56 protein-coding genes (2 of these 56 running past the window's edge) are annotated in these 55,010 nt (G+C 65.7%); 16 read left to right on the top strand and 40 right to left on the bottom strand.

Annotated features, from left to right (window positions below; genetic code table 11):
* Positions 1-552, top strand: the 3' portion of a protein-coding gene (glnL, locus tag ACSFBL_RS09920) for a nitrogen regulation protein NR(II) (RefSeq protein WP_435515601.1). It extends 525 nt beyond the left edge of the window; the window shows 552 of its 1,077 coding nt (coding positions 526-1,077); its start codon lies beyond the left edge, outside the window; the stop codon is at positions 550-552.
* 22 nt (positions 553-574) lie between these two features.
* Positions 575-2,092, top strand: coding sequence for a nitrogen regulation protein NR(I) (gene ntrC, locus ACSFBL_RS09915; protein ID WP_435515600.1), 1,518 nt, complete (start codon positions 575-577; stop codon positions 2,090-2,092).
* A gap of 18 nt (positions 2,093-2,110) precedes the next feature.
* Here ntrC and ACSFBL_RS09910 read toward each other — a convergent pair whose 3' ends face one another.
* From ACSFBL_RS09910 to ACSFBL_RS09875, 8 genes are read right to left on the bottom strand one after another with little or no spacing between them, the layout of a single operon-like run.
* Positions 2,111-2,611 carry a hypothetical protein gene (locus tag ACSFBL_RS09910; protein ID WP_435515599.1) on the bottom strand — a complete coding sequence of 167 codons (501 nt, stop codon included), beginning with the start codon at positions 2,609-2,611 and terminating at the stop codon, positions 2,111-2,113.
* A complete protein-coding gene (gene xth, locus ACSFBL_RS09905) occupies positions 2,608-3,387 on the bottom strand; it encodes an exodeoxyribonuclease III (protein WP_435515598.1) in 780 nt (259 codons plus the stop codon). Before xth ends, ACSFBL_RS09910 begins: the two co-directional genes overlap by 4 nt.
* A gap of 51 nt (positions 3,388-3,438) precedes the next feature.
* The gene (locus tag ACSFBL_RS09900) at positions 3,439-3,930 is read right to left on the bottom strand and encodes a dihydrofolate reductase (RefSeq protein ID WP_435515597.1); all 492 of its coding nucleotides are present in this window, start codon (positions 3,928-3,930) and stop codon (positions 3,439-3,441) included.
* 5 nt (positions 3,931-3,935) lie between these two features.
* Positions 3,936-4,769: a thymidylate synthase gene (locus ACSFBL_RS09895; protein WP_435515596.1), complete on the bottom strand. Its 834-nt coding sequence runs from the start codon at positions 4,767-4,769 to the stop codon at positions 3,936-3,938.
* 1 nt (position 4,770) lies between these two features.
* On the bottom strand, positions 4,771-5,085 hold the full coding sequence (locus ACSFBL_RS09890) for a CcdB family protein (RefSeq protein WP_435515595.1): 315 nt from the start codon (positions 5,083-5,085) through the stop codon (positions 4,771-4,773).
* Between the two features lie 8 nt (positions 5,086-5,093).
* Positions 5,094-5,333: a type II toxin-antitoxin system CcdA family antitoxin gene (locus ACSFBL_RS09885; RefSeq protein ID WP_435515594.1), complete on the bottom strand. Its 240-nt coding sequence runs from the start codon at positions 5,331-5,333 to the stop codon at positions 5,094-5,096.
* A gap of 50 nt (positions 5,334-5,383) precedes the next feature.
* Positions 5,384-6,805, bottom strand: coding sequence for an FAD-binding oxidoreductase (locus tag ACSFBL_RS09880; RefSeq protein ID WP_435515593.1), 1,422 nt, complete (start codon positions 6,803-6,805; stop codon positions 5,384-5,386).
* A gap of 58 nt (positions 6,806-6,863) precedes the next feature.
* Complete coding sequence (locus ACSFBL_RS09875) at positions 6,864-7,268, bottom strand: DUF2069 domain-containing protein (protein WP_435515592.1); 405 nt, start codon at positions 7,266-7,268, stop codon at positions 6,864-6,866.
* A gap of 142 nt (positions 7,269-7,410) precedes the next feature.
* On the opposite strand from ACSFBL_RS09875, the gene ACSFBL_RS09870 reads away from it, so the two are divergent.
* Genes ACSFBL_RS09870 through ACSFBL_RS09860 form a run of 3 tightly spaced genes read left to right on the top strand, consistent with a single transcriptional unit; the run spans position 7,411 to position 9,739 of the window.
* Positions 7,411-8,628, top strand: coding sequence for a YihY family inner membrane protein (locus ACSFBL_RS09870; protein WP_435515591.1), 1,218 nt, complete (start codon positions 7,411-7,413; stop codon positions 8,626-8,628).
* Between the two features lie 37 nt (positions 8,629-8,665).
* Positions 8,666-9,055: a thioredoxin family protein gene (locus tag ACSFBL_RS09865; protein WP_435515920.1), complete on the top strand. Its 390-nt coding sequence runs from the start codon at positions 8,666-8,668 to the stop codon at positions 9,053-9,055.
* Between the two features lie 21 nt (positions 9,056-9,076).
* Positions 9,077-9,739 (top strand): NAD-dependent epimerase/dehydratase family protein, encoded by a 663-nt coding sequence (locus tag ACSFBL_RS09860; RefSeq protein ID WP_435515590.1) that lies wholly within the window; start codon positions 9,077-9,079, stop codon positions 9,737-9,739.
* Positions 9,740-9,754: 15 nt separating this feature from the next.
* On the opposite strand, the gene ACSFBL_RS09855 is transcribed toward ACSFBL_RS09860, so the two are convergent.
* Complete coding sequence (locus tag ACSFBL_RS09855) at positions 9,755-10,552, bottom strand: alpha/beta fold hydrolase (protein WP_435515589.1); 798 nt, start codon at positions 10,550-10,552, stop codon at positions 9,755-9,757.
* Positions 10,552-11,862, bottom strand: a complete 1,311-nt coding sequence (locus ACSFBL_RS09850) for an O-acetylhomoserine aminocarboxypropyltransferase (RefSeq protein WP_435515588.1) — start codon at positions 11,860-11,862, stop codon at positions 10,552-10,554. The genes ACSFBL_RS09855 and ACSFBL_RS09850 overlap by 1 nt, the downstream gene beginning before the upstream one ends.
* 137 nt (positions 11,863-11,999) lie before the next feature.
* On the opposite strand from ACSFBL_RS09850, the gene ACSFBL_RS09845 reads away from it, so the two are divergent.
* Positions 12,000-12,440, top strand: a complete 441-nt coding sequence (locus ACSFBL_RS09845; RefSeq protein ID WP_435515587.1) for a CBS domain-containing protein — start codon at positions 12,000-12,002, stop codon at positions 12,438-12,440.
* Between the two features lie 228 nt (positions 12,441-12,668).
* Here ACSFBL_RS09845 and ACSFBL_RS09840 read toward each other — a convergent pair whose 3' ends face one another.
* A complete protein-coding gene (locus tag ACSFBL_RS09840; protein WP_435515586.1) occupies positions 12,669-13,658 on the bottom strand; it encodes a Bug family tripartite tricarboxylate transporter substrate binding protein in 990 nt (329 codons plus the stop codon).
* A 21-nt stretch (positions 13,659-13,679) separates the two neighbouring features.
* On the bottom strand, positions 13,680-14,753 hold the full coding sequence (add, locus tag ACSFBL_RS09835) for an adenosine deaminase (protein WP_435515585.1): 1,074 nt from the start codon (positions 14,751-14,753) through the stop codon (positions 13,680-13,682).
* Between the two features lie 89 nt (positions 14,754-14,842).
* Here add and ACSFBL_RS09830 point away from each other — a divergent pair, with 89 nt between their 5' ends.
* Positions 14,843-15,802 carry a LysR family transcriptional regulator gene (locus ACSFBL_RS09830; protein WP_435515584.1) on the top strand — a complete coding sequence of 320 codons (960 nt, stop codon included), beginning with the start codon at positions 14,843-14,845 and terminating at the stop codon, positions 15,800-15,802.
* A 13-nt stretch (positions 15,803-15,815) separates the two neighbouring features.
* Here the strand turns inward: ACSFBL_RS09830 and ACSFBL_RS09825 are convergent, their stop codons facing one another.
* Positions 15,816-17,033 (bottom strand): polyhydroxyalkanoate depolymerase, encoded by a 1,218-nt coding sequence (locus tag ACSFBL_RS09825; RefSeq protein WP_435515583.1) that lies wholly within the window; start codon positions 17,031-17,033, stop codon positions 15,816-15,818.
* Positions 17,034-17,150: 117 nt separating this feature from the next.
* Here ACSFBL_RS09825 and ACSFBL_RS09820 point away from each other — a divergent pair, with 117 nt between their 5' ends.
* A complete protein-coding gene (locus ACSFBL_RS09820) occupies positions 17,151-17,807 on the top strand; it encodes a glutathione S-transferase family protein (protein WP_435515582.1) in 657 nt (218 codons plus the stop codon).
* 17 nt (positions 17,808-17,824) lie between these two features.
* Here the strand turns inward: ACSFBL_RS09820 and ACSFBL_RS09815 are convergent, their stop codons facing one another.
* Positions 17,825-18,181 (bottom strand): DOPA 4,5-dioxygenase family protein, encoded by a 357-nt coding sequence (locus tag ACSFBL_RS09815; RefSeq protein WP_435515581.1) that lies wholly within the window; start codon positions 18,179-18,181, stop codon positions 17,825-17,827.
* A gap of 121 nt (positions 18,182-18,302) precedes the next feature.
* Between ACSFBL_RS09815 and ACSFBL_RS09810 the strand changes: the two genes are divergently transcribed.
* Complete coding sequence (locus ACSFBL_RS09810) at positions 18,303-19,391, top strand: PA0069 family radical SAM protein (RefSeq protein WP_435515580.1); 1,089 nt, start codon at positions 18,303-18,305, stop codon at positions 19,389-19,391.
* Here the strand turns inward: ACSFBL_RS09810 and ACSFBL_RS09805 are convergent.
* Genes ACSFBL_RS09805 through ACSFBL_RS09795 form a run of 3 tightly spaced genes read right to left on the bottom strand, consistent with a single transcriptional unit; the run spans position 19,342 to position 25,254 of the window.
* On the bottom strand, positions 19,342-20,823 hold the full coding sequence (locus ACSFBL_RS09805; RefSeq protein WP_435515579.1) for an efflux transporter outer membrane subunit: 1,482 nt from the start codon (positions 20,821-20,823) through the stop codon (positions 19,342-19,344). The two genes, ACSFBL_RS09810 and ACSFBL_RS09805, sit on opposite strands and share 50 nt — an antisense overlap.
* Positions 20,820-22,040, bottom strand: a complete 1,221-nt coding sequence (locus ACSFBL_RS09800) for an efflux RND transporter periplasmic adaptor subunit (RefSeq protein WP_435515578.1) — start codon at positions 22,038-22,040, stop codon at positions 20,820-20,822. Before ACSFBL_RS09800 ends, ACSFBL_RS09805 begins: the two co-directional genes overlap by 4 nt.
* A gap of 4 nt (positions 22,041-22,044) precedes the next feature.
* Positions 22,045-25,254, bottom strand: coding sequence for an efflux RND transporter permease subunit (locus ACSFBL_RS09795; protein ID WP_435515577.1), 3,210 nt, complete (start codon positions 25,252-25,254; stop codon positions 22,045-22,047).
* Between the two features lie 69 nt (positions 25,255-25,323).
* Between ACSFBL_RS09795 and ACSFBL_RS09790 the strand changes: the two genes are divergently transcribed.
* The gene (locus tag ACSFBL_RS09790; protein ID WP_435515576.1) at positions 25,324-25,866 is read left to right on the top strand and encodes a gluconokinase; all 543 of its coding nucleotides are present in this window, start codon (positions 25,324-25,326) and stop codon (positions 25,864-25,866) included.
* On the opposite strand, the gene ACSFBL_RS09785 is transcribed toward ACSFBL_RS09790, so the two are convergent.
* The 4 genes from ACSFBL_RS09785 to ACSFBL_RS09770 form a co-directional block, all read right to left on the bottom strand.
* Positions 25,863-26,471: a 3'-5' exonuclease gene (locus ACSFBL_RS09785; protein WP_435515575.1), complete on the bottom strand. Its 609-nt coding sequence runs from the start codon at positions 26,469-26,471 to the stop codon at positions 25,863-25,865. The two genes, ACSFBL_RS09790 and ACSFBL_RS09785, sit on opposite strands and share 4 nt — an antisense overlap.
* A 29-nt stretch (positions 26,472-26,500) precedes the next feature.
* A complete protein-coding gene (fghA, locus tag ACSFBL_RS09780) occupies positions 26,501-27,364 on the bottom strand; it encodes an S-formylglutathione hydrolase (RefSeq protein WP_435515574.1) in 864 nt (287 codons plus the stop codon).
* Positions 27,361-28,263 (bottom strand): alpha/beta fold hydrolase, encoded by a 903-nt coding sequence (locus tag ACSFBL_RS09775; protein ID WP_435515573.1) that lies wholly within the window; start codon positions 28,261-28,263, stop codon positions 27,361-27,363. Before ACSFBL_RS09775 ends, fghA begins: the two co-directional genes overlap by 4 nt.
* Before the next feature lie 126 nt (positions 28,264-28,389).
* Positions 28,390-29,496, bottom strand: a complete 1,107-nt coding sequence (locus ACSFBL_RS09770; protein ID WP_435515572.1) for an S-(hydroxymethyl)glutathione dehydrogenase/class III alcohol dehydrogenase — start codon at positions 29,494-29,496, stop codon at positions 28,390-28,392.
* Between the two features lie 66 nt (positions 29,497-29,562).
* Here ACSFBL_RS09770 and aroQ point away from each other — a divergent pair, with 66 nt between their 5' ends.
* The 3 genes from aroQ to ACSFBL_RS09755 are packed head-to-tail and all read left to right on the top strand — an operon-like array spanning position 29,563 to position 31,762.
* A complete protein-coding gene (gene aroQ / locus ACSFBL_RS09765; RefSeq protein WP_435515571.1) occupies positions 29,563-30,018 on the top strand; it encodes a type II 3-dehydroquinate dehydratase in 456 nt (151 codons plus the stop codon).
* A complete protein-coding gene (locus ACSFBL_RS09760; RefSeq protein ID WP_435515570.1) occupies positions 30,015-31,127 on the top strand; it encodes a mandelate racemase/muconate lactonizing enzyme family protein in 1,113 nt (370 codons plus the stop codon). The genes aroQ and ACSFBL_RS09760 overlap by 4 nt, the downstream gene beginning before the upstream one ends.
* A complete protein-coding gene (locus ACSFBL_RS09755) occupies positions 31,127-31,762 on the top strand; it encodes a DNA-3-methyladenine glycosylase I (protein WP_435515569.1) in 636 nt (211 codons plus the stop codon). Before ACSFBL_RS09760 ends, ACSFBL_RS09755 begins: the two co-directional genes overlap by 1 nt.
* A gap of 16 nt (positions 31,763-31,778) precedes the next feature.
* Here ACSFBL_RS09755 and ACSFBL_RS09750 read toward each other — a convergent pair whose 3' ends face one another.
* From ACSFBL_RS09750 to ACSFBL_RS09730, 5 genes are all read right to left on the bottom strand, one after another.
* Positions 31,779-33,407, bottom strand: a complete 1,629-nt coding sequence (locus ACSFBL_RS09750) for a SpoVR family protein (protein WP_435515919.1) — start codon at positions 33,405-33,407, stop codon at positions 31,779-31,781.
* On the bottom strand, positions 33,293-34,576 hold the full coding sequence (locus ACSFBL_RS09745; protein ID WP_435515918.1) for a YeaH/YhbH family protein: 1,284 nt from the start codon (positions 34,574-34,576) through the stop codon (positions 33,293-33,295). The genes ACSFBL_RS09750 and ACSFBL_RS09745 overlap by 115 nt, the downstream gene beginning before the upstream one ends.
* A 27-nt stretch (positions 34,577-34,603) precedes the next feature.
* Positions 34,604-36,526 (bottom strand): PrkA family serine protein kinase, encoded by a 1,923-nt coding sequence (locus ACSFBL_RS09740; protein WP_435515568.1) that lies wholly within the window; start codon positions 36,524-36,526, stop codon positions 34,604-34,606.
* A gap of 519 nt (positions 36,527-37,045) precedes the next feature.
* Positions 37,046-38,029, bottom strand: coding sequence for a tripartite tricarboxylate transporter substrate binding protein (locus ACSFBL_RS09735; RefSeq protein WP_435515567.1), 984 nt, complete (start codon positions 38,027-38,029; stop codon positions 37,046-37,048).
* Between the two features lie 40 nt (positions 38,030-38,069).
* Positions 38,070-38,942, bottom strand: coding sequence for a fumarylacetoacetate hydrolase family protein (locus tag ACSFBL_RS09730; RefSeq protein ID WP_435515566.1), 873 nt, complete (start codon positions 38,940-38,942; stop codon positions 38,070-38,072).
* A 120-nt stretch (positions 38,943-39,062) separates the two neighbouring features.
* Between ACSFBL_RS09730 and ACSFBL_RS09725 the strand changes: the two genes are divergently transcribed.
* From ACSFBL_RS09725 to ACSFBL_RS09715, 3 genes are all read left to right on the top strand, one after another.
* On the top strand, positions 39,063-39,734 hold the full coding sequence (locus ACSFBL_RS09725; RefSeq protein WP_435515565.1) for a FadR/GntR family transcriptional regulator: 672 nt from the start codon (positions 39,063-39,065) through the stop codon (positions 39,732-39,734).
* A gap of 157 nt (positions 39,735-39,891) precedes the next feature.
* Positions 39,892-40,881, top strand: a complete 990-nt coding sequence (locus tag ACSFBL_RS09720; RefSeq protein ID WP_435515564.1) for a tripartite tricarboxylate transporter substrate binding protein — start codon at positions 39,892-39,894, stop codon at positions 40,879-40,881.
* Positions 40,836-41,576, top strand: a complete 741-nt coding sequence (locus ACSFBL_RS09715) for a molybdate ABC transporter substrate-binding protein (RefSeq protein WP_435515563.1) — start codon at positions 40,836-40,838, stop codon at positions 41,574-41,576. The genes ACSFBL_RS09720 and ACSFBL_RS09715 overlap by 46 nt, the downstream gene beginning before the upstream one ends.
* Positions 41,577-41,704: 128 nt before the next feature.
* Here ACSFBL_RS09715 and dnaJ read toward each other — a convergent pair whose 3' ends face one another.
* From dnaJ to ACSFBL_RS09645, 14 genes are all read right to left on the bottom strand, one after another.
* Positions 41,705-42,838 (bottom strand): molecular chaperone DnaJ, encoded by a 1,134-nt coding sequence (dnaJ, locus tag ACSFBL_RS09710; RefSeq protein ID WP_435515562.1) that lies wholly within the window; start codon positions 42,836-42,838, stop codon positions 41,705-41,707.
* A 100-nt stretch (positions 42,839-42,938) separates the two neighbouring features.
* Positions 42,939-44,873 carry a molecular chaperone DnaK gene (dnaK, locus tag ACSFBL_RS09705; protein WP_435515561.1) on the bottom strand — a complete coding sequence of 645 codons (1,935 nt, stop codon included), beginning with the start codon at positions 44,871-44,873 and terminating at the stop codon, positions 42,939-42,941.
* 104 nt (positions 44,874-44,977) lie between these two features.
* Positions 44,978-45,544, bottom strand: coding sequence for a nucleotide exchange factor GrpE (gene grpE, locus ACSFBL_RS09700; RefSeq protein ID WP_435515560.1), 567 nt, complete (start codon positions 45,542-45,544; stop codon positions 44,978-44,980).
* 139 nt (positions 45,545-45,683) lie between these two features.
* Positions 45,684-46,034 carry an FKBP-type peptidyl-prolyl cis-trans isomerase gene (locus ACSFBL_RS09695; RefSeq protein ID WP_286666068.1) on the bottom strand — a complete coding sequence of 117 codons (351 nt, stop codon included), beginning with the start codon at positions 46,032-46,034 and terminating at the stop codon, positions 45,684-45,686.
* An 81-nt stretch (positions 46,035-46,115) separates the two neighbouring features.
* Positions 46,116-46,448 (bottom strand): winged helix-turn-helix transcriptional regulator, encoded by a 333-nt coding sequence (locus ACSFBL_RS09690; RefSeq protein WP_435515559.1) that lies wholly within the window; start codon positions 46,446-46,448, stop codon positions 46,116-46,118.
* Positions 46,449-46,620: 172 nt separating this feature from the next.
* Positions 46,621-47,472: an archaetidylserine decarboxylase gene (asd, locus tag ACSFBL_RS09685; protein WP_435515558.1), complete on the bottom strand. Its 852-nt coding sequence runs from the start codon at positions 47,470-47,472 to the stop codon at positions 46,621-46,623.
* Positions 47,473-47,539: 67 nt separating this feature from the next.
* Complete coding sequence (locus ACSFBL_RS09680) at positions 47,540-48,532, bottom strand: Bug family tripartite tricarboxylate transporter substrate binding protein (protein ID WP_435515557.1); 993 nt, start codon at positions 48,530-48,532, stop codon at positions 47,540-47,542.
* Between the two features lie 120 nt (positions 48,533-48,652).
* Positions 48,653-49,417: an SDR family NAD(P)-dependent oxidoreductase gene (locus ACSFBL_RS09675; protein ID WP_435515556.1), complete on the bottom strand. Its 765-nt coding sequence runs from the start codon at positions 49,415-49,417 to the stop codon at positions 48,653-48,655.
* Positions 49,418-49,428: 11 nt separating this feature from the next.
* Positions 49,429-51,021 (bottom strand): galactarate dehydratase, encoded by a 1,593-nt coding sequence (garD, locus tag ACSFBL_RS09670; RefSeq protein WP_435515555.1) that lies wholly within the window; start codon positions 51,019-51,021, stop codon positions 49,429-49,431.
* An 11-nt stretch (positions 51,022-51,032) separates the two neighbouring features.
* Positions 51,033-52,043, bottom strand: a complete 1,011-nt coding sequence (locus tag ACSFBL_RS09665) for a lactonase family protein (RefSeq protein WP_435515554.1) — start codon at positions 52,041-52,043, stop codon at positions 51,033-51,035.
* 2 nt (positions 52,044-52,045) lie between these two features.
* The gene (locus tag ACSFBL_RS09660) at positions 52,046-53,398 is read right to left on the bottom strand and encodes a TRAP transporter large permease (RefSeq protein ID WP_435515553.1); all 1,353 of its coding nucleotides are present in this window, start codon (positions 53,396-53,398) and stop codon (positions 52,046-52,048) included.
* A complete protein-coding gene (locus ACSFBL_RS09655; protein WP_435515552.1) occupies positions 53,389-53,883 on the bottom strand; it encodes a TRAP transporter small permease in 495 nt (164 codons plus the stop codon). Before ACSFBL_RS09655 ends, ACSFBL_RS09660 begins: the two co-directional genes overlap by 10 nt.
* Positions 53,884-53,893: 10 nt before the next feature.
* On the bottom strand, positions 53,894-54,880 hold the full coding sequence (locus ACSFBL_RS09650; RefSeq protein ID WP_435515551.1) for a TRAP transporter substrate-binding protein: 987 nt from the start codon (positions 54,878-54,880) through the stop codon (positions 53,894-53,896).
* A 64-nt stretch (positions 54,881-54,944) separates the two neighbouring features.
* Positions 54,945-55,010: the 3' portion of an NAD-dependent epimerase/dehydratase family protein gene (locus ACSFBL_RS09645; protein WP_435515550.1), read on the bottom strand. Its footprint extends 753 nt past the window's final position; only the last 66 of its 819 coding nucleotides appear in the window; its start codon lies beyond the right edge, outside the window; the stop codon is at positions 54,945-54,947.

The raw sequence follows: 55,010 nt of genomic DNA, 5'->3' as shown, positions 1-55,010 counted from the left end.
ATCATCCACGAGGCCGACCGGTTGCAGACGCTGGTCGATCGACTGCTCGCGCCGCATCGGCGGCCGCACGTGGTGGGCGACGTCAACATCCACGAGGTTTGCGAGCGCGTGCGGTCGGTGATCCTTGCCGAGTTTCCGCGCGACCTGCACATAGAGCGCGACTTCGACGTGTCGATCCCGGAATTTCGCGGCGACCGCGAGCAGCTCATCCAGGCCACGCTCAACATTGTCCACAACGCCGCGCAGGCACTGGCGGAACGGCGTGCCGCAGGGGATGCGCAGATCACCTTCAGGACCCGCATCGCGCGCCAGGTTATCTTCAATAAGCAGTGGTATCGATTGGCACTGGAATTGCATGTCATCGACAATGGACCGGGCGTGCCGGACGCGATCAAGGACCGAATCTTTTACCCGCTGGTGTCGGGCAGGGAAGGCGGGACGGGCTTGGGATTGACGCTTGCGCAGACTTTTGTGCAGCAGCATCACGGCGTGATCGAAGTCGACAGCGTTCCGGGTCGGACCGATTTCAAGATATTGATACCGCTGCCCTAGCAGCCACGCAACAAGGAGCTGCATGAAGCCGATCTGGATAGTGGATGATGACCAATCGATCCGCTTTGTGCTGGAAAAAGCGCTACTGCGCGAAGACCTGCCAACCCGTAGCTTCACCAACACGCGCGAAGTTCTTGCCGCCCTCGAAGCGGCAGCCGACGACGAACTGCAGGGCCCGCAGGTCCTGGTGAGCGACATCCGGATGCCCGGTGGGTCGGGCCTCGATCTGCTCGACAAGATCAAGGCCAAGCACCCCGGGCTCCCGGTCATCATCATGACCGCGTTCTCCGATCTGGACAGCGCCGTCTCGGCCTTCCAGGGCGGTGCGTTCGAGTACCTGCCGAAGCCCTTCGACCTGCCGCGCGCGGTGGAACTGATCCGTCGCGCCGTCGATGAAAGCCAGCGCGAGGAAGTCGCCGAGGAACGCATGGCGGCGGCCCCCGAGATGCTTGGACAGGCCCCGGCAATGCAGGACGTCTTCCGCGCGATCGGACGGCTGTCGCAAAGCAACGTGACAGTCCTGATCACGGGCGAATCGGGCTCAGGCAAGGAACTCGTCGCGCGCGCGCTGCACAAGCATTCGCCGCGCGCTAGCGGACCCTTCGTCGCGATCAACACCGCGGCGATTCCGAAGGACCTTCTCGAAAGCGAACTGTTCGGCCACGAGCGCGGCGCCTTCACCGGCGCACAGACGATGCGGCGCGGCCGCTTCGAACAGGCCGAGGGCGGCACGCTGTTTCTCGACGAGATCGGCGACATGCCCTTCGATCTCCAAACGCGTCTGCTGCGCGTATTGAGCGATGGGCATTTCTACCGCGTCGGGGGCCACAACTCCGTCAAGGCCAACGTTCGCGTGATCGCGGCGACGCACCAGGACCTGGAGCAGCGCGTCAAGATTGGCGGTTTCCGCGAAGACCTTTTCCATCGGCTCAACGTGATCCGGTTGCGGCTGCCCGCATTGCGCGAACGCGGCGAGGACGTACCCGCGCTCACGCGCCATTTCCTCCAGCAAAGTGCCAAGCAGCTCGGCGTCGAGCCGAAGCGCATTTCGGACGCGGCGCTTGCGCAGCTGGCGACCTTCGGCTTTCCCGGCAACGTGCGGCAGCTCGAGAACATCTGCCACTGGTTGACGGTGATGGCGCCCGCGCAGCTCATCGAGGCCAAGGACTTGCCGCCCGAGGTGATGGCTGGCGCGCATGTCGATCCGCCCGCAGCGGTCGCAGTGGCGCCGGCATCGACGGCCGAGCGCGAGCCACTGGCCGCGGGCCCGGCGGCTGCACTGGCGCCCGCGACCGTGTCCGCCCAGGCCGCAGGTGCGCCAGCTCCGGTCGCGTGGGAGAGCGGGCTCGAATCGGAAGCGCAGAGCATGCTGGCGGCAGGACGTACCGACGTCTGGGATGCGCTCTCGCGACGCTTCGAATCGCGGCTGATCCTGACGGCTCTGGCAAACACGCGGGGACGTCGCATCGAGGCCGCGCAGAAGCTCGGCATCGGCCGAAACACCATCACGCGCAAGATCCAGGAACTCGGCCTGGAATGAACGGATGATCGACGGCGGTCAGCGGTTGCGCTGACCCACCGTCAGGGTGTCCAGCTGGAACTGTCCGCTCTTGTCCCAGAGCCACGTGTCGACGTAGGTATGGGCGCCCACTTTGCCGGGGCTCGGCAAGGGTGAAGCATCCTTGATCAGCTTCTCGATCATCGGGGCCACTTCCGGCGCATGGCTCGGCGTGCGGCTGAAGTACACGCCCGTGACCTTGCCCGTGCTGTCTATCTCCGTCTCGGTCACGACCACCGCATACACGAGCGGCGGAATCTTCCCCTTGTAGATGCGCTTGGGGTAAGTCTTGTAGATGTACGCCGCGCCGACCTTGCGATAGGCCTTGATGGCGGGTGTCTGCTGCGTGATGAGCCTCTCGGGCGGCCCCTGCGCAGCCGGGGTATCGGCCTTCGCGCCTTCCGCGGGCGCCTCGGTCTTCTTCCCATCCTGTTTCAGTGCCTCGCAGCCTGCAAGGCCGAGGGAGACGACGAGAAATGCCAGGATGAGATTGTTTTTCATGGTGTCAGGTCCAGTATCACAGGGGCATGATCGCTTGGCTTTTCCCACTTGCGCGGCACGCGGTCGATCACGCAGCCCTTGACGCGCGGGACCAGCGGTTGGCTCACCAGGATGTGGTCGATGCGCAATCCGCGGTTCTTCTGATAGCCCAGCATGCGGTAGTCCCACCACGAGTAGCTCTTCTCGGGCTGCTCGAAGAGGCGGAAGCTGTCGGTCATGCCCAGCTTCAGCAAGTCCTTGAAGTGGTCGCGCTCGGCGGTCGTGTGGTGGATCGTCTCCTTGAGTCCGACCGGGTCGAAGCTGTCGCGGTCTTCCGGCGCGATGTTGAAGTCGCCGAGCAGCACGAGGTCGGGGTGTGCGACCAGTTCCTCGCGCAGCCAGTCGCGCAATGCGCTCAGCCAGCGCAGCTTGTATTCGAACTTGTCGGTGCCGGGCGCCTGGCCGTTGACGAAGTAGCCGTTGACCACGCGAAGCTCGCCGGCCGGCGTGTCGATGGTCGCGCTGATGACGCGTGAGTGCTCGTCGGTGAACCCGCCGATGTTCTTCACCACCTCGCGCACCGGTGCCAGGCTCAGGATCGCGACACCGTTGTAGGTCTTCTGGCCGAACACGGCGGCGTCATAGCCGGCCGACTTCAACACCTCGAGCGGAAACTTGTCGTCGCTCATCTTGAGTTCCTGCAGGCACAGCACATCGACGGGGTTGGCGATGAGCCAGTCGAGCACATGCTGCAGCCGTGCGGTCAGGGAGTTGACGTTCCAGGTGGCGATTTTCATTGGGGTTATAGGCGCAGGCGCGTGGCGTCGCTGTAACGAAGTTTTGAGGAATCAGCGTCGTTCGAGCGTGACGAAGCTGAACGGAAGACCGCTGGCGGCGGTGTGAGATTCGCGCGCGACTTCGTGCCAGCCAGCGTCGAATTTCGGCGCCCATGTATCGCCTTCGAAGTCGCGTTCGATCTCGGTCACCACGGCGCGTCGAGCAAGGGGCTCGGCCTCCGCATAGATCTGCGCGCCGCCGATCACCCAGGCTTCGGGCGAGTCGTCGCGCTCGCAGATCGACAAGGCGGTTTGCAGGCTCGACGCCCGCTCCGCACCGTCGCCCTGCCAGTCCGGCTGTCGCGTGATGACGATGTTGCGGCGTCCGGGCAGCGGACGGAACCGCGGCGGCAGCGAATCCCAAGTCTTCCGCCCCATGATCACCGGCGCCCCGCCTGTCTGCTTCTTGAAATGCGCCAGGTCTTCCGGCAGATGCCAGGGCATCACGCCGTTGAGGCCGATCACGCCGTTGCTGGCGCGGGCGAGGATCAGGTTGATGCGCATCGCGATCAGACGGCCACCGGGGCCTTGATGGGCGGGTGGGGGTCGTAGTCGATGACCTCAAAGTCCTCGTACGCGTAGTCGAAGATCGACGGCGGCTTGCGCTTGATCACCAGGGTCGGGTAGGGCCGGGGTTCGCGGCTCAGTTGCAGCGCCACCTGCTCTGCGTGGTTGCTGTAGATGTGGCAATCGCCACCGGTCCAGATGAAGTCGCCGACGTCGAGATCGCACTGCTGCGCGATCATGTGCGTGAGCAGGGCGTAGCTCGCGATGTTGAAAGGCACGCCAAGGAAGATGTCCGCGCTGCGCTGGTAGAGCTGGCAACTGAGCTTGCCCCGCTCGCCGGCGGCTTGCGGCGGCGCCACGTAGAACTGGAAGAACGCGTGGCACGGCATCAGCGCCATCTTCGACAGCTCGGCCACGTTCCACGCGCTCACGATGATGCGGCGTGAATCGGGGTTGCTCCCGAGCGTGTCGATCACCTGCTGGATCTGGTCGATGTGGCCGCCGTCCGGCGTCGGCCAGCTGCGCCACTGCACGCCGTACACCGGTCCGAGGTCGCCGTCCTCGCGCGCCCACTCGTCCCAGATCGTGACGCCACGCTCCTTCAGCCAGTTGTTGTCGCTCGATCCGGTCAGGAACCACAACAGCTCCTGGATGATGGATTTGAGGTGCACCTTCTTCGTGGTGACCAGCGGAAAACCTTCGTTGAGGTCGAAGCGCATCTGGTAGCCGAACACGCTCTTCGTGCCGGTGCCGGTGCGGTCGCCTTTCTGCACGCCCGTCGTATCGACGTGGCGCATGAAGTCTTCGTATTGGGAGCGGATGGGGCGGGTGGTCATGTCAATAGGAACCGAAGAGGGTATCGAGAGCATCGACGATGGCGTCGCTCTGGGATTGCAGATTGGTCACAGGCGTACGCAGCTCGGCCACGGGAAACGCGGCAAGGGCTGCGGTGTCGAGGACAAGCTGCAACCCTTCGATCTCGAACAGGGGATTCAGATCTCGCATCGGCGGCCCGAACAGCTTCGAGGGACGAAGTGGAATGACGACGCGGGTGTCGACGCCGCTGATGTAGTTATTCTGCAAGTCGACCAGATAGGGCGTGTTCTTTCGAAGCGCCGCATCGGGATGTCGATAGACGTCAAACCTCGCCATGACGTCCTTCAGAAAGTCCGGTACTTGGCGAGTGGCAAGCCTTCCTTTGCAATGCGGGCGTTGTATGCCGCAATGCCGTCCTTGTTCTCTTCATTCCACTTCTCCCAGTAGCGGCGTTTGACTTCCTCGGCGAGCAGGCCATCGACCGTTTGAGAGACATTCATGCCCAATTCGCGTGCCATCTCCAGCACCTTGCTATTGAGCGAAAGGTTGGTGGCTTTCTTGGGAGCGTTATCGAATCGGAGCATGAAGAAAAATCCTCGGTGCATGCGGAATGCGCATAGTCTACGCGCATCGTTCATGTACTGCGAATGACGCGTCCGGGATTCAGGATGTTCTGCGGGTCGAGCCCGCGCTTGATGGCGCGCATCATGCCAAGGGCCACGGGCGACTTGTGCTTTTCGAGCTTGTCGACCTTCAGCGACCCGACGCCATGCTCGGCCGAGAACGAGCCGTCGAACTGCTCGACCGCGTCGTAGACCAGCGTGTTGATACGGTCCTCGTAGTCGCGCAGGAAGGCCGCGTTGTCGCCACCGGCCGGCGCCTGCACGTTGTAGTGCAGGTTGCCGTCGCCGAGGTGGCCGAAGTTCACGAGCCGCACGCCGGGAATCTCCCGCGCCAGCAGGGCATCGGTTTCGGCCACGAAGGCCGGGATGCGCGACACGGCGATCGAGATGTCGTGCTTGATGTTCAGCCCTTCCTCGGCCTGCGCGAGCGGGATGCTCTCGCGGATGTGCCAGAGCTGGTGCGCCTGCGTGAGGTTTTCCGCGACAACGGCGTCGGTCACGCAGCCGGCCTCGAAGGCGGTTTCGAGCAAGGCCTCGAAGCGGGCGCGGGCGTGGTCTTCCGACTCGTTGTCCGAGTTTTCGAGCAGCACGCAATAGGGCACGGCCTCGTCATCGATGAACGGGACGCGCATCGCGGGAAAGTGCCTGGCCACCAGGCTGAGCGCGAACTTGCCCATGACTTCGAAGCCGGTCAGGCCCGCGCCGAGTCGCTGGTGCGCGAGCCCAAGCAGAGTGACCGCGTGCTCCAGCGAGGGCACCGCGGCCCAGGCCGTGAGCTGTGCGGCGGGCAGCGGGTAGAGCTTCATGGTCGCTGCGGTGATGATGCCGAGCGTGCCTTCGCTGCCGATCATCAGGTCGCGCAGGTCGTAGCCCGTGTTGTCCTTGCGCAGGCCGCTGGTGCCTTCCCAGATCTCGCCTTGCGACGTGACGACCTCGAGCCCCAGGCACAGGTCGCGCGTGTTGCCGTAGCGCACGACCTGCGTGCCGCCGGCGTTGGTCGCGAGATTGCCGCCGATCGTGCAACTGCCCTCGGCGGCAAGGCTGAGGGGAAAGAGGAAGCCGGCGTTCCGGGCCGCTTCCTGCAAGGTCTGCAGGACGCAGCCGGCCTCGACAGTCATGGTGAGGTTCGCCGCATCGATGCCGCGGATCGCGTTCATGCGCTGAAGGCTGAGCAGCACCTGCGTGCCGCTCCCGTCCGGAATCGAGCCCACGGCAAGTCCCGTGTTGCCGCCCTGCGGCACGATCGACGTGCCAGCGTCGGCGCAGGCCTTGACCACGTCCGCAACCTGCTGCGCACTGGCCGGCCGCACGACCGCCAGCGCCTTGCCCCGCGAACGCTTGCGCCAGTCCTGCTCCCAGGCGGTGAGGTCACCGTCGGTCAACACATTCGGCGCGCCCACGATACCGCGCAACTTTTCGATCAAGACGCTCATTCCATAGTCTCCGTGCCCTGCACAACGGTGCCAGCTTGCCTGGAGCGGCCCCGCGCATTCATGGCCTCGCCCCTTCCAGGCTTCGCGCCTGCGCGGCGTACCGAAGGCGAAGCCGAACATGCCAAGCGCACGCCGTGAAGAGCGCCAGACAAAGCACCACCTGGATCAGCGCAAGCACCTGCCCGACGCCGTTGGTGTCGCTCCAGGCGCGCACTACCCCCTCGGTGAAATAGAGCCAGATCATCAGGCTGACCCAGCGGTAGGTGTACATGCGGTTCTTCAGCAGCCCCGCGAGCGGCACGACCAGCGGCAGCACCTTGAGCGCCAGCCAGGATCCGCCCGGACGCAGCGGCGCCAGCCACATCTCCCACGCCAGCCCCAGCACGATCAGCCCGACGAGGCTGCCAACCGCCAGCCAGCGGGTGGCGGAAACAGACGCAGGAGGAAGAGTGGACGTGATCAAGAGACAAGAATCCGTAACGCGCGCAATGCAATCCAGAGATACCGCAGAACTGGCTCCGCCAGTCTGCCGGTATCGCCCCCTCGCAGGGGGAAGGCGAAGCGACACGCAGTGCGCGAAGCCTGGGGGTGAGCCATGGTCAGGCATGATACCGGCCATGAATCGGCGGCAACTTTGGAGGGATCTTTCGCATTTTCCCTGGGGCAATACGGCGGCAGTCCTTGGCGAGCGTTTCCGCGAGGACCGTCTCGGCCTCACGGCGAGCAGCCTGACTTTCACGACGACCATCGCCATGGTGCCCTTCTTCACCGTGGCCGCCGCACTGTTCACGGTGTTCCCGATCTTTTCCAAGATGCAGGGCCGGCTGCAGCGCTGGCTCATCGAGAGCCTGATCCCGGACGACATCGCGCGGCAGGTGCTGGGCTACCTCAACCAGTTCGCGAGCAAGGCCAGCGGGCTTGGCGTGGCCGGGCTCGTGGTGCTGCTGGTCACGGCGGTCGCCTTGATCCTCACCATGGACAAGACGCTCAATAACATCTGGCGCGTGCGCAGCCCGCGGCCCCTGGCCCAACGGGTGCTGATCTATTGGGCCGCGATCACCCTGGGTCCGCTGGTGCTCGCGCTGAGCCTGAGCACCACCGCCGCCTTCTTCTCGGCATCGCGCGATGTGGTCGGCGTCAGCGTCGTCAAGCTGCTGTTCGACATCTTCGAATTCGTCCTGCTCGCGGGCGGGATGGCTGCGCTCTACCACTATGTGCCCAATACGCACGTCAAGTGGTCGCACGCGTGGGCCGGCGGGTTCTTCGTGGCGGCGGCGATCGAGGTTTCCAAGCGGGTGCTGGGCTACTACCTCAGCCTGGTGCCGACCTACTCGGTGGTCTACGGTGCCTTTGCGACGGTGCCGATCCTTCTCATCTGGATCTACGTTGCGTGGCTCATCGTGTTGTTCGGCGCGGTGATCGCGGCCTACCTGCCCAGCCTGCTGACCGGCGTCGCACGGCGGGGTGGCATGGCAGGCTGGCCGCTGCAACTGGCGGTCGAGACCCTGCAGCAACTCCACCACGCGAAGAGCGATCCGGCCAAGGGCCTGGGCGCTGCCGAACTGGTGGCGCAGATGCGGATCGACGCGCTGCAACTCGCGCCGGTGCTCGAAACCCTGGTGGCAATCGACTGGATCGCGCCACTGGCCGAGGAGCCGGACAACGAGGATCCGCGTTATGTTCTCCTGGCGGATCCGGCGGTGACACCGCTCGAACCGCTTTTGAAGGAACTGCTCATGCCACGAGCGCCGCCGCTTGAAAGCCTGTGGCGCAAAGGCCCCATGGACGCACTTCTGCTGCAGGATTTGTTGCCGACTCGATAATGGCACGGCACGATTCGTTTTTCCCTGATCCTCCGTCCTGGCCTTGACCGATTTCCCCGCTTCCGCAGACCCTTCATCGCCCGACGGCCCGCCGTGGGTCGTCTGCCTGTGTGCCGAGTGGTGCGGCGCATGCCGCGAATACCGGCCACTCTTCGAACAGGTGGCACGCGCGCATCCGGCGTTCCGATTCGCGTGGGTCGACGTCGAGGATCACGCGGACATCGCGGACGACTTCGACGTCGAGACCTTTCCGACAATGCTGGTGGCCGACGCGGCCGGCACGCGCTTTCTCGGCCCGCTGCTGCCGCATGCGGAGACGCTTTCACGCCTGCTGGGAGCGCTGCAGCCACCGCAGCCCTCGGCGCCGGAGGTGACCACGCTGCTCGGCGCCCTGGCGCGCGAGCCCGGGACCTTCACGGTCGCCTGATCCACTCCCTCAGGAGCCTTCATGAAAATCATGCTCTTTGGTGCAACGGGCATGGTGGGGCAGGGCGTGCTGCGTGAATGTCTCGTCGACGGCGACGTGACGCGCGTGCTCTGTGTCGGCCGCAAGCCGAGTGGCGAAACGCATCCCAAGCTGAGGGACCTCGTCCTGCCGGACATGATCGACTACTCTGCCGTCGAGGACCAGATCTCGGGCTTCGATGCATGCTTCTTCTGTCTGGGCGTTTCTTCCGTCGGCATGAGCGAACAGGACTATCGCCGCATCACCCACGACCTCACGCTGGCGGCGGCGCAGGCCCTGGCGCGGCTCAATCCGCAGATGACCTTCGTGTACGTGTCCGGCGCCGGCACCGACAGCACCGAGCGGGGGCCGGTCATGTGGGCAAGGGTCAAGGGAGCGACCGAGAACGCTCTGATGCGCCTTCCCTTCAGGGCCGCGTACATGTTCCGGCCGGGTTTCATCGAGCCGATGCACGGCGTGCGCTCCAAGACGGCGCTCTACCAGGCGGCTTATGTGATCGCGCGGCCGGTGTTCGGCCTGCTGCGCCGGTGGGCGCCCGACCGCGTGACGACGAGCGTGCAGGTGGGCCGCGCGATGCTCGTTGTCGCCAAGCGCGGGGCGTCTTCGCCGCTGGTCGAAGTCCGCGACATCAACGCGCTGCGCTGAAGCCGGCGCGCGCCTTCAGCCCTTCAGGAAAGAACTCAGCGCGAACAGCACGTCATCGGGCGCTTCGCTCATCAGCGCATGGCCAGCCTGGACGGTCACGACCTTGGCGTTGCGTGCCTTGGCGCTGAGCGTACGTGCGGCGCGCGGCGGCGTCATCTGGTCGGATTCACCGAGGAGGAACAGCGTGGGGCACTGCACGGTCGCCATCGCCTGCTCGCCGTTCGCATAGTCGTTGCAGGCCTTGAAGCCGATATGGAACACGTTCGCATCCGGGTTGCTCGCCAGCACGCGGCGCATGAGCGCGCGCGAACTGCCATAGAGCCACGTGCCAGGGCCGAGTGGCGGCGACAGCCGCGAGTGCGAGAAGGTGTTGACCATGCTGATCGCGCGCTGCGGATCGTTGAGCGCACCGTCCAGCAGCGCGGGCGAGACGGTCATCGGGTAGGCGGTGCCCACCAGCGCGAGGTGGGTCACGCGTTCCGGCGCGCGTGCCGTGGTCTCGAGCGCGATCAGCGAGCCGAAGCTGTGACCCACCAGCGCCGCTTTGGCGACGCCTGCGGCATCGAGCAACGCGACGATGAAGCCAGCCGCTTCCTCGACCGTCGCGGGCGGCGGCCCTTCGCTCTTGCAATGCCCCGGCAGGTCCACCGCGAGCACGTTCCAGCCGTGGTTCGCAAACCAGCGGCTCTGCAGAATCCATACGCTGTGGTCGTTGAGGACACCATGGATGAACACCACGGTCGGCTTGGCACTGTCGAGCGGTTTGCCGCCGGTGTAGCAATAGGTGCGGTGGCCGCTGACGATGAAGTCCATCAGGCACCTGCCTTTTCTGCGGCTTTGAGTGCGCGCTTCAGGTCGTCGATCAGGTCGGCCGGATCTTCCAGGCCGATCGACAAGCGGATCGTTCCTTGTGAGATGCCGGCACCGGCAAGTGCCTCATCCGTCATTCGGAAATGCGTCGTGCTCGCCGGGTGAATCACCAAGCTTCGACAGTCGCCCACATTCGCCAGGTGGCTGAACAACTTGAGCGCTTCGATGAATTTCTTGCCCTGCTCGCGGTTGCCCTTGAGGTCGAAGCTGAACACGGCACCCGCGCCCTTCGCCCCGTGCCGAAGCAGCTTGTTGGCCAACGCATGGCTGGGATGCGTCTCCAGCAGCGGATGCCCCACGTGGGCCACGAAGGGATGCGCGGCGAGGAACTCCACCACCTTCTGCGCGTTGTCGATGTGGCGCTCCATGCGCAGCGGCAGCGTCTCGATGCCCTGCAGGATCAGCCACGCGGTGTGCGGGCTCATCGAGGCGCCGAAGTCGCGCAGGCCTTCGCGCCGCGCGCGCAGCAGGAAGGCGCCGACCGTGCTCTCCTCGCTGAAGACCATGTTGTGGAAGCCGTCGTAGGCTTGGGTCAGCTCGGCGAACTTGCCCGAGCGCTCCCAGTCGAAGCTGCCGCCGTCGACCACGACGCCGCCGATGACCGTGCCGTGCCCCGACAGGAACTTGGTGGCCGAGTGATAGACCAGGTCCGCGCCCCAGTCGAAGGGTTTGATGAGGTAGGGCGAGGTCAGCGTCGAATCGACCAGCAGCGGCACCTTGGCCGCATGCGCGATCTCGCTGACCGCCGGGATGTCGAGCACGTCGAGCCCCGGGTTGCCCACGGTCTCGCCGAACAGCAGCTTGGTCTCCGGCCGGATCGCCGCGCGCCAGCCTTCGAGATCGCGCGGCTTCACGAAGGTCGTCTCGATGCCGAATCGACGCATCGTGTAATGCAAAAGGTTCTGTGAGCCGCCGTAGAGCGCCGTGCTCGCGACGATGTGGGAGCCCGCGCCCATCAGCGTCGCGATCGACAGGTGCAATGCGGCCTGCCCGCTCGCCGTCGCGATCGCGCCGATGCCGCCTTCGAGCGCCGCCACCCGTTGTTCGAGCACCGCGTTGGTCGGGTTGCTGATGCGCGAGTACACATGGCCCGCACGCTCGAGATTGAAGAGCGACGCCGCGTGATCGCTCGACTCGAACACGAAGGACGTCGTCAGGTGGATCGGCACCGCGCGCGCGCCGGTGGCGGGGTCGGGTGCCGCGCCGGCATGCAATGCCAGCGTGTCGAAGCCGGGGTCGGAGTAGCCGGACATGAGCGCCTTTCAGTGTCGTTTCTGCAATGCCCCGTTACGCGTGCAAACCCTGCGACGCTGACATGGGCGAGTGGATGGGCGGCCATTGTGGGCTATATTCAAATCGGCACGCCGCCTAGCTAGAGAGGAGCATCACGATGAAGGTCAGCGACATCCTGCGCGTCAAGGGCAACACGCTCTTCACTGCCACGCCCGATCAACCCCTGGCCGACGCCGTCAACACCATGGCCGACAAGGACATCGGCTCGCTGGTCGTCATGGAGCATGGTGATCTCGTCGGCATGCTCACCTTCCGCGAAGTCATCGTCGCCATCGTCGCCAACGGCGGCCAGGTGGGCGGCACGCTGGTGCGCAAGGCGATGGACGACCATCCCGTGACCTGCACCCTCGAAACCGATCTCGACGAGATCCGACGCATCATGCTCGAGCGACATGCCCGCTACATGCCGGTGATGGACAAGCGGATGCTGATGGGCGTGATCAGCTTCTACGACGTGGCGAAGGCTGTGGTGGACAGCCAGAACTTCGAGAACAAGATGTTAAAGGCCTACATTCGCGACTGGCCAGAAGAGACTTGACTCGCCCGAGGATTTAACTCGCCCCCAGGCTTGCCCACTTCGTGTGGCCGCCTAACCCCCTACCGGGGGCAACACCGGTGGCCCGGCAGAGCCGGTTCCACGGTGTTCCTGGACTCGCACCCACGCTCGCTCTCTTCGTATAGCCGCCTACCCGCTGCTGCAGGGAACACCGGCGCCCAGCTGAGCCGGTTCCGCGGTGTTTCACGAAGAGGCTGCTGCTATTGCGGCTTATTCCTTGATGTTGGCGGCCTGGACGATCTTTTGGTTGCGGGCGAATTCCGCGCGGACGAACTGACCCAACTCCTCGGCTGATCCGCTGCCGGGGACGGCGCCTTGCTCTTGGAGCTTGGCGCGCACTTCGGGGTCCTTCAGGACTGCATTGAGTTCCTGGTTGATGCGGCTCACGATCGCCGGCGGCGTATTTGCCGGCGCGAAGATGCCGGTCCAGCTCACCATCGAATAGCCCTTCAGGCCCGGCATCTCGTCGAAGGCGGGCACGTTGGGCAGGGCGTCGAGGCGTTTGCTGCTCGTCACGCCGAGGGCCTTGAGGCGACCGCCGTTCACGTGGGGGATCGCACTCGCGCTGACGAGCATCGCGAGGTCGACCTGGTTGCCGATCACGTCCGAGGCGATCTGCGCACCGCCGCGGTAGGGCACGTGGGTCACGAAAGTGCCGGTGCGTTCCTTCAGGAGTTCCATCGCGAGTTGCAGCACGGTGCCGACGCCCGAGGTCGCGTAGTTGTACTTGCCCGGGGATGCCTTCGCAAGCTTGACGAAGTCCGCGAAATCCTTGACCGGCAGGCCGGGCCGGGCGACAAGCACCATCGGCGCCGTGTTGAGCATGCCGACCGGCGCGAGGTCCTTGAGCGGATCGAACTTGAAGGCAGCGGGATTGATCAGCTTGCCGATCGCGATGGCGCTGTCCGGTCCGGCGACGAGCGTGTAGCCGTCCGGCGCCGCATTCACGGCCTTGGCAACGCCGATGGCACCGCCCGCGCCGGTGACGTTTTCGATCACCACCGACTGCTTGAGCCGTTCACCCAGCTTGGTGGCAACAAGCCGCGCGGCGAAGTCGACGCTGCCGCCGGCTGAATACGGAACGATGAGCGTGATGGGCTTGGCGGCCGGCCAGGCGGCAGCCTGCGCGAAAGCTGCGCCCGGCAAGGCAGCGGCCAGCATCGCGGTGAGCAGGAGAGAACGGCGGAATTGGTGGGTCATGACGTGGGGACGTGGGTGAGTTCAGTCTTGCAGGAGCCGGGTGCGGAGTGCGTCGAATTCATCGATCCATTGGCCGCGCCATTGGCTGCGCAGCGTGTCGTCGATCCACGCGCCGTCGAGCCCGTTGTGCATGAAGTCGCGCAGGTCGTCGATGCCGAAGCCGAAGTCGCGAACCATCATCAGCCACGCCTGCGTGGGCGTGACCTTGTGAAGGGTCGGGTCGTCGGTGTTCGGATGGATGCGCAGTCCGAGGCCGGGCATGCGGCGGATCGGGTGATCGAGCGCCCAGCGCTCGGGCGGCAGGGTGCGCAGGTAGTAGGAGTTGGTCGGCACGACGGTGAAGAGCACGCCGCGGTCGGCGCATTCGCGTGCGAATGCGGGCTGGTCGACGACGGTGTAGCCGTGGTCGATGCGATCGACCTTCAACACGTCGAGCGCGGTGCGCACGTTGGTCCAGGGCATGCCGAATTCGCCGGCATGCGCGGTGGTCTTGAGGCCGGCGCGCCGTGCGTCGGCGTAGGCCTGCATGAAGAGTTCGGGCGGACGATCGACCTCGCGGTAGTCGATGCCGATGCCGATGACTTCGTCGCGGCGGTTCTGCGTGACCCACTGCACCATCTCCACGGCGGCTTCGGGCGTGGTCTCGCGGTCGATCGCCGCGATCAGGCGGCCGGTGATGCCGAACTGCTGCCGTGCATCGTGGATGGCCCGCACGATCGCGTCCTGAGCCATCGGGTAGGCAATGCCCGATTCGTGGACCGTGCCGGTCGGGTTCCAGAAGAATTCGCTGTAGCGCACGTTGTGGCGGGCGGCGTCTTCGAGGTATTCGATCGTGATGCGATGGAGGTCGTCGGCGCTGCGCACGAGCTGCGCATCCAGCGCGCGCAGCACCCGCAGCACGCCGACCGGCTTGTCGCCGCGCGTGTAGAAGCCCTCGATCTCCTCGTCGGCCAGCGGCGCGCCGGCCCGCCGGTTGAGGTCCGCGAAGGTGTCGTGGCGCACGGTGCCGAACAGGTGGCAATGCAACTCCACCTTCGGGATCGCGTGCAGGAACGATTCCAGGGTGAGGGCCGGGGGTGCTGCAGGCTGGGTCATGACGCGGAGTCTAGGGACGATGCGTCGATAAGGAAAATTTTGAATTTCTATAATTTGATTCAGCCACGTGATAACCAACCCATGTCCACATGCCCGCGTCACCCCTTCGTGCATTGACGCTGCGTCAATTGCAGTTCTTCTCGGTGCTGGTCGAGGAGGGCCAGTTCGGTCGCGCGGCGAAGCGGCTCTCCATCACGCAGCCGGCGTTGAGCAACGCCATCAAACAGATGGAGAAACTGCTCGGCGCCGAACTGCTGACCCGCTCGACGCACAAGCTCGAACTCACGGCGGTGGGTGCCGAAGTGCTGGCGCGCACGGACTTCCTCGTCAACACCTTCGACGTCGCGCTGCGCGACATCGAAAGCACGGTGCAGCGCGGACGCGCGTTCGTGCGTGTGGGCGTGATCCCTTCGGCGAGCGGACGCGTCGCATCGGCCGTCGCCGACTTCATGGGCCGAAGCGCGGCGCGCGAGGTCGAGTTCGCCTGGCGCGATGCGCCGTCGAACACGCTGCTGGCCGAGGTGCGCAGCGGCCAACTCGACATGGCCGTGGCGGCCATCACCGAGCCGCCAAGCGGGCTCGTCTGCGTCGACCTTTTTCGCGACCCGCTGGTGCTCGTGGTGCGCCGGGATCATCCGCTCGCACAGGCGGGCGAGGCGAACTGGGAGGCGCTCGGCAACGAGCGACTGGTGCTCTTCGAAAGCGGGAGCATGCCGGCGCTGGGCGATCCCGCCCGCGCGCAGTTCGCGCAGGGCGCGGAGCCCTACCGCGTCAGCTACTCGGAAACGCTCTATGCGCTGGTACGCAGCGGCCACGCGCTCGGCCTGATGCCGAAGCTCTACACGTCGACGCTGCGTGACGAAGATTTGAGGGTCTTGTCCCTGCAGAAGCCTCACGTCGAGCGGCGCCTCGTGCTGGTCTATCTTCCGGGACCGATGCGCAACGTGGTCGCGCAAGATCTGATCACGCATCTGCGGCAACATCTGCCGATGACCCAGGACACGCCTGTTCGCCGTCTTCGCCGATCGCCGCGAAAGCGCGTCGGATGAACGCCGTTGCAGTTCAGTGCAACTCGGCAGCGGTATGGATCGCCTCCCGCACCCGCGGGTAGATCTGCGTATTCCACTTGCTGCCGCTGAAGACCCCGTAGTGCCCCACACCCGCCTGCAGGTGATGCGTCTTGAGGTACGGGCGAACGCTGGTGCACAGGTCCTGCGCGGCCACCGTCTGGCCGACGGCGCAGATGTCGTCGCGTTCGCCTTCCACGGTCAGCAGCGCGGTCTTGCGGATGGCGGCCGGATTGATCTTGCGGTCGCCCACAGTGAGTTCGCCACGGGGCAGGTCGTAGGTCTGGAACACGCGTTCCACCGTTTCGAGATAGAACTCGGCCGGCAGGTCGTTTACCGCCAGGTATTCGTCGTAGAAGTTGCGGATGGTGCTGGCCTGGTCGATCTCGCCGTCGACCAGGTGCTGGTAGAGCTTGGCGAACTGCTGCTTGTGCCGGTCCGGGTTCATGCTCATGAAAGCGCTGAGCTGCAGGAAGCCGGGGTAGACGCGCCGCATCACGCCGGCATGCGGCCACGGCACGCGACTGATCAGGTTGCGTTCGAACCAGCCGATGGAGCGCTCGTTCGCGAGCTTGTTCACCGCCGTCGGGTTGATGCGGCAGTCGACCGGTCCGGCCATGAGCGTCAGGCTCGCCGGCGTCGCCGGGTTGTCGTCTTCCGACATGAGCGCGGTGGCCGCCAGGGCGGCGACACACGGCTGGCACACCGCGACCATGTGCGCGCCGGGGCCCATGGCCTCGAGGAAGCGGATGATCTGCAGCGTGTAGTCGTCGAGGCTGAAGCCGCCATGCCACAGCGGCACGTCGCGGGCGTTGTGCCAGTCGGTGATGTAGACGTCGTGGTCGCGCAGCAGGGTGCGCACCGTTTCGCGGAGCAGCGTCGCGAAATGGCCCGACAGTGGTGCGGCCAGCAGCACCGGCGGATGCACCGCGCTGGTGTCCTTGCGAAAGTGCAGCAGCGTGCCAAAGGGCGCGACCAGCGCGGCCTCTTCATGCACCGCGACTTCCTCGCCGTCGACCATCACGCTGTCAATGCCGTAGGGCGGGCGCGAGTGCGTCAGCCGCAGGCTCGCGTAGACCTCCATCGCGGCAGCCATTCGCCGGGTCATGCTGCGATCGGCCTTGGGGTGCCACAGGGCCTTGCCGAAATACTGGGCCGCGAGCCGGGATGGCGAAAGAAGGTCGGCGTTGGTTTGGTAGGCCCTGTACAGCATGCACATGCTACAGGCAAGTTGCGGGCCAAGCTGGACCGTGCCCTCGGCCGAGGTGCACCTTTCTGGCACAGGCCTTGCACAGCTTCAACGCCGATCCGGCAGCCGAGGAGCGACAGCATGGCCAAACCCGTACTCACCATCAGCAGCAAGAACTACGGTGCATGGTCGCTGCGCGGCTGGCTGATGTGCCGGCTCGCGGGCCTGGAATTCACCGAGAAGATCATCCCGCCCGACGATCCGGCGATGAAGGCAGAGATGCTGCTGCTCTCGGCGTCGATGCTGGTGCCCGCGCTGGATCACGGCAGCATCAAGGTGTGGGACACGCTCGCGATCGGCGAATACCTCAACGAGATCAAGCCCAAGGCCGGATTGTTGCCGGCCGACGCCAAGGCCCGCGCGCATTGCCGGGCGATCTGCGGCGAGATGCACTCCGGCTTCGGCTCGATGCGCGGCTCGCTGCCGATGAACGTCAAGGCGAAATTCCCCGGCTTCAAGATCTGGTCGCGCGCGCAGACCGACATCGACCGGGTGGTGGCCATCTGGCGCGAATGCCTGGGCGCCTACGGCGGGCCTTTCCTGTTCGGCGAGCAACCCTGCATGGCGGACGCGATGTACGCGCCGGTCGTCACGCGCTTCATGACCTACGACGTCGCGCTCGACCGGTCCTGCGCCGCCTACTGCAAGCGGATCATCGAACTGCCTGCGATGCAGGAGTGGATCAAGGCGGCGAAGCAGGAACCCGAGGAGATCGACGAACTCGACGCCGAGTTCTGAAGCACCTGCCGGCCGATTCAGGCGGTCGGCTGGCGAAACATCCGCAAATCGAGCGTGGACTCGTTGCCCAGCCACATGGCATGCGCCGTGTGGTCGAGGTAGTCGTCGCCCGTCAGGCCGTGCACGAAGATGTCGAGGCCATCGCGGTGTGCGTCGAGCCATTCGATGACCTCGTCGAATTCCGCCGCGTCGAAGGCGATCTGGCAACTCCACTGCGGATGCGGGCCGACCAGTTTCTCGTGCACCCGGCCCACCACCACCAGCAGGTTGTGCCCTGCATCCTCGGCCAGCTTTCGAGCCTGCGCGACGGTGTCCGGGCCGAAATAGATATGGGCGTGGTACTGCGGATAGAGATTTTCGGGGCGGCGCGGCATGGAGGGCTCCGGTGGAAGGACGAAGCTTACGCCTCTGTCCGGCGCGGGGTAACAAGTGCTTGCTGCGCGATCGGCGGAAAGGTGAAATACTGTAGATTCATACAGTATTTTGGATGCCGCCATGGCCGACGCTTTCATCCCGCTGCACGCCTTGAAGGGCCGAGGCGCAGCCACTTTCCTGCCCCACCGTTTCGAGCGGAACGTCCGCAATGCCTTCGACGACGGTTGGGGCACGCTCGAAGAAGGCGCGGCCGAGCCGTTGCCGCCGCTCGCGACCGAGGTCCGCTTCGAGGACGCGAAGTCGGTCTTGAGCGAAAACGATTCGCCCGACATTCCCTTCGACCGGTCGCTCAATCCCTACAGGGGGTGCGAACACGGTTGCATCTATTGCTTCGCGCGCCCCACGCACAGCTACCTCAATCTCTCGCCGGGGCTCGATTTCGAGACCAAGCTGATCGCCAAGCGCAACATCGCCGAGGTCCTGCGCGCCGAGCTCGGCCGCAAGAGCTACAAGCCCAGCCACCTCGCGATCGGCACCGCGACCGACTGCTACCAGCCCATCGAGCGCGAACTTCGCCTCACCCGGTCGGTGATCGAAGTGCTGAAGGAAACCCGCCACCCCTTCGGGCTCGTCACCAAGTCCAGCGCCGTCGAGCGCGACCTCGACCTGATCGCGCCGATGGCGGCCGAGGATCTGGCGGCTGTCTACATCACCATCACCACGCTCGACGGCGAACTCGCGCGCAAGCTGGAGCCGCGCGCCGCTGCACCGCACCGGCGGCTGCGCACCCTGCGCACGCTCGCCGATGCCGGCGTGCCCGTGGGGGTGAGCGTGGCGCCGCAGATTCCCTTCGTGACCGAAGACATGGAACAGGTGCTCGAAGCCGCTTGGGAGGCCGGCGCGCGTTGCGCCTTCTACACGGTGATCCGCCTGCCCTGGGAAGTTGCACCGCTCTTCAAGCAATGGCTGGAACTGCACTACCCGCAGCGCGCGGCCCGCATCATGGCGCGCATCCGCGAGATGCGCGGCGGCAAGGATTACGACGCCGACTTCGCGACGCGGATGAAGGGAAGCGGGCTGTGGGCCGACCTGATTCGCCAGCGCTTCGAGAAAGCCACGAATCGCATCGGCTTCAACCGCCAGCGCATCGCGCTCGACCTCAGCGCGTTCCGACCACCTGGCGCAGCGGGGCAGGGCAGCCTGTTCTAGGTTCGGCCGCGCCGCGTGGCTCGACGCCGCACCAGTCGCCGCCCAATGCCTTCACCAGGAAGACCGAGGTAAGCATGCGCTGGCCGTTGATCTGCGCGGCCTGGCGTTCGGTGTTGAGCAAGGCCTGCTGCGCGGTGATGACGTCGAGATAGATCGATGCGCCGCCTTCGTAGCGGCTGGCTGCCATCTCCAGCACCCGGCGCGAGCTATCGACGGCCACCAGTGACTGCGTCGCCGCGCGGTCCAGCGAGGCGAGGCCGGTGATCCCGTCCTCGGCCTCCTGCATGGCGGTCAGGACGACGCGGCGGTAGTTGGCGACCGCGGCGTCGTACCCGGCCCGCGAGAAATCGACGTTGGCACGGATGCGTCCCCCATCGAAGATCGTCTGCGTGGCGGAAACGCCGATCGACCACAGGAGGCTGTTCGCATCGAGCAGGGTCGAGAGCGTGCGGCTGTCGAAGCCGCCGCTCGGCAGCAGCATGACGCTGGGATAGAACGCCGCGGTCGCCACGCCGATCTGCGCGTTCGCGGCGGCCATCGCGCGCTCGGCGGCCGCAACGTCGGGCCGGCGCTCCAGTGCGTCCGAGGGCACGCCGATCGGAATGGCGGGCGGCGCCAGGGGCTTGATGTCGGGCGCGATCGAGAACAGCGGCGCGGGCGTTCCGGTGAGCGTGGCGATGGCGTGCTCGTACTGCGAACGCTGCTTCTTGAGCACATCGACCTGCGTGAGCGTGTTGTCGAGCAGGGCTTGCTGCTGCGCGACGTCCAGGCCGGACACGGCGCCAAGTTCATGCCGGTCGGTCACGAATTCCAGGGCGCGGCGCTGCAGGGCGATGGAGCGCGCCAGCACGTCCAGCTCGATGTCGGTCGAACGCAGGTTGTAGTAGTTCGACGCCAGGTCCGTGGTGAGCAGCAGCCGCGTGTTCTCCAGATCGGCCGCCGACTGTGCCGCCGTGGCGGTCGCGCCTTCGACCGAGCGCTGTACACGCCCCGCAAGATCGAGTTCGTAGCTCGCCGTGAGCGAAAGCGCGAAGTCGTTCTGCACCGTCGAGAAGTTCGGCGCGTTGTAGTTGGTCAGCGGGCGGTTCTGGGAGATCTGGAAACGCGCCGCACGCGTGCCGAGCCCGACCTGCGGATAGCGCGCGGCTTCGCTGCCGGCGAGCGAAGCGCGCGCCTGCGCCAGCCGCGCTGCGGCGATATCGAGCGTCGGGTTGTTCGCCAGCGCCTGCTGCTGCAGTGCGTCGAGTTGCGGGTCGCCGAAGCGCAGCCACCACGGCCCCTTGGCATCCGTGTCGCTCGGCGTGCCCTGCCGCCAAGGCTCTTCGAGTTGCCATGTCACGGGCACATCGACCGGGGGTTTCCGGTAGTCCGGGCCTGCGACACAGCCCGACAGCAGTGCGGCCGCCAGCAGCGGGATCCTCCGGAAACTCACGCCGGTTCCTTGGCCGCCACGACGACGTCGCCCTCGGCCAGCGAATCCGAAGGATTCAGCACCAGCCGGTCGGTGGCGCCGAGGCCGTTGAGCACCTCGACCGTCTCGCCGTAGTTGCGCCCGAGCTGCAGCGTTCGCAGCTTGACCTTTCCTTCTGCGTCGATCACCGCAACGCGCGTGCCTTCGGCCCTGAAAAGCAGCGCATTGGAGGGAATGGTGAGCGACTGGCTGGCCGCGAGCGGCAGCGAGACCTGCACATAGGCCCCCGGCAGCAGGGTGCCGTCCTTGTTGGGCAGGGAGACCTCGACCTGCATCATGCGGGTGGTCGTGTCGATGGCGCCCGAGGTGCGCGCCACTTCGCCGCGAAAGCTCTGGCCGCGCAGCTCTGCCTGGGTCACGACGACGGGCTGCCCGGCCTTGATGAGTTGGGCATAGGCCTGCGGCACATTGATATACACGCGCAGCGGATCGGTCTGCGCGAGCTGGAACAGCGCTCGCCCCGTGCCGTTGCCGCCGCCCGCGTCGATCAGGTCGCCCACATCGACATTGCGCCGCGTGATGACGCCGGCGAAGGGCGCCAGCACGCGCTTGAATCCCTCGGTCTGGCGAAGCCGCTGCACGTTGGCGTCGGCGGCGGCCAGGTTCGCCGTGGACTGCGCGAGCGCGCTGCGGCGCTCGTCGAGATCCTGCTGCGAGACCACGTCCTTCTTGCGCAGGCTCTCCCAGCGTGCGACCGTGCTCTTCGCCAGTTCCAGGCCGGAAGCCGCCTGCTGGCGCGCCGCGATCGCTTGCGAGAGTTGCTGGTCGATTTCCGGCGTCTCGATCTCGGCCAGCAACTCGCCCTTCTCGACGCGGCTGCCGATGTCCTTCGTCCAGCGCCGCAGGTACCCGCTCGCGCGTGCGGAGATCGGTGACTGGACGTAGCCCTGCAGCGTGCCCGGCAGCGCCAGCGTCTGGCCGGCTGCCGCGGTCTGGGGCAGGGCGGTCTTCACGTACTGCGCGGCGCGCTCGGTGGTCCCGGCTTCCAGCGCACGGGCATTGCTCATGCGGACAAACACCGTGCGTGCGGCGCCGACGGCCAGCACCGCGAGCACGATCAGCACCACGATCCGGGTGCGGCGGACGATCTGCCGCCGCCTCGGCAACTCATGGTGTTCGCCGTCCTCGTCGGCGGCGATCGGGTGGATGGCCAATGCCGCGTGGCGTTGCTCCGACATGGTTTCAGGTCTCCAGGGGCTCGGCCCCGAGCGAGTGTGGTTCAGATTTGGACGCATTGCGGGCGGCATGGCGGCGCGCGCGACGGCTGTGGATTTCGGCGAAGACGGCCGGCACGAAGAACAACGTCGACACCGTCGCGAACAGCAGGCCGCCGATCACGGCACGGCCCAGCGGTGCATTCTGCTCGGCGCCTTCGCCAAGGCCCAGGGCCATCGGGATCATGCCGATGATCATCGCCAGCGCCGTCATCAGCACGGGCCGGATGCGCGTCGCGCCGGCTTCGAGCGCGGAGGACAGCGGGGTCGTCCCCGCGGCGAGGCGATCGAGGGCGAAGGACACGAGCAGGATGCTGTTCGCGGTCGCGACGCCCATGGTCATGATCGCGCCCGTCAACGCGGGCACGCTCAGCGTCGTGCCGGTGATGAAGAGCATCCACGCGATGCCCGCCAGCGCCGCCGGCAGCGCGGTGATGATGATGGCGGCATCGATCCACGACTGGAAGGTGACCACGATCAACAGATAGACGAGCACGATCGCCATGACAAGCCCGACGCCGAGTCCGATGAAGGACGACTGCATCGTCTGCACCTGGCCCCGCACCGTCACCTGGCTGCCGCGCGAGAGCTTCGGCCGCATCTCGTCGACCAGCGCCTGCACCTTGGTCGCCACGCTGGCGAGGTCGGTGCCCTGGACGCTCACGTAAACGTCGACCACCGGACTGATGTTGAAGCGCGAGACCACCGCCGGCTGCCGGCCGGGCTGCGCATCCACGAGGTTGCCGAGCAACTGGGGCGCGCCGCCGGACGCCGCAGGCCCGCCCGTGCCGACGGGAATGTTGAGCAGCGAATCGAGCGAATCCACGTTGTACTGCGGCGACTGCACGGCGATGTTGTAGACCACGCCGTTCTGCGGGTTGAGCCAGAAGGCCGGCGCCGTCTGCGAACTGCCCGAGAGCGCGATCAGCACGTTCTGCCCGACGTTCGCCGCCGTCAGGCCGAACTGCTGCAGCCGCGAGCGGTCCATCTGCAGGTTCAGGCCGGGGCCGTCCAGCCGCTGGTGGACGTGCGCATCGACCGCGCCGGGGATCTTCCGGATCGCCTTGACCAGTTCCGCCGCACGGGCGGAATTGGCGTCCATGTCGTTGCCGCTGAACTGCACGTCGATCGCCGCGGGCAGGCCGAAGTTGAGGATCTGCGTGACGATGTCCGCCGGCTGGAAGAAGAACTCCGTGCCCGGGAAGCGCTTGGGAAGTTCGGCGCGCAGCCGCGACACGAACTCCTCTGTCGGCCGGTGCCCTTCGCGCAGCGAGAGCAGCATCTCGCCGTCCAGCGTGCCGATCGTGCCGGCGTTGCTGTAGGAGAGGTTGATCCCACTGTTGGGCACGCCGAGGTTGTCGAGGATGGTTTCGAGCTGGTCCTTGGGAACGAGCTGCCGGATCGCCGCTTCGACCTCATCGGCCAGCCGCGCCGTCTCCTCGATCCGGGTGCCGGTGGGCGCGCGCATGTGGAGGCGGATCTGGCCGGCGTCCACGGTCGGGAAGAAGTCGCGGCCGAGCACGGGGTACAGCAGGCAGGACAGCAGGCAGAAGCCGAGGAAAAGCACGATGAACTGCCCGCGCTTTGCCAGCAGGGCCGACAGCACCAGCGTGTAGGCGCGCCGAACGCGCTCGAAATGGCGGTCGAAGCTGCGGTAGACGCGCTGCAGCAGGCTCGGCTTCGTTTCCGCGGCCGCCTTGGCATGCACGCCGCCCATCAGCAGCATCACCAGCGTCGGCACCAGCGTGCGCGAGAGCAGGTAGGACGCCAGCATCGCGAACACCACCGCCTCGGCCAGCGGCACGAAGAGGAATCGCGCCACCCCCGAGAGGAAGAACATCGGCACGAACACGATGCAGATGCACAGCGTCGACACGAAGGCCGCGGAGCCAATCTCGCCGGCGCCGACCAGGATCGCCTCGTTGAGCTCGGTGCCCATGTGCAGGTGGCGCTCGATGTTCTCGATCGTCACGATTGCCTGGTCGACCAGGATGCCGACCGAGAGCGCGAGCCCGCCCAGTGTCATGAGATTGAGCGTCTGCCCGAGCGCATAGAGCACGAGGATGGAAGCCAGGATCGACAGCGGAATTGTCAGCGCGATGATCAGCGTGCTGCGCCAGTTGCCCAGGAAGAGCAGCACCATCGCCGCCGTCAGTGCTGCTGCGATGACGGCTTCGGCGATGACGCCCTGCACCGCCGCCTTGACGAACAGCGACTGGTCGAACAGCGGCGTGATCTTGATGTCCGCCGGCATGCCCTGCGCCGCGACCGGCAGCAGGGCGCGAATGTTCGAGACGATGTCCAGCGTCGAAGCGCCACCGTTCTTGAGCACCGAGAGCAGCACGCCGCGGACGCCGTCCTGCCGCACGACGTTCGTCTGCGGCGAGAAGCCGTCGCGCACGTTGGCGACGTCGCGCAGGTAGGTGGTTGCGCCGGCGGCGGTGCGCACCGGCAGGTCGTTGAGCCCGGCGATGGCCTCGGGCGAGCCGTTCATGCGCACGCTGTATTCGGTGGCGCCGAACTTGGCGGTGCCCGAGGGCAGGATCAGGTTCTGCGCATTGACCGCATTGACCACGTCCGTCGGCGACAGGCCGCGCGCCTGCATCGCCTGGGTGTCCAGGTCCACCGAGATGAGCCGGTTCTTGCCGCCGTAGGGGAAGGGCACGGCGACGCCGGGCACAGTGATGAGCTGGGGCCGCAACTGGTTGATCGCCGAATCGAACAGCGAGTTTTCCGCCCGGGTGGGGCTCGACAGCGCCAGCTGGATCACCGGAATGCTCGACGCCGAGTACTTGATGACAAGCGGCGGCGTGATGCCGGGCGGCAACTGCCGGACCTGTGTCTGCATCGAGGCCACGACCTGCGCGATGGCCGTCTCGATGTTGGCGGTGGGCTGGAAGAAGACCTTGATGACCGTCACGCCCGCCAGCGACTGCGATTCGATGTGCTCGATGTCGCTCACCGTCGTCGTCAGGCTGCGCTCGGTCTGGCCGGCGATGCGCTGGCCCATCTCCTGGGCCGGCAGGCCGCCGTAGTTCCAGATGATGCTGATCACCGGAATGTTGATTTCCGGAAAGATGTCGGTGGCCATCCGAAGCAACACGAAGGGCGTTGCCAACACGATGAGCATCGCCATCACGATGAAGGTGTACGGACGACGCAGAGCCAGCTGGACCATGGACACGACTTGTTACTTCTGGGCGAAGAGGCCGCCATCATAAGGAGAGATGGCAACACAATGGAGCCTATGCAGCCACTTTACGTTCCCGCGCGCGACAGTCTCTTTCACTGGCTGGTGGTGATGGGCGTTTCAGGTTGCGGCAAGTCCAGCCTCGGCGCCGCGCTTGCACGCGACCTGGCGCTGCCGCTGATCGAGGGGGACGACTTCCATTCGCCGGAAAGCGTGAGCAAGATGCGCGCCGGCATCGCGCTCACGGATGACGATCGCGCGGGCTGGCTGGCGACTCTGGGTCGGGAACTGGCGAGCCACCGGGAGGGTGCAGTGCTCACCTGCTCCGCGCTCAAGCGTGACTACCGCGATCGCCTGCGTTCGGCGGTGCCGGGCCTGCGTTTCGTGTTCCTGGCCCTGACGCGCGAGGAATCCGAACGCCGCGTCGCCGCCCGGGCCGGCGCGCACATGTTCCCGGCCAGCCTTGTCGCCAACCAGTTCGCGACGCTCGAATCGCCGGTGGGTGAAGCAGGGGTGCTGGAACTGGACGCGACGGCGCCGACGGACGAACTCGTCGAGCGGACGCGCGCCTGGCTCGCAGTCGGCGTTCAGCGGGACTAGGCTTCGGCCCGAAGACCCAGCGCATCGAACACGCGGATCGCGGCGTAGGAGTCGTTGGCGGCATAGCGAAGTTGGGCATCGGTCAACTGCCGGTTGGCCCAGTTCGACGTGGTCGCCTTGCGCGACTTGATGAAGCGCCGGTTGAACACCAGCGCCACCGCGGTCTTCACGCCGACCGACTTGCGGTAGCCGAGACGGCGGAACTCGGCGTCGATGTCGAACACGGCTTTTGGCTCGACGCCGAAGCGCTGGCGGATCAGTCCCAGGTCGCTCGACAGCCCGAAGCCCACTTTCTTCAATTCGGCCGAGGCGAGCAATGCGCCCAGCTCGCCGTGGAACTCCGTTCGGTGCAGCTGGAACAGCCAGGCCTCATGGAGCGTCGCGAACTGGACGACGTGCGGACCGCCCGACACCTCGAATTTCGCGAAGGTCGGCTTCGATTCGGTGTCGAAGCCCACCACCCCACTCGCCAGCAGCGCCTTCGTGGCTGCCTGCGCATCCTGCGGTGTCGCGACCACCCGGATGTCCTGCAGCCCAAGCCCTTCAAAAGGTTCGAGGAGCGCAATCTGCTCGCGTTCAGGAAGTGGAGGGAGCGGTTTGTTCATGTGGAGATCAATTGCGCGAGCCTGGGGGGTCAGCTCAATAGTTTGGAGTGGTGCGCCAAGTGATCCGCGACGAAGCTCTGGATGAAGTAGTAGCCGTGGTCGTAGCCCTCATGCCGACGCAGCAAGAGCGGCTGGCCGGCCGCGAAGCAGGCCGCTTCGAAAAGATGCGGGTGCAACTGCTCGGCCAGGAATTTGTCCGCCAACCCCTGATCGACCAGGATGCCCTCGGGATAGGGCGCAACCACCTGCGACTGCATCAGCGCACAGGCGTCGTGCGCCAGCCAGGCGCTGCGGTCATCGCCCAGATAACCGCTGAACGCCTTCTCGCCCCACGGGCACTGCGAAGGCGCGCAGATGGGTGCCAACGCAGACAGCGACTTGAACCGGCCCGGATGGCGCAGCGCGAGCGTGAGCGCGCCGTGGCCGCCCATCGAGTGGCCGAAGATGCCGATGCGCCGATCGTCGACCGGCATCGCTTTCGTGACCAGCGGCAGCAGCTCGTGGACGAGCCAGCTTTCCATGCGCCAGTGCGCGTCCCATGGCTCGGCGGTCGCATCGAGATAGAAGCCGGCGCCGATGCCGAAATCCCAGCTCGCCGTCGCGCCTTTGATCTTTTCGACTTCCGGTCCCCGGGGGCTGGTGTCCGGCGCGATCAGCGCAAGGCCCAACTCGGCGGCCATGCGTTGCGCGCCGGCCTTGACCATGAAGGTCTCCTCGTTGCAGGTCAGGCCCGCGAGGTACAGCACGGAGGGCACCGGGCCGCGCTCGGCCTGCGGCGGCAGGTAGACCGAAAAGCGCATGGGCAGGCCGATCTCGCGCGAGACGTGCTCGTGAAAGCGCTGCACGCCGCCGAAGCAGCGGTGTTCGGAAAGGGTCTTCAGGGTTTCTGTCATGTCTTGCGATCGGCTACCAGTTCGAGCACCGCATCGGCGAACACGCGCGGCGCCTCCTGCGGCATGTTATGGCCCACGCCAGGCACGATGCGGTGCGAGCGGGGTCCGGTGAAGCGGTGCGAGTGCGCGGAAGCGTCGGCCACCGGCCGGACGCCGTCGTCGGCGCCGTCGAAGGTGATGGCCGGCACGGTGATGGGCGGTTGAGCGGCCAGCCGGGCCTCGATGTCGGCGTAGGCCGGATCGCCCGGCACGAGGCCGAAGCGATGGCGGTAGGAGTGGATCACGACCTCGACGAAATCCGGGTGGTCGAAGGCCGCGGCGCTGCGCTCGAAGGTCGCGTCGTCGAATTTCCAGGTCGGTGACCAGAGCCGCCACAGCAGCCCGGTGATGCCGCGGCGGTCGGCGGCGAGGCCGGCGCGACCTCGCTCGCTGTGGAAGTAGTACTGGTACCAGAGCCGGTGCTCGTTTTCCGCGGCTTCCGGTTCCATCGCCCTGGCGATGTTCTGGATGTTGTAGCTGTTGAACGAGACCAGCCCGGCGCAGCGCTCGGGCCAGAGCGCCGCTACCACGCAGGCCGCGCGTCCGCCCCAGTCGTAACCGGCCAGCACCGCGCGCGGGATCGCGAGCGCGTCCAGCAGCGCAAGAAGGTCCGCGCCCAGCGCGGCCTGCTCGCCCGAACGCGGCGTCGCGTCACTCAGGAAGCGCGTCGCCCCGTAGCCGCGCAGGTACGGCACGATCACCCGGCAGCCGGCATCGGCCAGCATCGGGGCAACCTCGACGTAGCTGTGGATGTCGTACGGAAAGCCATGCATGAGCAGCACCGGCGGGCCGTCCTTGGGGCCCGCTTCGAAATAGCCGACCTCCAGCACGCCGGCTCGAATCGTACGCAATGCTTGCATTCAGATCTTCCTTGGCAAGAAGCGGCGCCATGCCAGGGACGCCGCGGCACCGGCTTCGCCGGGCCGCCGGTGTCGCCCCCCGCAAGGGGGTAGGCGAAGCGACACGAAGTGCGCGTAGTCTGGGGGTTAGTAAATGACGACTCCACGGATGGACTCGCCCGATTTCATGAGGTCGAAGCCCTTGTTGATGTCTTCCAGCGGCATGGTGTGGGTGATCAGGTCGTCGATGTTGATCTTGTTCTCCATGTACCAGTCGACGATCTTCGGCACGTCGGTACGTCCGCGCGCGCCGCCGAAGGCCGAGCCTTCCCACTTGCGGCCGGTCACGAGCTGGAAGGGCCGCGTGCTGATCTCCGCGCCCGCCTCGGCCACGCCGATGATGATGCTGCGGCCCCAGCCCTTGTGCGTGCACTCCAGCGCCTGGCGCATCACCTGCGTGTTGCCGATGCATTCGAAGCTGTAGTCGGCGCCGCCGCCGGTGAGTTGCACGATCGCGTCCACGACGTTCGGCGTGTCCTTCGGGTTGATGAAGTGCGTCATGCCGAACTTGCGCGCCATGGCCTCGCGCGCCGGGTTCAGGTCGACGCCGATGATCTTGTCGGCGCCCACCATCTTCGCGCCCTGGATCACGTTCAGGCCGATGCCGCCGAGGCCGAACACGACCACGTTCGCGCCGGCTTCCACCTTGGCCGTGAAGATCACCGCGCCGATTCCCGTCGTCACGCCGCAGCCGATGTAGCAGACCTTGTCGAAGGGCGCGTCCTCGCGGATCTTCGCCAGCGAGATCTCGGGCGCGACCGTGTAGTTGCTGAAGGTGCTCGTGCCCATGTAGTGGAAGATGGGCTTGCCGTCCAGGCTGAAGCGACTGCTGCCGTCGGGCATCAAGCCCTTGCCCTGGGTGCCGCGGATGAGCTGGCACAGGTTGGTCTTGCGCGAGAGGCAGAACTTGCACTGCCGGCACTCCGGCGTGTAGAGCGGGATGACGTGGTCGCCTTTCTTGAGCGTGGTCACGCCGGGGCCGACGTCGACCACGATGCCCGCGCCCTCGTGGCCGAGGATGGCAGGGAAGATGCCCTCGGGGTCGGCGCCCGAGAGCGTGTAGTAGTCGGTATGGCAGATGCCCGTGGCCTTGATCTCGACCAGCACCTCGCCGAACCGGGGCCCTTCGAGGTCGACGGTCTCGATGGTCAGGGGGGTGGCGGATTTCCAGGCGACGGCTGCTTTGGTTTTCATGGGCTTCTTGGTTCGGTTCGAAAGGAGCCGATCACTATAAGATGCCCGGCACAGGAGAGACATGTCATGAAGAAAATCCTTGTACTCAATGGCCCGAACCTGAACCTGCTCGGCACGCGCGAACCCGCGCAATACGGCTACGAAACGCTGGCCGACGTCGAGCGCATGTGCGCCGAGACGGGCACCAAGGTCGGCGTCGAGATCGAATGCCGGCAGTCCAACCACGAGGGGCAGCTGATCGACTGGATCCACGAGGCTGGCCGCGAAGTGGCGGCGGGTCGCATGCTCGGCGTGGTCATGAACCCCGGTGCGTACACCCACACCTCGGTCGCGCTGCACGATGCGATCAAGGGCGCGAGCGTTCCGCTGATCGAGCTGCACATCTCCAACGTGCATGCGCGCGAGGAGTTCCGGCACCACTCGTTCATCTCGCCAGCGGCGCGCGGGATCATCGTCGGCTTTGGCGTGAAGGGCTATCCGCTCGCCATCGAGGGGCTGGTGCGCGTGAGCGAGACGAAGTGAAGATCAAGTCCGTCCAGCCCTTCATCCTGCACGTCCCGGTCACGGGCAGCCAGATCGCCGACAGCACGCACAGCATCACCCACTGGGGCGTGGTCGGGGCGCAGATCGAAACCGAGGATGGCCTCAAGGGCTACGGTTTCACCGGCACCCATGCGCACCTGCCGGGCGACCAGCTCATCACGCGGTGCATCGAGACCTGCCACGCGCCGCTGCTGATCGGCGAAGACGCGAACGACGTGCACCGGCTGTGGCTCAAGCTCGCGCGCAACCCCGCGCTGCAATGGATCGGCCGGGCCGGCATCACGACGCTGTCGCTCGCGGCCATCGACATCGCGCTGTGGGACCTGAAGGCCAAGGCGGCCGGCGTACCGCTGTGGAAGCTGCTCGGCGGCCAGGTGCGCCAGAAGGTCCGGGCCTACAACACCGACATCGGCTGGCTCAGCATCGCCGACGACAAGCTGGTCGAAGGCGCCCGGCGGGCGGTGGACGAGGGCTTTTCCGGCATCAAGATCAAGGTCGGGTCGACGGTGGACCGCGACTTGCGCCGGCTCGAAGCGGTGCGCAAGGCGATCGGGCCGTCGGTCACGCTGGCGGTCGACGGCAACGGCAAGTGGGGCCTCGCGGACTGCCTGCGTTTCTGCCGCGGCGCCGAGGCGTCCGACGTGTTCTGGTTCGAGGAGCCGCTCTGGTACGACGACGTCAAGGGCCACGCGCAACTGGCGCGCGCCACGCGGATCCCGGTCGCGCTCGGCGAACAGCTCTACACGGCCGACGCCTTCTCGGAGTTCCTCGCGCAGCAGGCGATCCACTGGGTGCAGCCGGACGTGACCCGGATGGGCGGCATCACCGAAGTCCTCCAGGTCTGCGAAACCGCGCACGCATTCCGACTGCCCGTCGCGCCGCATGCAGGCGACATGAGCCAGGTCCACGTGCACCTGAGCTATGCGCATCCGGCTTGCGAGGTGCTGGAGTACATCCCCTGGATCAAGGCCTGTTTCACCGATCCGGCCGAAGTGCGGGATGGCCACTTCGGGCTGCCGCAGGAGCCGGGCGCCGGCACCACACCAACTTCCGACGCCTGGCAGAAGTACCGCCAGGCCACCGCGTGATGGTCGAGCGGGCGGGGCTGTTCGAAGGCGCCGACGGTGCCCTGCGCTGCCGCTGGTGCGAATCGACGCAGGTCTATCAGGACTACCACGACAGCGAATGGGGCTTTCCGGTTACCGACGAGCGGCGCCTGTTCGAGAAGCTGTGCCTCGAGGGCTTCCAGGCGGGGCTGAGCTGGCTGACCATCCTCAACAAGCGGGAGGCCTTCCGGCGCGGCTTCGCGGAGTTCGACGCCGTGCGGGTCGCACGCTTCGGCGCCGATGACATCGCCCGCTTGCTCGCCGATGCGGGCATCGTGCGTCACCGCGGAAAGATCGAGTCGGCGATCAACAACGCGCAGCGGGTGCTCGAACTGCGCGAGGAATTCGGCTCGCTGGCCGCCTACGCGTGGCGCTTCGAACCGGAACATGCATCGCGCCCGAAGCGGATCACGCACGAGGCATTGCGGGCGATGACGACTTCGCCCGAGTCGGTGGCGATGTCCAAGGACTTGAAGAAGCGCGGCTGGAGTTTCGTCGGCCCGACGACGGTCTATGCGTTCATGCAGGCCATGGGCCTCGTGAACGACCACGTCGAAGGGTGCCACGCGCGAGAAAAGGCGCTGAAGGCGCGGGCCAAGCTCAAGCTGCCACGCTGATCCGGCAGGCGCGAGGCTAGGCCGACTGCGGCCCGGGCACCTTGCGGTGCGTCACGCGGCCCTGGTTGTCGACACTCTCCAGGTGCACATCGAAGCCCCACAGTCGCGCCACGTGCTTGAGCACTTCCTGTGAATCGTCGTGCAGCGGGCGGTTGTTGTGCTGCGTATGGCGCAGCGTGAGCGACCGGTCGCCGCGCAGGTTGACGCTCCACACCTGGATGTTGGGCTCGCGATGGTTAAGGTCGTACTGGCGCGAGAGCGATTCGCGCAGCTGGCGGTAGCCGCTGTCGTCGTGAATGGCCGAAACCTCGAGCTCGGATTCACTTTCCTGGTCGCGCACCGCGAAAAAGCGGAAATCGCGCATGAGCTTGGGCGAGAGGAACTGGCCGACGAAACTCTCGTCCTTGAAATTGCGCATCGCGTAATCGAGCGACGTCTTCCAATCCGAACCCGCCAGGTCGGGAAACCAGCGCTTGTCCTCTTCGGTCGGCTTTTCGCAGATGCGCCGGAGATCGGTGTACATCGCGAATCCCAGGGCGTAGGGATTGATGCCGCTGTAGGCGCGATGGCCGATGGGCGGCTGGAACACCACGTTGGTGTGCGACTGCAGCCACTCGATCATGAAGCCGTCGGCCAGCAGGCCTTCGTCGTAGAGCGTGTTGAGCAGGGTGTAGTGCCAGAAGGTGGCCCAGCCCTCGTTCATGACCTGCGTCTGGCGCTGCGGATAGAAGTACTGCCCGATCTTGCGCACGATACGCACCACTTCGCGTTGCCACGGGTCCAACAATGGTGCATTTTTTTCGATGAAGTACAGCAGGTTCTCCTGCGGCTCCGCCGGAAAGCGCTTGGAGGCCTCTTCCTCCTCGGCCGTGCGGCCGCCGCGGCGGGGCACGGTGCGCCAGAGGTCGTTGACCTGCTGTTGCAGATGGTGCTCCCGGTCCTCGCGGCGCGCCTGTTCCTGGCTGAGCGACAGGCGTTGGGGGCGCCGGTAGCGGTCGACGCCGTGGTTCATCAGTGCGTGGCAGGAGTCCAGCAGGTCCTCGACGGCGGAAACGCCGTGGCGCTCCTCGCACTCGCTGATGTAGTTCCGGGCGTAGACGAGGTAGTCGATGATGGACGAGGCGTCCGTCCACATCTTGAAGAGGTAGTTGCCCTTGAAGAAGCTGTTGTGGCCATAGGCGGCATGGGCGATCACCAGGGACTGCATCGCCATGGTGTTCTCTTCCATGAGGTAGGCGATGCACGGATCGGAGTTGATCACGATCTCGTAGGCCAGCCCCATGTGGCCGCGGCGGTAGTTCTTTTCGGTGGAGATGAACTGCTTGCCGTAGGACCAGTGGCGGTAGATGACGGGCATGCCGACCGAAGCGTAGGCATCCATCATCTGCTCGGCCGTGATGATCTCGAGCTGGTTGGGGTACGTGTCGAGCTTGTAGCCACGCGCCACGCGCGCGATCTCGGTGTGGTACTGCTCGATCAGCTCGAAGGTCCAGTCCGAGGGGCTGGGCAACGGAGTGCGGGTCTTTTCGTTCACGCCTGGGCCCTCTCTTTCTTGAACAAGTCGCGGAACACCGGATAGATGTCCTGCACGTCCGCCACCTTGCGCATCGCGAAGTTCTTGTGCGATCCGACCAGCTGGGTGTATTCCTCCCACATGTTCTGCTCGGCCTCGGCCACCTGCACGTAAGCGTAGTAGCGGACCACCGGCAGCAGGTGCTCGCTCAGCAGTTCGCGGCAGCGGCCGCTGTCCTGATGCCAGTTGTCGCCGTCGCTGGCCTGCGCGCCGTAGATGTTCCACTCGTTGCTGGGGTAGCGGGCGCGGATGATCTCGTTCATCAGCGTCAGCGCGCTCGAGACCACGGTGCCGCCGGTCTCGGTGGCATGGAAGAACTCTTCCTCGGTGACCTCGGCCGCCTGCGTGTGGTGGCGGATGAAGACGAGATCGATCTTTTCGTAGTGCCGCGTGAGGAACATGTACAGCAGCATGAAGAAGCGCTTGGACATGTCCTTGCGCGCCTCGTCCATGGAGCCCGAGACGTCCATCAGGCAGAACATCACCGCCTTGGCGGACGGCACCGGCACCTTCACGCGGTTGCGGTAGCGCAGGTCGATCGGGTCGAGGAAGGGCACGCGCTTCCCCTTGGTGCGGAGTTCCTCCAGCTTGGCCTCGGTCTCGCGGATCTCGCGCTGCACCAGGGCGTCGGATGCGCGGGGGCTGCGCTGCAGGTGCAGCAGGTGGGCCTCGAGCTCCCGAATCTCGCGCCGTGAATCGCCGCCGAGCGCGATGCGCCGTGCCAGTGCGCCGCGCATCGAGCGCACCACGTGCAGGTTGCTCGGATTGCCGTCGCTGACGAAGCCGGCGCGGTGGCTCTTCCACTCCGGCACTTCGGCGAGCTGCGTGCGGATCAGGTGGGGCAGGGCGAGGTCTTCGAAGAAGACCCGCATGAACTCTTCCTTGGTCAGGCGGAAGACGAAGTCGTCCTCGCCGCCTTCGCCGTCGCCGGCCTTCGAGCCGCTGCCCGATCCGCCGCCGCCTTGCGGCCGCTCGATGCGGTCGCCCTTGACGTACTCCTTGTTGCCCGGATGCACGTACTCGCGGTCGCCGCCCTGGCCATGGCCGAACACCGGCTCGGACACGTCGCGCTTGGGCAGCGTGATGTCCTCGCCCTGCTCGAGATCGCGGATGCCGCGACCGCTGACGGCGCGGCGCACGGCTTCACCGATCTGCTCGCGATAGCGCCGCAGGAAACGCTCGCGGTTGCCGATGGACTTGTTCTTGCCCGACAACCGGCGGTCGATGATCTGCTGCAGCATGGCCACGGCCGGAACTCCTTCAGCTCATCATGAGCTCTTGCGAACGCGTAGATACCACTCGCACAGCAGACGCACCTGCTTGGCGGTGTAGCCCTTCTGCACCATGCGATTGACGAAGTCCTCGTGCTTCTTGAGTTCGTCAGCGCTGCTCTTGGCATTGAAGCTGATGACGGGCAGCAACTCCTCGGTGTTGGAGAACATCTTCTTCTCGATCACCGTGCGCAGCTTCTCGTAACTGGTCCACAGCGGGTTCTTGCCCGCGTTGCCCGCGCGCGCGCGCAGCACGAAGTTCACGATCTCGTTGCGGAAGTCCTTCGGGTTGCTGATGCCCGCCGGCTTCTCGATCTTCTCGAGTTCGGCGTTGAGCGATCCGCGATCGAAGACTTCGCCGGTGTCCTGGTCGCGGTACTCCTGATCCTGGATCCAGTAGTCGGCGTAGGTCACGTAGCGGTCGAAGATGTTCTGACCGTACTCGGAGTAGCTTTCGAGGTACGCCGTCTGGATCTCCTTGCCGATGAACTCCGCGTAGCGGGGCGCCATCAGCTCCTTGATGTAGGACAGGTACTTCTGCTCCGTCTCGGGCGCGAACTGCTCGCGCTCGATCTGCTGTTCGAGCACATACATGAGGTGCACCGGGTTCGCCGCGACCTCGCTGCTGTCGAAGTTGAAGACCTTGGAGATGATCTTGAACGCGAAGCGGGTGGAGGTGCCGCTCATGCCCTCGTCGACACCGGCGTAGTCACGGTACTCCTGGATGGACTTCGCCTTGGGGTCGGTGTCCTTCAGGTTGTCGCCGTCGTAGACCTGCATCTTGCTGAAGATGCTGGAGTTCTCCGGCTCCTTCAGGCGCGTGAGCACCGAGAACTGCGCCATCATCCGCAGCGTGCCGGGTGCGCAGGGCGCTGCCGCGAGCGACGAGTTGCGCACCAGCTTCTCGTAGATCTTGATCTCTTCCGACACGCGCAGGCAGTACGGCACCTTGACGATGTAGATGCGATCGAGGAAAGCCTCGTTATTCTTGTTGTTGCGGAAGGCCTTCCATTCGCTCTCGTTGCTGTGCGCGAGCACGATGCCGTCGAACGGAATGGCGCCGAAGCCTTCGGTGCCCTTGAAGTTGCCTTCCTGGGTCGCCGTCAACAGCGGATGCAGCACCTTGATCGGCGCCTTGAACATTTCGACGAACTCCAGCAGGCCCTGGTTGGCCAGGCAGAGACCACCGGAGTAGGCGTAGGCATCGGGGTCGTCCTGCGCGTAGTCCTCGAGCTTGCGGATGTCGATCTTGCCGACCAGCGAGGAGATGTCCTGGTTGTTCTCGTCACCGGGCTCGGTCTTCGCGACGGCGATCTGGCGCAGCACCGAGGGATAGCGCTTCACGACCTGGAACTTGCGGATGTCGCCGCCGAATTCCTCGAGTCGCTTCACCGCCCAGGGCGAGAGGATGCGCTGGAGGTAGCGGCGAGGGATGCCGTACTCCTTTTCGAGGATGTCGCCGTCTTCGGCCGCATCGAACAGGCCGAGCGGCGTTTCGTTGACCGGCGAACCCTTGATCGAATAGAAGGGCACGTGCTCCATGAGCTGCTTCAGGCGCTCGGCGATCGAGCTCTTGCCGCCACCGACCGGGCCCAGCAGATAGAGGATCTGCTTCTTTTCTTCCAGCCCTTGCGCGCCATGCCGGAAGTACGACACCACCTGCTCGATGGCGTCCTCCATGCCGTAGAACTCGCGGAAGGCCGGGTAGATCTTGATGACCTTGTTGGCGAAGATGCGCGACAGCCGGGGGTCGTTGCGCGTGTCCACCAATTCGGGTTCACCGATGGCCTCGAGCATGCGTTCGGCCGCTGTGGCGTACGCCATGGGCTCCCGTTTGCAGATCTCAAGATATTCCTGCAGGGACAGGACCTCTTCGCGCGTACGCTCGTAACGAGCGGCGAAGTTGCTGATGACATCCATAGACACCTCCATCGAGTCAGCGGGGCGCTGCCCGGAGTTTCCGTGCTGCACACGTTGCATCGTTCGCAGGAATGGTGCCAGGTGATGTGTGCACGCTTTGGATTAACTCCTCAAGCAGGAACTTGATCAAAGCATAGAACAAACAACGCGTCGAGCAAATTGCTTTTCTTGCTTTTCGGTTAAGAACAACAAGAAGCAGAAAAAGTTCATGGAAAGGCCGCTTGCAGCGGTCGAAACAATCGCAAGACGGGGCGTGTGCGGCAGACCGCTCCACCTGCATCCTGGTGCGCGCGCGGCTCGCGACGGTGTCGGGAATCGTCATCAGCGCGTGTCCGTTCTTTCCATATTCTTCATTGTCTGTTTTACATCGAACGCGCGTACTTCGCCTCCGGCCTACGGACAAACTCGCAAAGCGCGACAATCGCAGTGCAATATTCACAAGCCACCGGACGCAACGAATAAAGGCGGCCGTCGGGGCCGCCTTTTCCGTACAGGTCATACGCCTTTTGGCGCACGGCTCTACTCGACCTTCCCGATCTTCCGGACGGCATCGGTCATCGTGCTCGCATCGGCATCCCAGTAGGTCTGGAACTCGGGCGCATCGAGGTAGGCCAGCGGGCTGCCGGCGCGCTCGATCACCTGCACCACGGCGGGGTCCACGGCGACCTTGGCGGACGCGGTGCGCAGCCTGCGTACGATGTCGTCGGGCGTCGCCGCGGGGACGAAGAGCCCCGACCACTGCGCGAACTTCACCTTGTAGCCTGCCTGCTCCAGACTGGGCACGTCGGGCAGTGCGGCCAGCGGCTTGTCACCCCAGTGCGCCAGGGCGCGAAGCTTGCCGGCCTTGATCTGCTGGACCACCGTCGACGGCCCGCTGGCCACCGCGTCCACCTGGCCCGACAGCAGCGCGACGATGGCGGGGCCTGCGCCGGTGTACGGAATGTGCGTCATCCGGAATCCGGCGGAGTTCTTCAGCATCTCCATCGGCACGTGCATGGTGCCGTAGTTGCCCGAACTGCCGTAGTTGTAAGTGCCGGGTTTGACGCGTGCGTCAGCGATGAACTCCGAGAGCGTCTTCCACGGCGCGTCGGCGCGGACGACCAGCACGGTCGGATCCGCGGTGAAGCGCGCGATCGGCTTGAACTGGTTCATCTGGTAGGCCGGCTTGCGGTCCAGGATCGCGTCAGCTTCGGGAAGGATCGAGATCGACGACAGGCTCAACAGCACCGTGTAGCCGTCGGCCGGCGCGCGAGCCACGAAGCCGATGCCGACCGCACCGCCCGCGCCGGCGCGGTTCTCGACGATGACGGGCTGCTTGAGTTCGCGTGACAGGGCTTCGGCCACCGGCCGCGCGACCGTGTCGGCCACGCCGCCGGGCGGGAAGGGCACGATCATCGTGATCGGCTTTTCGGGCCAGCCGCCCTGTGCAAAAGCGGCGGTGGTCGCGCAGCACGCGGCCGCCAGGAGCGCGGCGCGCAGCAGCGCGCGTCGTGGTTCATGCATTTGTCTTGTCTCCGTTGTGTCGTCTGGGCGAGGGCGCGGTTCAGGCGAACCGGTTTTCCAGGGTGCCGATTCCGTCGATCTCGATACGGACCACATCGCCCGTCTTCAGGTATTGCGGTGGCGACAGCCCCATGCCGACGCCGGCCGGCGTGCCGGTCGCGATCACGTCGCCGGGATGGAGCGTGATGCCGCGCGAGCAGGTTTCTATCAGCGTCGGGATGTCGAAGATGAGGTCGGTGGTCTGCCCGTCCTGCCGCAGTTCCCCGTTGACCCAGCAGCGCACCCGGGTGCGGGTGCCGTCCAGTTCGTCGGCGGTCACGATCCACGGCCCCATCGGACAGAAAGTGTCGAAGGACTTGCCGAGGTCCCACTGCTGGTGGCGCATCTGCACGTCGCGTGCGGTCACGTCGTTGACGATGGTGTAGCCGAACACGTGAGACAGCGCGTCATCGCGCGAAATGTTGCGGCCGCCCTTGCCGATGACGACGGCCAGTTCGGCTTCGTAGTCGATCTGGGCGGAGATGGCGTCGCCCGGCAGGCGGACTTCGTCGTCCGGGCCGACCACGCACTCCGGAACCTTGGTGAAGACGATGGGCCAGGAATCGGTCTTGGCGGCGCTGTTCTTGAAGACGGAATCGGACAACTCCTTGGCGTGCGCGTGGTAGTTGCGGCCCACACAGAAGATGTTGCGGCGCGGCATGGGCAGCGGCGCTTCGAGCCTGACCTCGCCCAACGGGACGGGCTCGCCGCTCGGCGGCAGTTGTGTGGCCCCCGAAGCGCGTTCCTCGATGAGGGACAGCGCGCCCCGGCGGGTTCGGGGGGCGTCGAACTGAAACGCCCGAACGGTCGCGCCGTCGTCCGAAACAAGGCCGACCTGTCGACGGCCTTGATATTGATATGTAGCAATGCGCAAAATGATCTCCTGAATGTCGACCAAATGCTACCAATCCGATACCAAGGGCACAATAGAGCTTGCGCCGGGTCGGGTTGCTACGATCGGCGCGTCCACCTTTCAACCTTCAGTCTCGCAACCGTGCACAGTGCCCTGACCCTTCGGGAAACCATTCTCGAGAACCTCAAATCGCGCGCATGGCGAGCCGGCCACCGGCTGCCGACCGAGCGGGAGTTGAGCGGGCAGTACGGCCTCAGCCGGTCGACCGTTCGCCGGGTTCTTGCCGACCTGAAACTCAAGGGACTCATCACGCAGACGGTGGGCAGCGGCACCTACGTCAGCGACGAGGTGACGCAGGCATTGGCGGACATCACCCACGGCGGTTCGCCGCTCGCGACCAGCCCCGCGGAGTTGATGAGCGCCCGCCTCGTGCTCGAACCCGCGATCATCGCGATGGTGATCGGCAACGCCACCCAGGCTGACTTCGACCGAATGGACACTTGCTGCGACAGGGGCGAAGCCGCCGGCACGATCGAAGAGTTCGAACTTTGGGATGGCAGACTGCACGAGGCCATTGCCGATGCCGCGCACAACGCCTTCATCTCGACTGTCTTCCAGCGCATGAACGAGGTGCGCGCCCAAAGCGAGTGGGGAATGCTGAAGCGCAGGGGTGCGACACCCGAGCGTCGCCTCGACTACCAGCGCGAACACCGGGAACTGGTCGCCGCCCTGAAGGATCGCGACGGCGCACGCGCGGGCGAGCTCTGCATCGGGCACCTGGTGCACGTACGGCGCAATCTGCTCGGTTACTGAGACGGCGCGCGGCCCCTTGCGGACAAACCCGGCCCTCCATTGACCCCGCAGGCAGCGGTCGCTATATTGGTTTTCGATTGGCATGCGTGGATACCAATCTAAACCAATCAATGCCCCACCCGGACGGCGATTCGCGTCCCACTGCCTGGAGACAACCGTGAAGACATCGTGGGCTGGAAGTCTGCGCGCGAAGCGGCGATGGTGCGCCGTCGCCTTGCTTGCGGTGGCGCCATGGGTCGCCGCGCAGGACTACCCGTCGCGCCCGGTGCGTGTCGTCGTTCCGTTCGCCGCCGGCGGACCGGCCGACGTGTATGCGCGATTCATCGCCACGCGCCTGCAGGAAGCGCTCGGCCAGGGATTCGTCGTGGACAACCGGCCCGGCGCCGGTTCGGTGATCGGCACGGACGCCGTCGCGAAAAGTCCGCCGGACGGCTACACGCTCCTGCTGATGTCGAACGCGCACACCGTCAATGAATCGCTGATCCCGAACAAGCCGTTCCAACTCATGCGCGATTTCGTGCCCGTCGCCGCCATCAACTACTCCGATCTGGTGCTGGTGACCCGAAGCGGACTGCCGGTCAACAACCTGGGCCAGTTGATCGCGCTGGCGAAGTCGAAGCCCGGCGCGCTTTCCTATGCGTCGTCCGGCCCGGGCACGCCGTACCACATGGCCGGCGAGCTTTTCAAGGCGATGGCCGGCGTGTCCATCCTTCACATTCCTTACCGAGGCAGCGCGGGCGCGCGCACGGACGTCCTGGGCGGCCAGGTCGACATGATGTTCGATGCGGTGCCGACCATGACGGAGCACGTCCGCAGCGGCAAGGTCAAGGCGATGGCGACCACCGGACTGTCACGCTCCGGCGTGATGCCGGACGTGCCGACGGTCAACGAAGCCGGGGTGCCGAAATACGAAGCCACGATCTGGCTGGGGTTGATGGCCCCCAAGGGAACGCCTGTCGCCATCGTCGACAGGCTGAACGCCGAGGTCGTGAAGATCGTGTCGAACCCGGAGGTGGTCCGCGCATGGAAGGCGCAGGGCGCCACGCCGCTGACCATGAACGTGGCCGACTTCACGCGCTACATGAACGGAGACATCGAGAAATGGTCCGGCATCGTGAAGATCTCGGGCGCAAAGGCCGATCAATGAACATTCTTTGTGCAGGCGCAGCGCAGGGCCTGGTCAAGGCCTTGCAGGGCGTGTTCCTTGAATTGACCGGCGCGAAGGTCGAGGGGCGTTTCGGCGCCGTCGGCGCGATGAAGGAAGCACTGCTCGCCGGCGAGGCCTGCGACGTGATGATCGTCACCGAGACCATGATCGCCGCGTTGCAGGCCGAAGGCCGCCTCCTGCCGGGCTCGGAAGCCGCATTGGGCCGCGTGCGCACCGGCGTTGCGGTGAGGGAGGGCGAAACGTTGCCCGACATCTCGACGCCCGAGACCCTGAAATCCAGCCTCCTCGCCGCGACGTCGATCTATTTCCCCGACGCGAAGCGCTCGACTGCCGGCATCCACTTCGCCGCGATGCTGGAGAAACTGGGCATCGCCGACGTCGTTTCGTCTCGCCTGCGCACCTTCCCGAACGGCGCCACCGCAATGCGCGAGCTTGCAGCCGACCCCCGCCCCGGCGCCATCGGCTGCACCCAGATCACAGAGATCAAGTACACGCCGGGCATCACATTGGTAGGCGCACTGCCCGAAGCGTTCGAACTGGCGACCATCTATTCCGCCGCAGTGAGCGCAACGGCAAGCGAACCGGCATTAGCCCGCCGCTTCGTCGAACTGGTCGCCGGCCCACGATCCCGCTGCCTCCGCGAACAGGGCGGCTTCGAAATCATCCGCAGCTGATCCGAAGGGCCGGCAAGCCAGGCCGTTGGTGAAACACCGCGGAACCGGCTCAGCCGGGCCGCAGGTGTTGCCCCCGGCAGGGGGTAGGCGAAGCGACACGAAGTGCGCGCAGCCTGGTGGCGAGCCCACTAACTAAAGAACTCTTTCGCCTTGTCGAACCAACCCTTGTCCGTCGGGCTGTGCTTCTCGCCGCCCTTCTTGAGCGACTCGTCGAGTTCCTTCAGCAGCTTGCGCTGGTGCTCGGTGAGCTTCACAGGTGTCTCGACACGCACGTGGCAGTACAGGTCACCCGGGTAGGTCGAGCGCACGCCCTTGATCCCCTTGCCGCGCAGCCGGAACTGCTTGCCGCTCTGGGTGCCGTCGGGAATGTCGATCGCCGCCGCGCCCTTGAGCGTCGGCACGTTGATCTCGCCGCCCAGCGCCGCGGTCGTGATGCTCACCGGCACCACGCAATGCAGGTCGTCGCCGTCGCGCTCGAACAGGTCGTGCTTCTTGAGCCGGATCTCTATATAGAGGTCGCCGGGCGGCCCGCCGTTGGTGCCGGGCTCGCCGTTGCCGGTGCTGCGGATGCGCATGCCGTCGTCGATGCCGGCCGGGATCTTCACTTCCAGCGTCTTGTTGTTCTTGATCTTCCCCTGGCCGTGGCAAGTGGCGCACGGTTCCGGGATGATCTTGCCCGAGCCGTGGCAGGTCGGGCAGGTCTGCTGCACGCTGAAGAAGCCCTGGCGCATCTGCACGGCGCCCTGGCCGTGGCAGGTCGTGCAGGTGATCGCCTTGGTGCCGGGCTTGGCGCCCGTGCCCTTGCAGGTGCCGCAATCGTCCCAGCTCGGGATGCGGATCTGCGCGTCCTTGCCGTCGGCAGCTTCCTCGAGCGTGATCTCCATCGCATAGCTCAGGTCGCTGCCGCGGAAGACCTGGCGCCCGCCGCCCTGGCGGCCGCCGCGCTGGCCGAACACGTCGCCGAAGATGTCGCCGAAGGCTTCCGCGAAGCCGCCGAAGCCTTCCGCGCCCGGGCCGCCGCGCATGTTGGGATCGACGCCGGCGTGGCCGTACTGGTCGTAGGCGGCGCGCTTCTGGGCGTCCGACAGCATTTCGTACGCTTCCTTGACCTCCTTGAACTTGGTCTCCGCGTCCTTGGAGTCCCCGTGGTTGCGGTCAGGGTGGTGCTTCATCGCAAGCTTGCGATAAGCCTTCTTGATTTCCTCCTCGCTCGCGTTCTTGGGAACGCCGAGGGTTTCGTAGTAGTCGCGTTTGGTGGCCATGGTCGGGGTCGGGCGGAGTCGTCGTCAGGAAGCAGGGTCAGGAAGCGGAAAAGGCTGGACCACCTTGCAGCGGGTCCAGCCTCGTGTCAGGGCGTGAGGGTCAGCCCTTCTTGACTTCCTTCACTTCGGCGTCGACCACGTTGTCGTCCGCCGGGGCACTTGCAGCTTCCGGGCCAGCGCCCGCCGCGCCGCCTGCTGCGCCGGCCGCGGCCTGCGCGTCGGCGTACATCTTCTCGCCGAGCTTCTGGCTGGCGCTCATCAGCGTGTTGGTCTTTTCCTCGATCGCGGACTTGTCTTCACCCTTGAGGGCTTCCTCGACGTCCTTGAGCGCGGCTTCGATCTTTTCCTTCTCGGCGGCATCCAGGCTCGCGCCGTGCTCGCCGAGCGACTTCTTCACGCTGTGGACCATGGCTTCGCCCTGGTTGCGGGCCTGGGCCAGCTCGACCTTCTTCTTGTCCTCGGCCGCGTTGAGCTCGGCGTCCTTCACCATCTTCTGGATCTCGTCTTCCGACAGGCCCGAGTTCGCCTTGATGGTGATCTTGTTTTCCTTGCCGGTGCCCTTGTCCTTGGCGCCGACGTGCAGGATGCCGTTGGCGTCGATGTCGAAGCTCACCTCGATCTGCGGCGTGCCGCGCGAAGCCGGCGGAATGCCTTCGAGGTTGAACTCGCCGAGCAGCTTGTTGCCCGAGGCGATCTCGCGTTCGCCCTGGAACACCTTGATCGTCACGGCCGGCTGGTTGTCCTCGGCGGTCGAGAAGGTCTGCGCGAACTTGGTCGGGATCGTGGTGTTTTTCGTGATCATCTTGGTCATCACGCCACCCATGGTCTCGATGCCGAGCGACAGCGGGGTCACGTCGAGCAGCAGCACGTCCTTGCGATCGCCGGAGAGCACCTGGCCCTGGATGGCGGCACCGACGGCCACGGCTTCATCGGGGTTCACGTCCTTGCGCGGTTCCTTGCCGAAGAACTCCTTGACCTTGTCCTGCACCTTGGGCATGCGGGTCATGCCGCCGACCAGGATCACGTCGCTGATGTCGGACACGCTGACGCCGGCATCCTTGATGGCGGTGCGGCAGGGGGCGATGGTGCGTTCGATCAGCTCGTCGACCAGGCTTTCGAGCTTGGCGCGCGTGAGCTTGATGTTCAGGTGCTTCGGGCCCGAGGCATCGGCCGTAATGTAGGGCAGGTTGATGTCGGTCGCGGCGCTGTTCGACAGCTCGATCTTGGCCTTTTCGGCCGCTTCCTTCAGGCGCTGGAGCGCGAGCACGTCCTTGCTCAGGTCGACGCCCTGGTCCTTCTTGAACTCGGAAATGATGTAGTCGATGATGCGCTGGTCGAAGTCTTCTCCGCCCAGGAAGGTGTCGCCGTTGGTCGACAGCACTTCGAACTGCTTCTCCCCGTCGACGTCCGCGATCTCGATGATCGAGATGTCGAAGGTGCCGCCGCCGAGGTCATATACGGCGATCTTGCGGTCGGCCTTGTCGTGCTTGTCGAGGCCGAAGGCGAGCGCGGCCGCCGTCGGTTCGTTGATGATGCGCTTGACGTCCAGGCCCGCGATGCGGCCGGCGTCCTTGGTGGCCTGGCGCTGGCTGTCGTTGAAGTAGGCCGGCACGGTGATCACGGCTTCAGTCACGGCTTCGCCGAGATAGTCTTCGGCGGTCTTCTTCATCTTGCGCAGGATCTCGGCGCTGATCTGCTGCGGCGCGAGCTTCTTGTTGCGCACTTCGACCCACGCGTCGCCGTTGTCGGCCTTGGTGATGGTGTAGGGCATCAGGTCGATGTCCTTCTGCACTTCCTTTTCCTCGAACTTGCGGCCGATCAGGCGCTTCACCGCGTAGATCGTGTTCTTGGGGTTGGTCACTGCCTGACGCTTGGCCGAGGCGCCGACCAGCACTTCGCCGTCTTCCTGGTAGGCCACGATCGAAGGCGTCGTGCGGGCGCCTTCCGAGTTCTCGATCACACGCGTGGTGTTGCCTTCCATGATCGACACGCACGAGTTCGTGGTGCCGAGGTCGATGCCGATGATTTTGGCCATGTTGTTTCTCCTGGGATCTGAAATGAGGTTGTTGTGAACTTGTGGATAACCCGGGTCGATTCAAGGGACGAAGCGGGGATTTCCTGTGGGTTTCTTGTTGGCTCTCAGCTCGGGCTGCTGACGGTCACGAGGGCGGGGCGCAGGATGCGGTCGGCGATCGTGTAGCCCTTCTGCAGGACGTTGGCGATGGTGTTGGGCTCCTGGCCCGGTGCCGGCACCACCGAGATAGCCTGGTGCAGGTGCGGATCGAACTTGCTGCCGGCCGCGGGCGCGATTTCGATGACCTTGTTGCGCTCCAGCGCGCTCTTGAGTTGGCGCAGGGTGGCTTCGGTGCCTTCGCGCAGGTGTTCCGTCGTGGCGTCCTGGATCGCCAGGCCGGCTTCGAGGCTGTCGAGCACCGGCAGCAGGCTTTCGGCGAAGCCCTCGATCGCGAACTTGCGGCCCTTGCTCACTTCCTCGTCTGCGCGTCGGCGCGCGTTCTGCACGTCGGCCTGGGCGCGAAGGAACTGGTCCGACAGTTCGGCGTTCCTGGTCTTCAGGGCGGCGATCTCGGCCTGGGCCGCTGCCAGCGCGTCGGCTTCGTTCGCGGCCTGTGCGGCCTCCAACTCTTCGGGGCTGGGCTCGCCCTGGAGGGTCTGTGGATTTTCTTGGTGGTTTTGCGGGTCAGTCATGCTCAAAAAGCCGGCGGCCACGCCGGAAAACAGTGAAAACGAACAATAGGCAGCCATTTGAGGCCTGCACAGGTGTTTTCAAGCAAAAAAATGCGCCTGTAACGGCGCATTTCGGGAAGTCGGGCAAAGCCCGAACTTGTCAGTGGGCGTCGAGGAGTTCGACGTCGAACTTCAGGGTGGCGTTGGGGGGGATCACGCCGCCTGCACCGCGCGCGCCGTAGCCGAGCGAAGCCGGGATGATCAGCGTGCGCTTGCCGCCGATCTTCATGCCCGCGACGCCTTCGTCCCAGCCCTTGATGACCTGGCCGGCGCCGAGCGAAAAGGCGAAAGGATCGTTCCGGTCGCGGCTCGAATCGAACTTGGCGCCTTGCACGCCGTCGTTGTAGAGCCAGCCGGTGTAGTGCACATGCACGTGATGGCCAGCCTTGGCTTCGGCGCCGTCGCCGACCGTGGTGTCTTCGTACTGCAGGCCGGAGGGAGTGGTGGGCATGGAGCGCTCCTTGGGGATTGAGGAAGGAAACCGCGCAGTTTAACGATCCGGCGGAGCCCCTCCATCACGGCGCCGCCGCTGCTAGGGCGCGGAAGGGGGCGGAGGTGGCGCCTTTTTCACCTGGCCTTGCTGCCATTTGCCGGCGAAGGCCTGCAGGTCGGACAGCCGCTTGAGCAGGTCCTGCCCGCTGAGGGTCAGGCTGTAGCCCTCGCTGCCATGGTTGACGAGGCCGGCTTCGCGCAACTCCTTGATCCGGGTGTTGAGCGTGTTCGGGGTGATGCTGCCGACGCTGTCCTGCAGCAGGCGGAAGGTCTGCGCATGCCCATCCCGCAAGGCCCAGAGGACGCGCAGCGCGTAGCGGGCCTCCAGCAGCGCAAGCAATTGGCTGATGGCTGCGTTTTCCTTGCTACTCATCGACTTCATCTCCTCGGGCTCGGCGGCCGGGCAGCGCGCCGCGCCGCCCGCTTCTTTTTTGTGACTGGTTGGTGACCACGCGAAACGGCCGGCGACTATAGCCCAGAAGGGCGCCTGCTACAAGTTTTATAGCTGTAACGGCAAGCAGGCTGCGGGCTGCAGCCCCGGCACTTCAGCGCGCCGGGTAGGTGGCCATCGCCTCTCCGAGCCGGACGGGGCGTGCCGGCGCCCACGCCGGATTGAAATCCAGCGCCGGAGCGGGGAAGAGCATCACGACGGTCGACCCAAGCAGGAAGCGGCCCATCTCGTCGCCTTTCCGCAGCACGACCTGCGAGTCGGCGTACTGCCATTCGCGGACCTCGCCGCCGCGCGGTGGATTGACCACGCCATGCCACACCGTCGCCATGCTGCCGACGATGGTCGCGCCCACGAGCACCAGCACGAAAGGCCCCTTCGCGGTGTCGAAGGCGCACACCACGCGCTCGTTGCGCGCGAAGAGCCCGGGGACGCCGCGGGCCGTCGTCGGATTGACGGAGAAGAGGTCGCCCGGCACGTAGATCATCCGCCGCAACCGGCCGTCGCACGGCATGTGGATGCGGTGGTAGTCCTTCGGGCTCAGGTAGAGCGTGGCGAAGCTGCCGTGCGCGAATTGCGCCGCGAGCTTTGCGTCGCCGCCGACCAGCGCCGTGGTCGTGTAGCGATGGTTCTTGGCCTGGAAGATCTGGTCGCCTTCGATCGGTCCGAACTGGCTGATCGCGCCGTCGACCGGCGAGATCAGGTCGGCCTGCGCCAGCGGACGCGCCCCGGGCTTGAGGGCGCGCGTGAAGAATGCGTTGAAGCTGGGGTAGCTCGCGATGTCGCTGTCGAGCGCCTCGTCCATGTTGACGTCGTACTTCGCCACGAAGCGCTTGATGATCCACGTCGTGACGGCACCGCGTTCCTTGCCCGCGACCCAGCCGGCGAAATGGGTCAGCGCCTGCTTGGGAAACAGGTACTGGGGCAGGACGGGCAGGCGATCGGACAAGGGGTCATCCCGGAAAAGCGGTGGGCGATTCTATCGACCGCCTTCGGCGCATTCCGCAGGACGAGGCCTATTCCGCCTTGATGTTGGCCGCCTTGATGACCTGGGCCCACTTCTCGACTTCGGCCTTCTGGAAGGCGGCGATCTGTGCCGTCGTCATGTCGGCCGGCTCCATGCCGAAACCCTTGAGCTTTTCCTGCATGTCGGGCTGGGCCAGGATCGTGCGGATCTCTTTGTGCATCCGGTCGACGATCGGCGCGGGCGTCCCGGTCGGCACGAAGATCGCCTGCCACGACACCACCTCGAAGTCCTTGAGCCCCGGCACGCCGGATTCCGCGACCGTCGGCACGTCGGGCATCGATGCCAGCCGCTTGCCGGAGGTCACCGCGATCGCGCGCAGCTTGCCGCTCTGGATGTGCGGGCCGGCCACCACCGTGGTGTCGAACATCATGTCGACCTGGCCGCCGATCACGTCCTGGATCGCCGGGCCGCTGCCCTTGTAGGGGATGTGCGTGAACTTGACGCCGGACTTGTAGGCGAGCAGTTCCAGCGCCAGGTGCTGTGAGGTGCCGGTGCCGGCGGATGCCGACGAGAGACCGCCCGCCTTGGCCTTGCTGGCCTCGAGAACGTCCTTCAGTGTCTTGTAAGGGCTCGCCTGGTTGACTACCAGCACCACCGGATTGGTGCCGATCAGCGTGACCGGGGCGAAGGACTTCTGCGGGTCGTAGCCGATCTTGGGATAGAGGCTCACGTTGATCGCGTGCGAGCTGATCGTGCCGCCCAGCATCATGTAGCCGTCGGGCGCGGCGCGCGATGCGATCTCGGAGCCGACGCTGCCGCCGGCACCGCCCTTGTTGTCGACGACGACGGTCGTGCCCAGCACCGGCCCCAGCTTCTGGCCGATCAAGCGGGCGAGCACGTCGGTCGTGCCGCCAGCGGGGAACGGAACCAGATAGGTGATGGTCTTGCCCGTCGGCCATTGACCCTGCGCGAATGCCGGCAGGGCTGGAAGGCCACCCGCGAGCGAGGCGAGTGCGGTGTGGATGAGGGTGCGGCGTTGCATGCGTTGTCTCCGTTGCGAGGTGGGTGCCGCGCTTCTTGTGGTTGGTGTCGCGGCGCGTCTGAATCCAGGCTTCGAATGTCGGCCTGGCGATGAATGTAGGGAGATTTCCGTCGGCGGCGCTCAGGGCATGTACTGCCCGCCGTTCACTTCGAGAATCTGGCCCGTCACGTAGCTCGAGAGCTGCGGCGAGGCCAGGTACAGGAAGGCGCCGACGCAGTCGTCCGGCTCGCCGATGCGCGCCAGCGGAATCGTGGCCTTGAAGCTTTCGAGCATCTGCGGCGTGGAAAAGCGATCGTGAAAGGGCGTCTGGATCACGCCGGGCGCCACCGCGTTGACGCGGATGTTGTCGGGCGCCAGTTCCTTCGCGAGACCGCGCGTCGCCGTGCTCACGAAGCCCTTTGCGCCTGCGTACAAGTACGCGCCGGGGCCGCCGCCGTTGCGCGCGGCGATCGACGACACGTTGATGATGCTGCCGCCGCGTCCCTGTGCCCGCATCAGCGGCACGACTTCGCGGCAGAAGGACAGCACCGAGCGCGCATTGATGTGCAGCACTTCGTCGAACAGCGCATCGTCGAATTCGGCGATCGGCACCCGCTTGACGAGGCTGCCGGCGTTGTTGACCAGCACGTCGATGCCGCCCAGGCGCTCGTTGGTTTCGGCCACGACGCGCCGGATCGCCGCACTGTCGCGCACGTCCGCCTGCAACGCGAAGGCTTCGCCGCCTGCTGCCTGGATCGTCGAGACCACCTTCGCGGCGGCGTCGGCGGAGCTGTTGTAGTGCACGGCCACGCGCATGCCGCGCGCGGCGTAGGCGATCGCCACCGCGGCGCCGATGCCGGTGCTCGCGCCCGTGACGAGGGCGCTGCGTCCTTGGAGGTCTTCCATGTCGTGATCCTTCAGGTGACCGGTGCCGGATTGAACAGCACCAGCGCGTTGTGCAGTTTCCACTGCTCGGCCCACGTCTTCTTTCTGCCGCTCGCCACGTCGAGCATGAGGCGGAACAGCTCCCAGCCCACGTCCTCGATCGTGGCGTCGCCATCGGCGATGCGACCGGCGTTGACGTCCATCAGATCGTGCCAGCGGCGGGCCAGGTCGCTGCGCGTCGCAACCTTGATCACCGGAACCTCGGCCAGGCCGTACGGCGTGCCGCGGCCGGTGGTGAAGACGTGCAGGTTGATGCCCGCGGCGAGTTGGAGGGTGCCGCAGATGAAATCGCTGGCCGGTGTGGCGGCGTAGATCAGGCCCTTCTGCCTGACCTTCTCGCCCGGCGAGATGACGCCGGAGATGGCACTGCTGCCGCTCTTGACGATGGAACCCATCGCCTTCTCGACGATGTTCGACAGGCCACCCTTCTTGTTGCCGGGCGTGGTATTGGCACTGCGGTCGACCCGCCCCTTGTCAAGGTAGGCGTCGTACCAGGCCATCTCGCGGATCATCGCGTCGGCCACCTCGGGCGTGGTGGCCCGCGAGGTGAGTTGGTCGATGCCGTCGCGCACTTCGGTCACTTCCGAGAACATCACGGTGGCGCCCGCACGCACCAGCAGGTCGGTGCAGAAGCCGACGGCCGGATTGGCGGTCACGCCGGAGAAGGCATCGCTGCCGCCGCACTGCACACCGACCACCAGTTCGCTGGCGGACACCGTTTCGCGACGGCGGGCGTTGAGGCGTTCGAGATGCTCCTCCGCCTGGCGCATGATCGAATCGACCATCGACATGAAGCCGACATGGGCGTCGTCCTGCAGGCACACGACGTCGAGCTTGCTCTCCGCGCTGTCGCCGACGTCGGCCACGTTGCGTTCGTCGATCAGCGGGATGGTGCCGGGCGGCATCAGCCGCTCGGGCTGGAGCTTTTCGCAGCCCAGGCTGACCACCATGACCTCGCCGCCGAAGTTGGGGTTGAGGCTGATGTTGCGCAGCGTGCGGATCGGGATGATCGCGTCCGGCGCGTCGATGGCCACGCCGCAGCCGTAGGTGTGCTCCAGGGCCACGACGTCATCGACGTTGGGAAACTTCGGCAACAACTCGTCCTTGATGCGCTTGACGGCGAACTCCGTCACTCCGGCCACGCATTGCACCGTCTGCGTGATGGCCAGGATGTTGCGCGAGCCGACCGAGCCGTCCGGATTGCGGTAGCCCTCGAAGGTGTAGCCCTCCAGCGGCGGCAGGGCCGGGGGCTTGACCGTTGCGATCGGCAGCCCTTCGAGTTCGCGCGCGGCGGGCATCTTCAGCAGGCGCTCGTGCACCCAACTGCCGGCGGCGATGTCCTTCAGGGCATAGCCGATCACGACGTCGTAGCGCCGCACTTCGCCGCCTTCCGGAATATCGACCAGCGCCACCTTGTGCGCCTGCGGCACCTTTTCGCGCAGCGTGAGGCCCGAGGGGAAGGCGGTGCCGCCAGGCAGGCCGCCGTCATTGGCCACGATCGCGACGTTGTCGCGCTCGTGCATGGTGATGTAGAGCGGCGGGCGCTCCGAAGCAGCAGAAGTCATGGGGTCCTCGATCAACTGTCGAGCATGATGCTCTCGATCCAGTTGGGTCCGCGGCCGACGGGACATTCGCCGATCGCTTGAAGCGAACCGGACTGTGCATCGATCTCGTACAGGCGCAGTCGATGCGAAAGCTGCCCGGCCGCGATCAGGAAGCGACCATCGGGCGTGATGTTGAAGCCTCGTGGCTGCGTCTCGGTCGGCACGTGGCCGACGAGGGTGAGCGAGCCGGTCGTGGCATCGACCCGGAAGGCCGCGATGGTGTTGGACCGGCGTTCGCTGCTGTAGAGAAAGCGCCCGTCGGGCGTCAGGTGCAGGTCGGAGGCCCAGGGGGCGCCGCTGAAGGCCGGCGGGAGCGAGTCGACCGTCTGCAGCGTGCTCAGCGTGCCGGTCGCCGAATCGAAGGCGAGCACGTCGATGGCGGCGTCCAGTTCGTTGAGCAGGTAGACGAAGCGTGCATCAGGGCTGAACACGAAGTGGCGGGGGCTCGCCGATGCGTGCGGTTGCAGCGTCGGCGGCGTGTTGGGCGTCAGCTGCCCTGTGGCTGCGTCGAAGCGAAGCTGCACCACGACGCCGGCGCCCAGCGTGCTCGCGAAGACGAAGCGGTTCGACGGATCGGCCTGGATCGCGTGCGCGTTGGGGCCGGTCTGCACGACCTGCTGCGTGGCCTGCACGACGCCGTCGGCGTCGATGGCGTTGACGGCGATCTGATTGCCGCCATAAGAAGCACTCAGCAGATAGCGGCCACTGCGGTCAGCCGCGATGTACGCCATGCTGTGCGGAAGGGCCGCGGCACCGATGGCGGTGAGCTGGCCTGTCTTCGGATCGATCGAGAAGCTCAGCGCCTCGCGCGGCTCCGAGCGCCGGGCGGCGTAGAGGCGCCGGCGATCGGGGCTCAAGGCAAGCGGCATCACCTCTCCGCCGACCGACACGTTCTGCACTGGCACCAGCGTGCGTGCCGCCGGGTCGAGGTGCAGGACGCTGATGTCGCCGCTCTCGGCGTTGGAGACGTAGACGCAGAACATCGTCAGAACACCGGATGGCCGTTGATGATCGACGGAAGCCAGGTCGAGAACCACGGCACGTAGGTGACCAGCGTGATGGCGACGAAGATCGCGAGGTAATAGGGCCAGGCTGTCTTCGTAGCCTCGCCGATGGAGATCTTCCCGATGGCGCAGCCGATGAACTGCACCGTGCCGACCGGCGGGTGCACCAGGCCCAGCGCGCAGTTGAGCAGCAGCATCATCCCGAACTGCACCGGACCGACGCCCATCTGGATGGCCAGCGGCAGGAACAGCGGCGTGGTGATCAGGATGTGCGCGGCCATGTCGAGGAACACGCCCAGGAAGATCTGGATGATGTTGATGTACAGCAGCATCAGCCAGGGCGTCGTGGTTGCCGCCAGCAGCGCCGCCTCGATCGTGTCGGGGATCTCGAGGTACGCCATCTGGTAGCGCAGCATGTTCGACACGCCGATCAGCAGCAGGATCACGCCCGTGGTCTTCGACGCCTTGGCGAGCGAGCGGAGCAGGTTCTGCTTCGTCATCGTGCGGTAGACGACGACCGTCAGCAGCAGCGAATACGTCACCGCGATGGCCGCCGCCTCCGTGGCCGTGGCGATGCCCTCCATCACGCAGAACAGGATGATGACGATCACCAGCAGGCCCGGGATGGCCGCGATGAAGGTGCGCAGCACCGTGCCCCAGCCGGGAAAGCGCTCGACCGCGGTCGTGCCGTCCGCGCGCTTCGGGTAGCCGTACTTCGCGGCCTGCCAATAGGCTGCGACCAGCATGCAGACCATGATCCAGAACACGGGGATCAGGCCGGCGAACATCAGGTCGCCGATCGACACACCCTTGATCACGTGCCCCGCGATCTCGCCCACGGCGGCTTGCGCTGCGAAGGCATAGATGATCATGTTGTGCGAGGTCGGCATGAGCGCGCCCGAGAGCGAGGCGTGCGTCGTGACGTTGACCGCATAGGCCGCGCTGTAGCCCTCGCGCTTCATCACCGGGATCAGCACGCCGCCCATGGCCGAGGTGTCGGCCACCGGCGAGCCGGACACGCCGCCGAACAGCGTCGACGCGACCACGTTGGCCAGCCCGAGGCCGCCCTTCCAGTGGCCCACGAGGCTGCGCGCGAAGGCGACGATCTTGTCCGCGATGCCGCCGTGCAACATCAACTCGCCCGAAAAGATGAAGAACGGGATGGCGAGGAACGAGAAGACGTTCATGCCCGACACCATCATCTGGATGGCGGTCTCGAAGGGCAGGCCTTCGTAGGCGAAGGTCAGCAGGCAACTCAGGCCGATCGCGAAAGCGACCGGCATCCCGAGCACCAGGAACACCAGGAAGCTGATGGACAGCAGTGTCAATGCCATGATGGAACGACCTCGTGGCCGGAGAATTTGGAGATCAGGTGCTCGATGGAGAACAGCGTGATGAGAATGCCGGCGATGAGGATCGGCACGTAGCGCACCGCCTCGGAGATTCCGAGCGTGGGGATGGTGGCGTCGCGCGTCGACACCGCCATCTCCAGGCCGCCCAGGAACAGGGCGGCCGCGAAGGCGATGGTCAGGACGTAGACGACGACCTTGCACCAGAACTGCGCTCTCTCGGGCAAGGCCTTCACCAGCGAATCCAGGCCGATGTGGCCGGCGTCCCGCACACCGGCGGAGGCGCCGAACATGGCGACCGAGATCACCAGGAGCAGCGCCACCTGCTCGACATAGGGCGGGGCATCGTTGAAGACGTAGCGAAGCACCACGCCGTAGACGACCACGCTCAGCAGCCCCGCGAGGCAGATGCACGCGAGGTACATCGTCCAGCGCGACAGCCTCGCGTTCAGTTGGGTCAGCAAGGTCATCGCGGGACCATTACTTGGAGCCGGTGATTTCCTGCACCAGCGCCTTCAGTTCGGGCGTGGCGGCGAACTTGTCCCACACGGGCTTCTCGGTCTCGACGAAAGCCTTGCGGTCGATCTCGGCCGCGGGAACGATCTTGGCGCCGCCCTTGATGACAGCGGCCTTGGCGTCCTTCTCGCGCTGTTCCCAGAGCTTCACGTAGTAGGGGACGGAATCCTTGGCGGCCTTGCGGATCGCGGCCTGTTCTTCCTTCGGCAGGGTGTCCCAGATCTTCTTGGAGAACACCAGCACTTCCGGCGTCATCACGTGCATGGTTTCCGAGTACACCGGAGCGGCCTCGTAGTGCTTGGCTTCCTCGTAGGACGGGTAGTTGTTCTCGGCGGCGTCCACCAGGCCGGTCTTGAGGCCTGTGTAGACCTCGGCGATCGGCATCGGCGTCGGCGATGCACCCATCGCGCTCACCAGGCTCACCATCAGGTCGGAAGGCTGGACGCGGATCTTCAGGCCCTTCATGTCGGCCACGTTCTTGATGGGCTTCTTCGCGTACACCGAACGCGCGCCGCTCTCATACATGACGAGGCCGATGAAGCCGGCCTTCTCGAAGGCGGCCAGGATCTTGTCGCCCGTCGGGCCGTACATGGTCTGGCGGAAATGGTCGATGTCGCGGAACAGGAAGGGCAGCGAAGGGATGACCGACTCGGGCACGATGCCGTGGAACGAGGCGCTGCTGACGCGCACCATGTCGAGCGCGCCGATCTTGACCTGTTCGACCGTGTCCTTCTCGGAGCCCAGCGAGCTGTCGGCAAAGATCTTGATCTTGTCCTTGCCGCCGGTCGCGGCCGACAACTGGTCGCTCATGTACTTGACGGCCATGTTGGTCGGGAAATCCTTCGAATGCACTTCCGCGGAACGGAAGTCGCGTGCCTGTGCATGCACGGCAGCGAGCGAAAGAACGGCTGTGGCGATCAGGCTCAGCAGGTTGCGGTTTGAAGTCTTCATGTCTCTTCCTCTGTTTGAATGAATGGTCTGAAATGAAACGGCGATGGACTCTGGGGAAACTGGCTTACTCGAAGGGGCCCTGCGCCGTGAAGGCGCCGCCTTGGTAGATGGCGTTCGGATCGGTCGGCGC

It is taken from the genome of Variovorax glacialis (assembly GCF_051216375.1).
Classification (GTDB): domain Bacteria; phylum Pseudomonadota; class Gammaproteobacteria; order Burkholderiales; family Burkholderiaceae_C; genus Variovorax.
Note: the sequence above shows the minus strand (reverse complement) of the source record. Positions and strands in the feature narration are given on the sequence as shown.

What these genes read in the sequence shown, in the direction of transcription:
- aroQ (WP_435515571.1), top strand. Translation starts at nt 29,563, where the DNA reads ATGAAGAAAATCCTTGTACTCAATGGCCCGAACCTGAACCTGCTCGGC.
- fghA (WP_435515574.1), bottom strand. Translation starts at nt 27,364, where the DNA reads ATGACAGAAACCCTGAAGACCCTTTCCGAACACCGCTGCTTCGGCGGC.
- ACSFBL_RS09910 (WP_435515599.1), bottom strand. Translation starts at nt 2,611, where the DNA reads ATGAAAAACAATCTCATCCTGGCATTTCTCGTCGTCTCCCTCGGCCTT.
- ACSFBL_RS09845 (WP_435515587.1), top strand. Translation starts at nt 12,000, where the DNA reads ATGAAGGTCAGCGACATCCTGCGCGTCAAGGGCAACACGCTCTTCACT.
- ACSFBL_RS09660 (WP_435515553.1), bottom strand. Translation starts at nt 53,398, where the DNA reads ATGGCATTGACACTGCTGTCCATCAGCTTCCTGGTGTTCCTGGTGCTC.
- ACSFBL_RS09675 (WP_435515556.1), bottom strand. Translation starts at nt 49,417, where the DNA reads ATGGAAGACCTCCAAGGACGCAGCGCCCTCGTCACGGGCGCGAGCACC.
- ntrC (WP_435515600.1), top strand. Translation starts at nt 575, where the DNA reads ATGAAGCCGATCTGGATAGTGGATGATGACCAATCGATCCGCTTTGTG.
- ACSFBL_RS09770 (WP_435515572.1), bottom strand. Translation starts at nt 29,496, where the DNA reads ATGAAAACCAAAGCAGCCGTCGCCTGGAAATCCGCCACCCCCCTGACC.
- ACSFBL_RS09795 (WP_435515577.1), bottom strand. Translation starts at nt 25,254, where the DNA reads ATGGTCCAGCTGGCTCTGCGTCGTCCGTACACCTTCATCGTGATGGCG.
- ACSFBL_RS09655 (WP_435515552.1), bottom strand. Translation starts at nt 53,883, where the DNA reads ATGACCTTGCTGACCCAACTGAACGCGAGGCTGTCGCGCTGGACGATG.
- ACSFBL_RS09690 (WP_435515559.1), bottom strand. Translation starts at nt 46,448, where the DNA reads ATGAGTAGCAAGGAAAACGCAGCCATCAGCCAATTGCTTGCGCTGCTG.
- ACSFBL_RS09855 (WP_435515589.1), bottom strand. Translation starts at nt 10,552, where the DNA reads ATGGACTTCATCGTCAGCGGCCACCGCACCTATTGCTACACCGGCGGC.
- ACSFBL_RS09850 (WP_435515588.1), bottom strand. Translation starts at nt 11,862, where the DNA reads ATGTCCGGCTACTCCGACCCCGGCTTCGACACGCTGGCATTGCATGCC.
- ACSFBL_RS09830 (WP_435515584.1), top strand. Translation starts at nt 14,843, where the DNA reads ATGCCCGCGTCACCCCTTCGTGCATTGACGCTGCGTCAATTGCAGTTC.
- ACSFBL_RS09775 (WP_435515573.1), bottom strand. Translation starts at nt 28,263, where the DNA reads ATGCAAGCATTGCGTACGATTCGAGCCGGCGTGCTGGAGGTCGGCTAT.
- ACSFBL_RS09650 (WP_435515551.1), bottom strand. Translation starts at nt 54,880, where the DNA reads ATGAAGACTTCAAACCGCAACCTGCTGAGCCTGATCGCCACAGCCGTT.
- ACSFBL_RS09890 (WP_435515595.1), bottom strand. Translation starts at nt 5,085, where the DNA reads ATGGCGAGGTTTGACGTCTATCGACATCCCGATGCGGCGCTTCGAAAG.
- ACSFBL_RS09695 (WP_286666068.1), bottom strand. Translation starts at nt 46,034, where the DNA reads ATGCCCACCACTCCCTCCGGCCTGCAGTACGAAGACACCACGGTCGGC.
- add (WP_435515585.1), bottom strand. Translation starts at nt 14,753, where the DNA reads ATGACCCAGCCTGCAGCACCCCCGGCCCTCACCCTGGAATCGTTCCTG.
- ACSFBL_RS09825 (WP_435515583.1), bottom strand. Translation starts at nt 17,033, where the DNA reads ATGCTGTACAGGGCCTACCAAACCAACGCCGACCTTCTTTCGCCATCC.
- grpE (WP_435515560.1), bottom strand. Translation starts at nt 45,544, where the DNA reads ATGACTGACCCGCAAAACCACCAAGAAAATCCACAGACCCTCCAGGGC.
- dnaJ (WP_435515562.1), bottom strand. Translation starts at nt 42,838, where the DNA reads ATGGCCACCAAACGCGACTACTACGAAACCCTCGGCGTTCCCAAGAAC.
- ACSFBL_RS09680 (WP_435515557.1), bottom strand. Translation starts at nt 48,532, where the DNA reads ATGCAACGCCGCACCCTCATCCACACCGCACTCGCCTCGCTCGCGGGT.
- ACSFBL_RS09895 (WP_435515596.1), bottom strand. Translation starts at nt 4,769, where the DNA reads ATGACCACCCGCCCCATCCGCTCCCAATACGAAGACTTCATGCGCCAC.
- ACSFBL_RS09870 (WP_435515591.1), top strand. Translation starts at nt 7,411, where the DNA reads ATGATACCGGCCATGAATCGGCGGCAACTTTGGAGGGATCTTTCGCAT.
- xth (WP_435515598.1), bottom strand. Translation starts at nt 3,387, where the DNA reads ATGAAAATCGCCACCTGGAACGTCAACTCCCTGACCGCACGGCTGCAG.
- ACSFBL_RS09785 (WP_435515575.1), bottom strand. Translation starts at nt 26,471, where the DNA reads ATGAACAAACCGCTCCCTCCACTTCCTGAACGCGAGCAGATTGCGCTC.
- ACSFBL_RS09740 (WP_435515568.1), bottom strand. Translation starts at nt 36,526, where the DNA reads ATGGATGTCATCAGCAACTTCGCCGCTCGTTACGAGCGTACGCGCGAA.
- ACSFBL_RS09885 (WP_435515594.1), bottom strand. Translation starts at nt 5,333, where the DNA reads ATGCTCCGATTCGATAACGCTCCCAAGAAAGCCACCAACCTTTCGCTC.
- ACSFBL_RS09860 (WP_435515590.1), top strand. Translation starts at nt 9,077, where the DNA reads ATGAAAATCATGCTCTTTGGTGCAACGGGCATGGTGGGGCAGGGCGTG.
- ACSFBL_RS09755 (WP_435515569.1), top strand. Translation starts at nt 31,127, where the DNA reads ATGGTCGAGCGGGCGGGGCTGTTCGAAGGCGCCGACGGTGCCCTGCGC.
- garD (WP_435515555.1), bottom strand. Translation starts at nt 51,021, where the DNA reads ATGACTTCTGCTGCTTCGGAGCGCCCGCCGCTCTACATCACCATGCAC.
- ACSFBL_RS09790 (WP_435515576.1), top strand. Translation starts at nt 25,324, where the DNA reads ATGCAGCCACTTTACGTTCCCGCGCGCGACAGTCTCTTTCACTGGCTG.
- ACSFBL_RS09900 (WP_435515597.1), bottom strand. Translation starts at nt 3,930, where the DNA reads ATGCGCATCAACCTGATCCTCGCCCGCGCCAGCAACGGCGTGATCGGC.
- ACSFBL_RS09715 (WP_435515563.1), top strand. Translation starts at nt 40,836, where the DNA reads ATGGTCCGGCATCGTGAAGATCTCGGGCGCAAAGGCCGATCAATGAAC.
- ACSFBL_RS09745 (WP_435515918.1), bottom strand. Translation starts at nt 34,576, where the DNA reads ATGCTGCAGCAGATCATCGACCGCCGGTTGTCGGGCAAGAACAAGTCC.
- ACSFBL_RS09800 (WP_435515578.1), bottom strand. Translation starts at nt 22,040, where the DNA reads ATGTCGGAGCAACGCCACGCGGCATTGGCCATCCACCCGATCGCCGCC.
- ACSFBL_RS09820 (WP_435515582.1), top strand. Translation starts at nt 17,151, where the DNA reads ATGGCCAAACCCGTACTCACCATCAGCAGCAAGAACTACGGTGCATGG.
- dnaK (WP_435515561.1), bottom strand. Translation starts at nt 44,873, where the DNA reads ATGGCCAAAATCATCGGCATCGACCTCGGCACCACGAACTCGTGCGTG.
- ACSFBL_RS09880 (WP_435515593.1), bottom strand. Translation starts at nt 6,805, where the DNA reads ATGAGCGTCTTGATCGAAAAGTTGCGCGGTATCGTGGGCGCGCCGAAT.
- ACSFBL_RS09735 (WP_435515567.1), bottom strand. Translation starts at nt 38,029, where the DNA reads ATGCATGAACCACGACGCGCGCTGCTGCGCGCCGCGCTCCTGGCGGCC.
- ACSFBL_RS09810 (WP_435515580.1), top strand. Translation starts at nt 18,303, where the DNA reads ATGGCCGACGCTTTCATCCCGCTGCACGCCTTGAAGGGCCGAGGCGCA.
- ACSFBL_RS09840 (WP_435515586.1), bottom strand. Translation starts at nt 13,658, where the DNA reads ATGACCCACCAATTCCGCCGTTCTCTCCTGCTCACCGCGATGCTGGCC.
- ACSFBL_RS09665 (WP_435515554.1), bottom strand. Translation starts at nt 52,043, where the DNA reads ATGTTCTGCGTCTACGTCTCCAACGCCGAGAGCGGCGACATCAGCGTC.
- ACSFBL_RS09815 (WP_435515581.1), bottom strand. Translation starts at nt 18,181, where the DNA reads ATGCCGCGCCGCCCCGAAAATCTCTATCCGCAGTACCACGCCCATATC.